Annotated in this window: 56 protein-coding genes and 1 tRNA gene; 16 read left to right on the forward strand and 41 right to left on the reverse strand. The window is 55.1% G+C overall.

What is annotated here, in order from left to right; genetic code table 11:
• The first annotated feature begins 442 nt into the window (after window positions 1–442).
• Together alaA and yfbR are read left to right on the forward strand one after the other, a co-directional pair.
• Complete coding sequence (alaA, locus tag ACMWKA_RS03895; protein ID WP_414760008.1) at window positions 443–1,657, forward strand: alanine transaminase AlaA; 1,215 nt, start codon at window positions 443–445, stop codon at window positions 1,655–1,657.
• Between the two features lie 117 nt (window positions 1,658–1,774).
• Window positions 1,775–2,374 (forward strand): 5'-deoxynucleotidase, encoded by a 600-nt coding sequence (gene yfbR / locus ACMWKA_RS03900; protein WP_038420264.1) that lies wholly within the window; start codon window positions 1,775–1,777, stop codon window positions 2,372–2,374.
• Between the two features lie 53 nt (window positions 2,375–2,427).
• On the opposite strand, the gene ACMWKA_RS03905 is transcribed toward yfbR, so the two are convergent.
• From ACMWKA_RS03905 to yfbV, 4 genes are all read right to left on the reverse strand, one after another.
• Window positions 2,428–4,260, reverse strand: coding sequence for an SLC13 family permease (locus ACMWKA_RS03905; RefSeq protein ID WP_020690639.1), 1,833 nt, complete (start codon window positions 4,258–4,260; stop codon window positions 2,428–2,430).
• A 75-nt stretch (window positions 4,261–4,335) separates the two neighbouring features.
• Complete coding sequence (locus ACMWKA_RS03910) at window positions 4,336–4,995, reverse strand: sugar phosphatase (protein WP_161669702.1); 660 nt, start codon at window positions 4,993–4,995, stop codon at window positions 4,336–4,338.
• A gap of 11 nt (window positions 4,996–5,006) precedes the next feature.
• Entirely contained in the window at window positions 5,007–5,501 is a 495-nt protein-coding gene (locus ACMWKA_RS03915; protein WP_414760009.1) for a YfbU family protein, read from the reverse strand.
• A 92-nt stretch (window positions 5,502–5,593) separates the two neighbouring features.
• A complete protein-coding gene (yfbV, locus tag ACMWKA_RS03920; protein ID WP_020690637.1) occupies window positions 5,594–6,049 on the reverse strand; it encodes a terminus macrodomain insulation protein YfbV in 456 nt (151 codons plus the stop codon).
• A 336-nt stretch (window positions 6,050–6,385) separates the two neighbouring features.
• Here yfbV and ackA point away from each other — a divergent pair, with 336 nt between their 5' ends.
• Together ackA and pta are read left to right on the forward strand one after the other, a co-directional pair.
• On the forward strand, window positions 6,386–7,588 hold the full coding sequence (ackA, locus tag ACMWKA_RS03925) for an acetate kinase (RefSeq protein WP_013098115.1): 1,203 nt from the start codon (window positions 6,386–6,388) through the stop codon (window positions 7,586–7,588).
• A gap of 76 nt (window positions 7,589–7,664) precedes the next feature.
• The gene (gene pta / locus ACMWKA_RS03930) at window positions 7,665–9,806 is read left to right on the forward strand and encodes a phosphate acetyltransferase (protein WP_013098116.1); all 2,142 of its coding nucleotides are present in this window, start codon (window positions 7,665–7,667) and stop codon (window positions 9,804–9,806) included.
• 114 nt (window positions 9,807–9,920) lie between these two features.
• On the opposite strand, the gene ACMWKA_RS03935 is transcribed toward pta, so the two are convergent.
• From ACMWKA_RS03935 to ACMWKA_RS03955, 5 genes are all read right to left on the reverse strand, one after another.
• Window positions 9,921–10,874: a transketolase family protein gene (locus ACMWKA_RS03935; protein ID WP_047023805.1), complete on the reverse strand. Its 954-nt coding sequence runs from the start codon at window positions 10,872–10,874 to the stop codon at window positions 9,921–9,923.
• Entirely contained in the window at window positions 10,867–11,697 is an 831-nt protein-coding gene (locus ACMWKA_RS03940; RefSeq protein ID WP_029881737.1) for a transketolase, read from the reverse strand. Before ACMWKA_RS03940 ends, ACMWKA_RS03935 begins: the two co-directional genes overlap by 8 nt.
• On the reverse strand, window positions 11,694–13,085 hold the full coding sequence (locus ACMWKA_RS03945) for a PTS ascorbate transporter subunit IIC (RefSeq protein ID WP_023622509.1): 1,392 nt from the start codon (window positions 13,083–13,085) through the stop codon (window positions 11,694–11,696). The genes ACMWKA_RS03940 and ACMWKA_RS03945 overlap by 4 nt, the downstream gene beginning before the upstream one ends.
• Before the next feature lie 21 nt (window positions 13,086–13,106).
• Window positions 13,107–13,379 carry a PTS sugar transporter subunit IIB gene (locus ACMWKA_RS03950; RefSeq protein WP_013098120.1) on the reverse strand — a complete coding sequence of 91 codons (273 nt, stop codon included), beginning with the start codon at window positions 13,377–13,379 and terminating at the stop codon, window positions 13,107–13,109.
• Window positions 13,380–13,459: 80 nt separating this feature from the next.
• Window positions 13,460–13,903: a PTS sugar transporter subunit IIA gene (locus ACMWKA_RS03955; protein WP_045292173.1), complete on the reverse strand. Its 444-nt coding sequence runs from the start codon at window positions 13,901–13,903 to the stop codon at window positions 13,460–13,462.
• A gap of 235 nt (window positions 13,904–14,138) precedes the next feature.
• On the opposite strand from ACMWKA_RS03955, the gene ACMWKA_RS03960 reads away from it, so the two are divergent.
• Window positions 14,139–15,158, forward strand: a complete 1,020-nt coding sequence (locus ACMWKA_RS03960) for a LacI family DNA-binding transcriptional regulator (protein ID WP_013098122.1) — start codon at window positions 14,139–14,141, stop codon at window positions 15,156–15,158.
• A 3-nt stretch (window positions 15,159–15,161) separates the two neighbouring features.
• Here ACMWKA_RS03960 and yfcD read toward each other — a convergent pair whose 3' ends face one another.
• From yfcD to yfcF, 3 genes are read right to left on the reverse strand one after another with little or no spacing between them, the layout of a single operon-like run.
• Window positions 15,162–15,716: an NUDIX hydrolase YfcD gene (yfcD, locus tag ACMWKA_RS03965; protein WP_013098123.1), complete on the reverse strand. Its 555-nt coding sequence runs from the start codon at window positions 15,714–15,716 to the stop codon at window positions 15,162–15,164.
• A gap of 55 nt (window positions 15,717–15,771) precedes the next feature.
• Window positions 15,772–16,323, reverse strand: coding sequence for a phosphodiesterase (gene yfcE, locus ACMWKA_RS03970; RefSeq protein WP_045903393.1), 552 nt, complete (start codon window positions 16,321–16,323; stop codon window positions 15,772–15,774).
• 56 nt (window positions 16,324–16,379) lie between these two features.
• Complete coding sequence (gene yfcF / locus ACMWKA_RS03975) at window positions 16,380–17,024, reverse strand: glutathione transferase (protein ID WP_045903394.1); 645 nt, start codon at window positions 17,022–17,024, stop codon at window positions 16,380–16,382.
• Between the two features lie 140 nt (window positions 17,025–17,164).
• Here yfcF and yfcG point away from each other — a divergent pair, with 140 nt between their 5' ends.
• The 4 genes from yfcG (at window position 17,165) to ACMWKA_RS03995 (ending at window position 19,699) form a co-directional block, all read left to right on the forward strand.
• Entirely contained in the window at window positions 17,165–17,794 is a 630-nt protein-coding gene (gene yfcG, locus ACMWKA_RS03980; RefSeq protein ID WP_414760010.1) for a GSH-dependent disulfide bond oxidoreductase, read from the forward strand.
• A 75-nt stretch (window positions 17,795–17,869) separates the two neighbouring features.
• Window positions 17,870–18,238 (forward strand): dihydroneopterin triphosphate 2'-epimerase, encoded by a 369-nt coding sequence (gene folX / locus ACMWKA_RS03985; protein ID WP_013098127.1) that lies wholly within the window; start codon window positions 17,870–17,872, stop codon window positions 18,236–18,238.
• A 13-nt stretch (window positions 18,239–18,251) separates the two neighbouring features.
• On the forward strand, window positions 18,252–19,145 hold the full coding sequence (locus ACMWKA_RS03990; RefSeq protein WP_013098128.1) for a TIGR01777 family oxidoreductase: 894 nt from the start codon (window positions 18,252–18,254) through the stop codon (window positions 19,143–19,145).
• A 44-nt stretch (window positions 19,146–19,189) separates the two neighbouring features.
• Entirely contained in the window at window positions 19,190–19,699 is a 510-nt protein-coding gene (locus ACMWKA_RS03995; protein WP_013098129.1) for a GNAT family N-acetyltransferase, read from the forward strand.
• 130 nt (window positions 19,700–19,829) lie between these two features.
• Here ACMWKA_RS03995 and hisP read toward each other — a convergent pair whose 3' ends face one another.
• The 15 genes from hisP to pdxB all read right to left on the reverse strand — a co-directional run bounded on the left by hisP (window position 19,830) and on the right by pdxB (window position 33,898).
• Entirely contained in the window at window positions 19,830–20,603 is a 774-nt protein-coding gene (hisP, locus tag ACMWKA_RS04000) for a histidine ABC transporter ATP-binding protein HisP (protein WP_058651814.1), read from the reverse strand.
• Between the two features lie 8 nt (window positions 20,604–20,611).
• Window positions 20,612–21,328 (reverse strand): ABC transporter permease, encoded by a 717-nt coding sequence (locus ACMWKA_RS04005; RefSeq protein ID WP_008502590.1) that lies wholly within the window; start codon window positions 21,326–21,328, stop codon window positions 20,612–20,614.
• A complete protein-coding gene (locus tag ACMWKA_RS04010; RefSeq protein WP_013098131.1) occupies window positions 21,325–22,011 on the reverse strand; it encodes a histidine ABC transporter permease HisQ in 687 nt (228 codons plus the stop codon). Before ACMWKA_RS04010 ends, ACMWKA_RS04005 begins: the two co-directional genes overlap by 4 nt.
• Window positions 22,012–22,098: 87 nt before the next feature.
• A complete protein-coding gene (hisJ, locus tag ACMWKA_RS04015; protein WP_008502592.1) occupies window positions 22,099–22,881 on the reverse strand; it encodes a histidine ABC transporter substrate-binding protein HisJ in 783 nt (260 codons plus the stop codon).
• Window positions 22,882–23,107: 226 nt separating this feature from the next.
• Window positions 23,108–23,890 (reverse strand): lysine/arginine/ornithine ABC transporter substrate-binding protein ArgT, encoded by a 783-nt coding sequence (gene argT, locus ACMWKA_RS04020; RefSeq protein WP_013098132.1) that lies wholly within the window; start codon window positions 23,888–23,890, stop codon window positions 23,108–23,110.
• A 290-nt stretch (window positions 23,891–24,180) separates the two neighbouring features.
• Window positions 24,181–24,750 (reverse strand): UbiX family flavin prenyltransferase, encoded by a 570-nt coding sequence (locus ACMWKA_RS04025; protein ID WP_020690624.1) that lies wholly within the window; start codon window positions 24,748–24,750, stop codon window positions 24,181–24,183.
• Between the two features lie 90 nt (window positions 24,751–24,840).
• Window positions 24,841–26,358 carry an amidophosphoribosyltransferase gene (gene purF, locus ACMWKA_RS04030; RefSeq protein ID WP_014832786.1) on the reverse strand — a complete coding sequence of 506 codons (1,518 nt, stop codon included), beginning with the start codon at window positions 26,356–26,358 and terminating at the stop codon, window positions 24,841–24,843.
• A gap of 36 nt (window positions 26,359–26,394) precedes the next feature.
• Window positions 26,395–26,883, reverse strand: a complete 489-nt coding sequence (gene cvpA, locus ACMWKA_RS04035) for a colicin V production protein (protein ID WP_414760011.1) — start codon at window positions 26,881–26,883, stop codon at window positions 26,395–26,397.
• Between the two features lie 213 nt (window positions 26,884–27,096).
• Window positions 27,097–27,792 (reverse strand): cell division protein DedD, encoded by a 696-nt coding sequence (dedD, locus tag ACMWKA_RS04040; RefSeq protein ID WP_014832787.1) that lies wholly within the window; start codon window positions 27,790–27,792, stop codon window positions 27,097–27,099.
• Window positions 27,782–29,050 carry a bifunctional tetrahydrofolate synthase/dihydrofolate synthase gene (gene folC, locus ACMWKA_RS04045; protein WP_061771791.1) on the reverse strand — a complete coding sequence of 423 codons (1,269 nt, stop codon included), beginning with the start codon at window positions 29,048–29,050 and terminating at the stop codon, window positions 27,782–27,784. Before folC ends, dedD begins: the two co-directional genes overlap by 11 nt.
• A 70-nt stretch (window positions 29,051–29,120) precedes the next feature.
• Window positions 29,121–30,026 (reverse strand): acetyl-CoA carboxylase, carboxyltransferase subunit beta, encoded by a 906-nt coding sequence (accD, locus tag ACMWKA_RS04050; RefSeq protein WP_013098138.1) that lies wholly within the window; start codon window positions 30,024–30,026, stop codon window positions 29,121–29,123.
• 154 nt (window positions 30,027–30,180) lie between these two features.
• Entirely contained in the window at window positions 30,181–30,840 is a 660-nt protein-coding gene (locus ACMWKA_RS04055; protein WP_020690622.1) for a DedA family protein, read from the reverse strand.
• A 28-nt stretch (window positions 30,841–30,868) separates the two neighbouring features.
• Window positions 30,869–31,681: a tRNA pseudouridine(38-40) synthase TruA gene (gene truA, locus ACMWKA_RS04060; RefSeq protein WP_013098140.1), complete on the reverse strand. Its 813-nt coding sequence runs from the start codon at window positions 31,679–31,681 to the stop codon at window positions 30,869–30,871.
• The gene (locus ACMWKA_RS04065; protein WP_013098141.1) at window positions 31,681–32,694 is read right to left on the reverse strand and encodes an aspartate-semialdehyde dehydrogenase; all 1,014 of its coding nucleotides are present in this window, start codon (window positions 32,692–32,694) and stop codon (window positions 31,681–31,683) included. The genes truA and ACMWKA_RS04065 overlap by 1 nt, the downstream gene beginning before the upstream one ends.
• Window positions 32,695–32,761: 67 nt before the next feature.
• Window positions 32,762–33,898 carry a 4-phosphoerythronate dehydrogenase PdxB gene (gene pdxB, locus ACMWKA_RS04070; protein ID WP_414760012.1) on the reverse strand — a complete coding sequence of 379 codons (1,137 nt, stop codon included), beginning with the start codon at window positions 33,896–33,898 and terminating at the stop codon, window positions 32,762–32,764.
• Between the two features lie 113 nt (window positions 33,899–34,011).
• Here pdxB and flk point away from each other — a divergent pair, with 113 nt between their 5' ends.
• Complete coding sequence (gene flk / locus ACMWKA_RS04075) at window positions 34,012–35,016, forward strand: flagella biosynthesis regulator Flk (RefSeq protein WP_020690619.1); 1,005 nt, start codon at window positions 34,012–34,014, stop codon at window positions 35,014–35,016.
• A gap of 90 nt (window positions 35,017–35,106) precedes the next feature.
• On the opposite strand, the gene ACMWKA_RS04080 is transcribed toward flk, so the two are convergent.
• Window positions 35,107–36,285: an MFS transporter gene (locus ACMWKA_RS04080; RefSeq protein WP_013098144.1), complete on the reverse strand. Its 1,179-nt coding sequence runs from the start codon at window positions 36,283–36,285 to the stop codon at window positions 35,107–35,109.
• A gap of 68 nt (window positions 36,286–36,353) precedes the next feature.
• The gene (gene fabB, locus ACMWKA_RS04085) at window positions 36,354–37,571 is read right to left on the reverse strand and encodes a beta-ketoacyl-ACP synthase I (protein WP_013098145.1); all 1,218 of its coding nucleotides are present in this window, start codon (window positions 37,569–37,571) and stop codon (window positions 36,354–36,356) included.
• Window positions 37,572–37,729: 158 nt separating this feature from the next.
• Here fabB and mnmC point away from each other — a divergent pair, with 158 nt between their 5' ends.
• Window positions 37,730–39,727, forward strand: a complete 1,998-nt coding sequence (gene mnmC / locus ACMWKA_RS04090) for a bifunctional tRNA (5-methylaminomethyl-2-thiouridine)(34)-methyltransferase MnmD/FAD-dependent 5-carboxymethylaminomethyl-2-thiouridine(34) oxidoreductase MnmC (protein WP_414760013.1) — start codon at window positions 37,730–37,732, stop codon at window positions 39,725–39,727.
• Window positions 39,728–39,763: 36 nt separating this feature from the next.
• Here the strand turns inward: mnmC and ACMWKA_RS04095 are convergent, their stop codons facing one another.
• The 6 genes from ACMWKA_RS04095 to prmB are packed head-to-tail and all read right to left on the reverse strand — an operon-like array spanning window position 39,764 to window position 44,315.
• A complete protein-coding gene (locus ACMWKA_RS04095) occupies window positions 39,764–40,042 on the reverse strand; it encodes a YfcL family protein (RefSeq protein WP_013098147.1) in 279 nt (92 codons plus the stop codon).
• 13 nt (window positions 40,043–40,055) lie between these two features.
• Window positions 40,056–40,601 carry an elongation factor P hydroxylase gene (locus ACMWKA_RS04100; protein ID WP_013098148.1) on the reverse strand — a complete coding sequence of 182 codons (546 nt, stop codon included), beginning with the start codon at window positions 40,599–40,601 and terminating at the stop codon, window positions 40,056–40,058.
• Complete coding sequence (locus ACMWKA_RS04105) at window positions 40,598–41,410, reverse strand: sulfite exporter TauE/SafE family protein (RefSeq protein ID WP_013098149.1); 813 nt, start codon at window positions 41,408–41,410, stop codon at window positions 40,598–40,600. The genes ACMWKA_RS04100 and ACMWKA_RS04105 overlap by 4 nt, the downstream gene beginning before the upstream one ends.
• On the reverse strand, window positions 41,410–42,234 hold the full coding sequence (gene mepA, locus ACMWKA_RS04110) for a penicillin-insensitive murein endopeptidase (RefSeq protein ID WP_020690615.1): 825 nt from the start codon (window positions 42,232–42,234) through the stop codon (window positions 41,410–41,412). Before mepA ends, ACMWKA_RS04105 begins: the two co-directional genes overlap by 1 nt.
• Window positions 42,235–42,236: 2 nt before the next feature.
• Complete coding sequence (gene aroC, locus ACMWKA_RS04115) at window positions 42,237–43,322, reverse strand: chorismate synthase (RefSeq protein WP_023619788.1); 1,086 nt, start codon at window positions 43,320–43,322, stop codon at window positions 42,237–42,239.
• A 60-nt stretch (window positions 43,323–43,382) separates the two neighbouring features.
• The gene (gene prmB, locus ACMWKA_RS04120; protein ID WP_013098152.1) at window positions 43,383–44,315 is read right to left on the reverse strand and encodes a 50S ribosomal protein L3 N(5)-glutamine methyltransferase; all 933 of its coding nucleotides are present in this window, start codon (window positions 44,313–44,315) and stop codon (window positions 43,383–43,385) included.
• Between the two features lie 145 nt (window positions 44,316–44,460).
• On the opposite strand from prmB, the gene smrB reads away from it, so the two are divergent.
• Window positions 44,461–45,012 carry an endonuclease SmrB gene (gene smrB, locus ACMWKA_RS04125; RefSeq protein ID WP_013098153.1) on the forward strand — a complete coding sequence of 184 codons (552 nt, stop codon included), beginning with the start codon at window positions 44,461–44,463 and terminating at the stop codon, window positions 45,010–45,012.
• A gap of 46 nt (window positions 45,013–45,058) precedes the next feature.
• Here the strand turns inward: smrB and sixA are convergent, their stop codons facing one another.
• The 4 genes from sixA to ACMWKA_RS04145 form a co-directional block, all read right to left on the reverse strand.
• Window positions 45,059–45,544: a phosphohistidine phosphatase SixA gene (gene sixA / locus ACMWKA_RS04130; protein WP_014832802.1), complete on the reverse strand. Its 486-nt coding sequence runs from the start codon at window positions 45,542–45,544 to the stop codon at window positions 45,059–45,061.
• Between the two features lie 208 nt (window positions 45,545–45,752).
• Window positions 45,753–47,900, reverse strand: a complete 2,148-nt coding sequence (gene fadJ / locus ACMWKA_RS04135) for a fatty acid oxidation complex subunit alpha FadJ (RefSeq protein ID WP_062729968.1) — start codon at window positions 47,898–47,900, stop codon at window positions 45,753–45,755.
• The gene (fadI, locus tag ACMWKA_RS04140) at window positions 47,900–49,210 is read right to left on the reverse strand and encodes an acetyl-CoA C-acyltransferase FadI (RefSeq protein ID WP_063252697.1); all 1,311 of its coding nucleotides are present in this window, start codon (window positions 49,208–49,210) and stop codon (window positions 47,900–47,902) included. Before fadI ends, fadJ begins: the two co-directional genes overlap by 1 nt.
• A gap of 224 nt (window positions 49,211–49,434) precedes the next feature.
• Entirely contained in the window at window positions 49,435–49,719 is a 285-nt protein-coding gene (locus ACMWKA_RS04145; protein WP_014832805.1) for a YfcZ/YiiS family protein, read from the reverse strand.
• A gap of 372 nt (window positions 49,720–50,091) precedes the next feature.
• On the opposite strand from ACMWKA_RS04145, the gene fadL reads away from it, so the two are divergent.
• Window positions 50,092–51,414, forward strand: coding sequence for a long-chain fatty acid transporter FadL (gene fadL / locus ACMWKA_RS04150; RefSeq protein WP_414760014.1), 1,323 nt, complete (start codon window positions 50,092–50,094; stop codon window positions 51,412–51,414).
• Window positions 51,415–51,459: 45 nt separating this feature from the next.
• Here the strand turns inward: fadL and mlaA are convergent, their stop codons facing one another.
• Entirely contained in the window at window positions 51,460–52,212 is a 753-nt protein-coding gene (gene mlaA, locus ACMWKA_RS04155; protein ID WP_013098159.1) for a phospholipid-binding lipoprotein MlaA, read from the reverse strand.
• Window positions 52,213–52,527: 315 nt separating this feature from the next.
• Here mlaA and ACMWKA_RS04160 point away from each other — a divergent pair, with 315 nt between their 5' ends.
• Both ACMWKA_RS04160 and ACMWKA_RS04165 read left to right on the forward strand, forming a co-directional pair.
• Entirely contained in the window at window positions 52,528–53,457 is a 930-nt protein-coding gene (locus tag ACMWKA_RS04160) for a formate/nitrite transporter family protein (RefSeq protein ID WP_038420289.1), read from the forward strand.
• Window positions 53,458–53,532: 75 nt separating this feature from the next.
• A tRNA-Arg gene (locus ACMWKA_RS04165) sits at window positions 53,533–53,604 on the forward strand.
• Window positions 53,605–53,619: 15 nt separating this feature from the next.
• On the opposite strand, the gene ACMWKA_RS04170 is transcribed toward ACMWKA_RS04165, so the two are convergent.
• Window positions 53,620–54,999 carry a diguanylate cyclase gene (locus ACMWKA_RS04170; protein WP_013098174.1) on the reverse strand — a complete coding sequence of 460 codons (1,380 nt, stop codon included), beginning with the start codon at window positions 54,997–54,999 and terminating at the stop codon, window positions 53,620–53,622.
• A gap of 310 nt (window positions 55,000–55,309) precedes the next feature.
• On the opposite strand from ACMWKA_RS04170, the gene lpxP reads away from it, so the two are divergent.
• Window positions 55,310–56,230, forward strand: coding sequence for a kdo(2)-lipid IV(A) palmitoleoyltransferase (gene lpxP / locus ACMWKA_RS04175; RefSeq protein WP_167816581.1), 921 nt, complete (start codon window positions 55,310–55,312; stop codon window positions 56,228–56,230).
• Window positions 56,231–56,464: the final 234 nt, after the last annotated feature.

Consider the following 56,464-nt stretch of genomic DNA (forward strand, 5'->3'; position numbering starts at 1 on the left):
AAAGTTGCATTTTGTAGGTTAATAATAAATAAATTTTAATTTAGATTAAAGCCAATCATTAATAACACTTAACATTAATTTCACATGAGCAACTTTTAACCAAAGCCTGCTATTACAGCGTGATCTATTGAAGCACTCAGATTTTACGAAAAGTCACTCAGGTAAACTTCCGCCTTAACCCTGGCCGCTATTTTATTTTTAATAGCACAATATGCAACAAAGATTAAAATTAACAGCACAATTAACCTAATAAAACGCTTTCATGCATAACTTTAGACCAGAAAATTTCAATGCAGGCAGCGAAAGAGATTCAACAGAATTTTTTCTATTGCACAAAATCTTCTTCTGTTTACCCTTCAAAACGAAGCGAGGGGGGAGTACATTGTTCCGTGCTGACTTCCACGGCAGGGAGCGGCAATAATAGCGAAAAGGTTAAAGGTTCATGTCCCCTATCGAAAAATCCAGCAAGCTAGATAACGTCTGTTACGACATCCGTGGCCCGGTTCTCAAAGAGGCAAAACGCCTGGAAGAAGAAGGCAATAAGGTTCTGAAACTCAACATTGGTAACCCTGCGCCGTTTGGTTTTGAAGCGCCGGATGAAATCCTGGTTGATGTGATCCGCAACCTGCCTACTGCACAAGGCTATTGTGATTCAAAAGGACTCTACTCCGCACGCAAAGCCATTATGCAGCACTACCAGGCACGCGGTATGCGTGACGTTACCGTTGAGGATATTTATATCGGCAACGGCGTCTCTGAGCTGATCGTGCAGGCCATGCAGGCATTGCTGAACAGCGGCGACGAAATGCTGGTACCCGCCCCGGATTACCCGCTGTGGACGGCGGCCGTATCACTCTCCAGCGGTAAGGCGGTGCACTATCTCTGCGACGAATCCTCTGACTGGTTCCCGGACCTCGATGATATTCGTGCAAAAATCACCCCGCGTACGCGCGGCATCGTGATTATTAACCCGAACAACCCGACGGGTGCCGTCTACTCTAAAGCGCTGCTGATGGAGATCGTGGAGATCGCCCGTCAGCATAACCTGATCATCTTCGCTGATGAAATTTACGACAAGATCCTGTATGACGCCGCGCAGCACCACTCTATCGCCGCGCTGGCGCCAGACCTACTGACCGTCACCTTTAACGGCCTGTCTAAAACTTACCGTGTGGCCGGTTTCCGCCAGGGCTGGATGGTCCTGAACGGTCCGAAAAAACATGCGAAAGGTTACATTGAAGGGCTGGAGATGCTGGCTTCCATGCGTTTGTGTGCCAACGTTCCGGCCCAGCACGCGATCCAGACGGCGCTGGGCGGTTATCAGAGCATCAGCGAGTTCATCGTGCCCGGCGGCCGCCTGTACGAACAGCGTAACCGCGCCTGGGAGCTGATCAACGACATCCCTGGCGTCTCATGCGTGAAGCCTAACGGTGCGCTTTACATGTTCCCGAAAATCGACGCGAAGCGCTTCAACATTCACGATGACCAAAAAATGGTGCTTGATTTCCTGCTGCAGGAAAAAGTGCTGCTGGTTCAGGGCACGGCCTTTAACTGGCCATGGCCGGATCACGTTCGTATCGTGATGTTGCCGCGCGAAGACGACCTTGAAATGGCCATCAGCCGCTTCGGGCGATTCCTCTCCGGCTACCACCAGTAACACAATCATTCTGCCGGGTGGCGCTGCGCTAACCCGGCCTTCAAAATCCGCAAATTTGCATCTTCCCTCCCCTCCCCGCACAATGAAGTCTGTCGCAGTGAAGACAAAAGGTAACCTATGAGTCAGAGTCATTTTTTTGCCCACCTCTCCCGCCTGAAACTCATCAACCGCTGGCCTTTGATGCGCAATGTGCGCACCGAAAATGTCTCAGAACATAGTCTGCAGGTTGCGATGGTCGCGCATGCCCTTGCGGCCATTAAAAACCGCAAATTCAACGGTCAGGTCAATGCGGAACGTATCGCGCTGCTGGCGATGTATCACGATGCGTCCGAAGTGCTGACCGGGGATCTCCCCACGCCGGTGAAATACTTCAACTCGCAGATTGCACAGGAATATAAGGCCATTGAGAAGATTGCCCAGCAAAAGCTGATTGAGATGGTTCCGGAAGAGCTACGTGACGTCTTTGAGCCGCTGATTGACGAACATCAGTATACGGAAGAGGAAAAGTCACTGGTGAAGCAGGCGGACGCGCTGTGTGCCTATCTGAAATGTCTGGAAGAGTTGTCCGCGGGGAATAACGAATTTTTACTGGCCAAAACGCGTCTGGAGAAGACGCTGGACTCCCGCCGCAGCGAAGAGATGGATTATTTTATGCAGGTGTTTGTGCCGAGCTTCCATTTATCGCTGGATGAGATCAGCCAGGATTCTCCGTTGTAATTTTTCGCCGGGTGGCGGCTTCGCCTTACCCGGCCAACGTTTCTGCGCTCACGCTAAAACGGGAATAACACCGGAATCAGCACCACACATACCAGCATCACCAGTATGGTGAACGGTACGCCAATCTTTACGAAATCGCTAAAGCGGTAATTCCCCGGCCCCAGTACCAGCGTGTTAACCGGCGAAGAGACCGGCGTCATAAACGCCGCAGAGGCCGCCATCGCCACCATCATCGCAAAGGGGTACGGCGACACGCCCATCGATTTCGCCATCGCCAGTGCAATGGGCGCCATCAGCACCGCCGTGGCGGTATTGGAAATGAACAGCCCTATCGTGGCGCACATCACGAACAGGCACACCATCATCATATACGGACCGTATCCCCCGCCGATGTCCATGAGCCCTTTAACCACTAAATCCACCCCACCGGTTTTTTGCAGGGCAAGGGCGAATGGCATCATCCCGACAATCAAAATGATGCTTGGCCAGTGAATTGCTTTATAGGCGCTCTCGGCATCAATACAGCGAAACTTGCCCATTAACAGGCAGGCAATAATCGCCGCCACCGGGTTCGGGATCTCGTCGGTGAGCATTAGTGCCACCATCAGCACCAGACAAAAAATGGCGTGAGGCGCCTGGCTGTGGGCCGGAGAGGCATCGCTCTCCTCAACGGGCATGTTGAGTACCACAAAATCGCGGCCTTTTTGGCCGAGTTGGCTGATAAGCTTCCAGTTACCCACCACGAGAAAAATATCGCCCAGCAGGATAGGCTCATCCACCACGGCCCCTTCCATCGCCACGCCATCACGCTTCAGGCCGACGACATTAAGGCCGTAGCGGGTACGGAACCCCATTTCACGCACGGTTTTGCCCAACAATTCCGATTCCGGGATCAGCGACACTTCCGCCATACCCACATCCAGCGCCTGGTCGGAGAAATACTCTCCGCGTAGCACCATCGGCTCCAGCAGTTGCTCACTGCAAAACTCACGCAGATCGACCTCTGCGGTGGACATATCGATCAGCAGAACGTCACGCGCCCGGAATTCGGAGACCCCGTTCACGTTGACGATGACCCGGCGAAAGCGACGCCAGCGCTCCACGCCTATCACGTTCGCGCCATACCGCTCGCGCAGCTTCAGGTCATCCAGGCGCTGGCCGACCATTGGCGAACCAGGACGAATAGCCAGACGGCGGGCGCGGCCGGCCAGACGGTACTCTTTGATCAAATCGCGGAAGGTGCGTCGTTTCCAGCCATCTTTAGTTTTGTCCTGCTTCTCGCCTTTCAGGGCGAAGCGAGTCAGCAGCATATACACCACACCCATCAACAAAATGACCAGCCCAAGCGGGGTGACGCTGAAGAAGCTAAAGCCCTCCAGCCCTTCACGTATCAGCTCGCTGTTGACCACCAGGTTTGGCGGCGTGGCCACCAGGGTCATCATACCGCTGATGAGCCCGGCAAAGCTCAGGGGCATCATCAGGCGCGACGGTGAGGTCTGCATCCGCATGGAGACGCTCAACACCACCGGGATAAAGATGGCAACGACGCCCGTCGAGCTCATAAAGGCTCCCAGCCCGGCGACCGTAAGCATGAGGTAGATCAGCATTTTGGTTTCGCTGTTGCCAGCCACCCTCACCAGCCATGCCCCCACAAGGGTTGCTACGCCGGTGCGCACCAGCCCGTCGCCGATAATAAACAGCGCGGCAATCAGAATGACGTTGGGATCGCTAAACCCCGAGAAGGCTTCCGGCAGCGTGAGCGTACCGCTCAGCGCAAACGCAACGATAACAAACAAAGCGACGGCATCCATGCGCACTTTGCCTGTAGCAAACAGAATGATGGCGATTAAAAGCAGGCTGAGCACCCAAATCAGTTCACCGTTCACAACATGTCCTTGTCAGAGAGAGATGCGAAATTGTGCCATAAAAAAGCCCCAGCAGCGTGGGGCTAAATCATGGGATTACACTTTTAGCGAGACGGTTACAATACCGTCTGGCGCCTTAGCGATATCAAGCGCGGTCAGCGTATTGAGCACAAAGTCCGCCTCGTCCAGCCGGGGAGAATCGGCCGGAACGTTGACGGCGATAACGTGGCTGCCAGCGTTCAACCCGGCCAGCACGCCCGCTGCCGCATCTTCCACCACCACGCACTCCGCCGGGGGGATGCCCAGCAGTTCTGCACCCAGCAAAAAGGCATCAGGCTCCGGTTTGCCGCGTTTCACGCGCTCAGCGGTAATGAACACGTCCGGCGTGGGTAAACCCGCCGCCTTATGACGAGCGTGAGCCACGGGAACCGAGCCGGAGGTGACAATGGCCCACGGAATTTCCGCTTCATTCAAATGCTCAAGCAGTTCACGAGCACCGGGTAACGCGGTGATGCCGTCCGTATCGGTGGCTTCAACGTGTTCCAGATATTTAAACTCTGCCTGAATTTCGTCCTCAGAGCGTCCCGCCAGAAAATGGCGGAGCGAGGTTATGGCCTGTTTGCCGTGGATAAAATTCAGCACGTCCTGATGGTCGATGCCATGTCTGTCCGCCCAATGGCACCATGAACGCTCTACAACCGGTAGCGAATCCACCAGCGTACCGTCCAGATCAAACAGAAAACCTCTACACTGCACACGCACCTCCGTCAGGCATTAATGATTTGTTGAATTTCGTTGCTGCTTAAGTGGTACTGGCGCGGGCAGGCGTGCCATGCGCTCAGCATGCGCTGGTATTTTTCCCACATAGGGGTCTGCGCGTTAAAGCCGTGGGTGACCGCATCAAAGTGCGTATAACGCCCTTCTGTATTCACCATAAAGCGGACATAGCTCAAATAGCGCGCTTCCGTTGCGGCATCAAAGCCTAAGAAAGTGACGCGGCGCTCGTCAATGGACTGCTGATCTTTCAGGTTGTTCCAGGACACGTGAAGCGCGTGGTACATCTCCATAATGTCGATCACGATGCGGCAGGTTTCTTCTTTCAGCTCGCCAAACTCGCGGTCCAGTTCACGCATCTGCAAACCAAAGCCGCGTTCGACGATGGTCTGCAGGCGGCTGTAGCGCTCAGCGTTATCGGGATCAAGCATAGTCATCATTTTGTACTGGTTGGACAAAATCAGACGTTGAGCATGGGTCATTTCCATCTTTCGACTCCTGTAGCGCATGGCACTTGAAAAAAAAGACACGGTAACGGTGTGTTACTGTGCCTTCTTTTATTAGTCGTTTCGATGATCAATCACAAATCATCGAGGAATGTTTTATCAAGTTGCTTAAAAGCTCGCTTAAGCGTGTCAGCCAGCGCCTGATAATCGGGCTTGCCTTCAACCGGAGCGAGCGCCTGACCGGCTTCTTCCAGTTTCCCGCGAACGTCATAAAACCAGTGTAAAATAGAAGGCGGCAGAGGTGTGATTGAACGCTTACCTAACCACCACAGCCCCTGCATCGGCAGGCTCAACGCAAAAAGCGCCGTCGCCACGGCAGGGCCGAGCTGTCCGCCCAGCGCAATTTGCCAGCAGAGGGTAAAAATAGCGACAGGAGGCATGAAGCGAATCGCGTAGCGCGTGGCGCGGATTGTGCGATTCTCAATGAACATGGGCGCAAGGCGTTTTTCCATCGGCCACGTCTTCGCGTAATGCTGTCCCCGACGAAACAGACTAAAAAAATTCACGGACGGGATCTCAGGTGTCGACATGGCATACCTCAACTTCACATATAAAAATTAAAATTTTCGTGCAAAACCACAACAAGCTATGACAACGTTCAAAATATTTTGTCATCACTACCCCGTATCGGGTATCCTGTGCCAGCCTGATAGGGCCGTAGACGAGAATCGTTAACTCGTCAAATTATCGCATATTATGCCATTGTCTGAAAAATGTTCAAAATGGCTTAAAATCATAGGTATTTCTTCCATCCTGCCAGAATGTTCGTTTGGCATGATGTTAATCATAAATGTCTGGGTCAGCATGCGTTACGCTTTTAGACTCTTTGACGTTTTTTTAGCCACGTATCAATTATAGGTACTTCCATGTCGAGTAAGTTAGTACTGGTTCTGAACTGCGGTAGCTCCTCACTGAAATTCGCCATCATCGATGCGCTCAACGGTGACGAGTACCTCTCTGGTTTGGCCGAATGTTTCCATCTGCCTGAAGCACGTATCAAGTGGAAGATGGACGGCAGCAAACAAGAAGCGGCTTTAGGTGCAGGCGCCGCTCACAGTGAAGCGCTGAACTTTATCGTTAACACTATTCTGGCACAAAAACCAGAACTGTCTGCTCAGCTGACTGCGATTGGTCACCGTATCGTCCATGGTGGCGAGAAATACACCAGTTCCGTCGTGATTGACGACTCTGTTATCCAGGGCATCAAAGACTCTGCATCTTTTGCACCGCTGCACAACCCGGCGCACCTGATCGGTATCGCTGAAGCGCTGAAATCCTTCCCGAATCTGAAAGACAAAAACGTGGCCGTGTTTGACACCGCGTTCCATCAGACCATGCCGGAAGAGTCTTACCTCTATGCCCTGCCATACAGCCTCTACAAAGAGCACGGTGTTCGTCGCTATGGCGCGCACGGCACCAGCCACTTCTATGTGACTCAGGAAGCGGCAAAAGTGCTGAACAAACCGGTTGAAGAAGTGAACATCATCACCTGCCACCTGGGCAACGGTGGTTCCGTTTCTGCAATCCGCAACGGTAAATGTGTTGATACCTCCATGGGTCTGACCCCGCTGGAAGGTCTGGTGATGGGTACGCGTTCCGGTGACATCGACCCGGCGATTATCTTCCACCTGCACGACACCCTGGGCATGAGCGTTGACCAGATCAACAAAATGCTGACCAAAGAGTCTGGCCTGCTGGGTCTGACCGAAGTCACCAGCGACTGCCGTTACGTTGAAGACAACTACGCAGAGAAAGAAGACGCTAAACGTGCAATGGACGTTTACTGCCACCGTCTGGCGAAATACATCGGCTCTTACACTGCGCTGATGGATGGCCGTCTTGACGCTGTTGTCTTCACCGGTGGTATCGGTGAGAACGCGGCAATGGTTCGCGAACTGTCCCTGGGCAAACTGGGCGTTCTGGGCTTTGAGGTTGATCACGAGCGTAACCTGGCTGCCCGCTTCGGCAAGTCTGGCTTCATCAACAAAGAAGGCACCCGCCCTGCTCTCGTTATCCCAACAAACGAAGAGCTGGTCATCGCGCAAGACGCGCACCGTCTGACTGCTTGATTCCACACCGCCAGCTCTGCTGGCGGTGCTGTTTTGTCACCCGCCACAATCAGGCGGTAACGAAAGAGGATAAACCGTGTCCCGTACTATTATGCTGATCCCTACCGGAACCAGCGTCGGCCTGACCAGCGTCAGCCTTGGCGTGATCCGTGCTATGGAACGCAAAGGCGTTCGTCTGAGCGTCTTTAAGCCAATCGCCCAGCCACGTGCCGGTGGCGATGCGCCAGACCAGACCACCACCATCGTTCGTAAGAACTCCAATCTGCCAGCGGCCGAACCGCTGAAGATGAACCACGTTGAATCTCTGCTCTCCAGCAACCAGAAAGACGTGCTGATGGAAGAGATCATCGCCAACTACCACGCCAATACAAAAGACGCGGAAGTGGTGCTGGTTGAAGGCCTGGTTCCGACCCGCAAACACCAGTTTGCCCAGTCGCTGAACTTCGAAATTGCGAAAACCCTGAACGCCGAGATCGTCTTTGTGATGTCTCAGGGCACAGATACCCCAGAGCAGCTGAAAGAGCGTATCGAACTGACCCGCAGCAGCTTCGGTGGTACTAAAAACACCAACATCACGGGCGTAATCGTCAACAAACTGAATGCGCCTGTGGATGAGCAGGGCCGTACGCGTCCTGACCTGTCCGAGATCTTCGACGACTCTTCCAAAGCGAAAGTCATTAAAGTTGACCCGGCTAAACTGCAGGAATCCAGCCCGCTGCCGGTTCTGGGCGCGGTGCCGTGGAGCTTCGATCTGATTGCCACCCGTGCCATCGATATGGCGCGTCACCTGAACGCCACCGTGATCAACGAAGGCGACATCAATACCCGCCGCGTGAAATCCGTGACCTTCTGCGCCCGCAGCATTCCGCATATGCTGGAGCACTTCCGTGCTGGTTCCCTGCTGGTGACCTCCGCAGACCGTCCAGACGTGCTGGTTGCTGCCTGCCTGGCCGCGATGAATGGCGTAGAAATCGGTGCTATCCTGCTGACCGGTGCTTACGAGATGGATCCACGCGTCAGCAAGCTGTGCGAACGCGCGTTCGCGACTGGCCTGCCGGTATTCATGGTCAACACCAACACCTGGCAGACCTCCCTGAGCCTGCAGAGCTTCAACCTGGAAGTGCCGGTTGATGACCACGAGCGTATCGAGAAAGTTCAGGAATACGTTGCAAGCTACATCAACGCAGACTGGATCGAATCGCTGACCGCAACCTCCGAGCGCAGCCGTCGTCTGTCTCCTCCGGCCTTCCGTTACCAGCTGACCGAGCTGGCGCGTAAAGCGGGCAAACGTGTTGTTCTGCCAGAAGGCGACGAACCACGTACCGTGAAAGCGGCCGCAATCTGTGCAGAGCGCGGCATCGCGACCTGTGTGCTGCTGGGTAACCCGGATGAGATCAACCGCGTTGCGGCATCCCAGGGCGTTGAGCTGGGTGCTGGCATCGAAATCGTTGATCCAGAAGTGGTTCGCGAAAGCTACGTTGCCCGTCTGGTCGAACTGCGTAAGAACAAAGGCATGACCGAAGCCGTTGCGCGTGAGCAGCTGGAAGACAACGTGGTGCTGGGTACGCTGATGCTGGAGCAGGACGAAGTTGACGGCCTGGTATCCGGTGCGGTTCACACTACCGCGAACACCATCCGTCCACCGCTGCAGCTGATCAAAACGGCTCCAGGCAGCTCTCTGGTTTCCTCCGTGTTCTTCATGCTGCTGCCTGAACAGGTTTACGTTTACGGCGACTGTGCGATCAACCCGGATCCAACCGCAGAGCAGCTGGCTGAAATCGCAATCCAGTCCGCGGACTCCGCGATTGCCTTCGGTATCGAACCACGCGTCGCGATGCTCTCCTACTCCACCGGCACCTCTGGTGCAGGTAGCGACGTAGAGAAAGTGCGTGAAGCGACCCGTATTGCACAGGAAAAACGCCCTGATCTGATGATCGACGGCCCGCTGCAGTACGATGCCGCAGTTATGGCTGACGTTGCGAAATCCAAAGCGCCAAACTCCCCGGTTGCAGGTCGCGCTACCGTGTTCATCTTCCCGGATCTGAACACCGGTAACACCACCTACAAAGCGGTACAGCGTTCAGCAGACCTGATCTCCATCGGGCCAATGCTGCAGGGTATGCGCAAACCTGTGAACGACCTGTCCCGTGGCGCGCTGGTAGACGATATCGTCTACACCATCGCGCTGACGGCGATCCAGTCTTCTCAGCAGCAGTAAATAAGGTCTTGCCGGATGGCGCTTCGCTTATCCGGCCTACAGGACCGTAGGCCCGGTAAGCGCTAGCGCCACCGGGCAACAAAAAGGCGACCGCTCACGGGTCGCCTTTTTTATTTACAGCAACTCTCGCGCCGCTGAAACAATGTCATGCGCCGTCAGGCCATACTCCTTCTGCAGGAAGTCCTGCGTCCCTACCTGGCCATAACGCTCCTTCACCCCCACGCGACGCATCGGCACCGGGCAGGTCTCCACCAGCACTTCCGCCACCGCCGAGCCCAGCCCGTTGTGAATGCTGTGGTTTTCGCAGGTCACGATCCGCCCGGTTTTCTCGGCGTAGTTTTTCACCAGCATCCGGTCGATGGGCTTCAGGGTAAACATGTCTATCACTGCCGCGCTAACGCCCTCCTGCTCAAGCTGACGGGCCGCTTCCAGCGCTTCGGCCACCATAATGCCGTTGGCAATCAGGGTAATGTCGCTTCCTTCGCGCAGCACATTGCCTTTGCCGATGGTAAACGTTGAACCCGGGGCATACACGCTTGGCGCCTGCTTACGGATAGTACGTACCCAGTAGAACCCGTCGAGGTCGATAAGCTGGCGCAGTATGTCTTCAAACATCACCGCGTCGGTCACCTCCAGCACTACCGAATGCGCCAGACCGCGCACAATGCCCATATCCTCGAACGACATATGCGTCCCGCCGTTGTGGCAGGCCGTCACGCCCGCATCCGAGGCAATGACCTTCACGTTATTACGCTGGTAGTCCAGGGACATAAACAGCTGGTCGAAGCAGCGACGGCTGGCAAAGGCGGTAAAGGTATGAACAAACGGCTTGCGGCCGGTGAGTGACAGCCCGGCCGCGGTACCGATCACGTTGGCCTCCATAATGCCGCAGTTGATCACATGTTGCGGATAATCGCGCGCCACGCCGTCCATCGCCATTGAGCTCATCAGATCCGCTTCCAGGGCGATGATCTCGCTCCCGGCTTCAATCTGTTTTGCCACAAAACCCGCGTAGACCTTACGCATCTCTATGGCATCTTTCTGTCCTGCAGGTGCAACCTTAATCATGTGTTACCTCCAGCTGGCGGATCGCCTCGTCGAGGGCCGCTTTGCTCTCTGGGGTCAATCGCAGATGGTGCGAGTTACCCAGCTGTTCCAGATACGCCACTCCCTGTCCTTTGATGCTGTCGAGGATCACCACCCGCGGACGCGCATCCGCTGGCGGAACCGGTGCGGTGACCTTCAGCAGTGCCGGGATGTCATCTCCTTTCACCGTCACCACGTCAAAACCAAAGGCGCGGAATTTCCCTTCCAGATCGAACGCGCAGATGATCTCATCCAGCTCGCCATCAAGCTGTTGTTTATTCCAGTCCACAAACACCGTCAGGTTGTTAAGACGATGGTGGGCAATAAACTGGAACGCTTCCCAGCACTGCCCTTCGTTCAGCTCGCCGTCACCGACGATGCAAAAGACCCGATTTGACCGCCCGGCCAGCTTATGCGACAGCGCCATGCCGCCCGCGATGGAGATCCCCTGGCCAAGCGAACCGGTCGTGGCATCCACACCGCGTGTTTTTAGCCGGTCCGGATGGCTTGGCAGGCGTGTGCCGTTCTGGTTAAGCGTGCTCAGCTCTTCCATCGGGAAATAGCCCTTAATCGCCAGCGTACTGTACAGGGCCGGTCCCGCATGGCCCTTCGACAGGACAAAGTAGTCTCGTTCTGGCCAGTCCGGGTCTGCCGGGTCAATTTTCATTACCGCACCGTACAGTACGGCCAGGGTTTCGACGACCGACATACTGCCGCCGTAGTGACCAAATCCCAGCTGCGTCAGCGATTTCAGGGTCTCGAGTCGAATTTGACGCGCGAGTTCGGTTATCTCATTCTCATTCATGATTTGGCTCCGGTGTTTTCCTGCGCATTACCACCCGCAGATTTGTTTTTCGCGAACACGTTGTACGCCACCAGCAGCGCGAACAACGCAACGACAAGCCCGGTGATGGCCAGTGGTGACAGGAAGCGCGCCAGGTTGCCAAGCACAATCCCGACGGCGCCGAAATCAGCGTCCGAGAAAGTGGTATTGGCAAAGCCAATGGCTCCCAGTACTGGCAGCAGCAGCACCGGCAGGAAGGTGATTAAGAGCCCGTTGGCAAAGGCGCCAATCATTGCCCCGCGACGTCCACCGGTGGCGTTACCAAACACGCCCGCGGTTGCGCCGGTGAAGAAGTGCGGCACCACGCCCGGCAGGATCAGCACCCAGTTAAACTGGCCGCAGATAATTAACCCCACGATCCCCCCGAGGAAGCTGAACAGGAAGCCAATCAGCACCGCGTTGGGCGCATACGGATAGACCACCGGGCAGTCCAGGGCCGGACGCGCATTGGGCACCAGTTTTTCTGAGAAGCCGGTAAAGGCCGGGACGATTTCTGCCAGAATCAGGCGTACACCCTGCAGGATGATGAACACCCCTGCGGCGAAGGTGATTGCCATGATAATAGCGTAGACCAGGTAGTTCTGACCGCCGCTGAAGGTCGCCTCGACGTATTCACGCCCGGCGCTCACCGCCATGATCAGGTAGATAATCATCATGGTCAGAGAGATGGAGATCGAGCTGTCACGCAGGAAGCTCAGGTTCTTCGGCAGGTTCATCTCTTCGGTTGAACGTGAACCTTTGCCGACCTTGCTGCCAATCCAGCCGGACAGCACGTAGCCCAGGGTGCCGAAATGGCCGAAAGCAATATCATCGTTGCCGGTAATGCGCTTCATGTAACGCTGCGCAATCGCCGGGAAGAAGGCCATGACAAGCCCGAGGATCAGCGACCCCGTAAAGACCAGCCCTACCCCTTCAAAGCCCGCAACCGTGAGGATCACCCCAATCATGCACGCCATGTAGAACGTGTGGTGTCCGGTCAGGAAGATATACTTCAGACGGGTAAAGCGGGCGACGAGAATATTGGCCACCATCCCAAACGCCATAATCAGCGCAGTCGAGGCCCCATATTTTTCCAGCGCAATGGAAACAATCGCTTCATTATTGGGAATAATGCCCTGGATATTAAAGGCGTGTTCAAACATACCGCCTAATGGATTTAATGACCCCACCAGCACGGTGGCGCCACCGCCCAGCACAATAAACCCGAGAATAGTTTTAATGGTCCCTTTTACAACGTCAGAAAAGGCTTTTTTCTGCGCAACGAGACCAATTAAGGCAATCAGGCCCACCAGCACGGAAGGGACTTTTAAAATATCGACAACGAAATTCAGCGTTTCAAGGATAAACATATCCACCTCGCCTTATCAGGGTTATTGTCTTTCGAACCAGGCACGCAGCTGCGCTTCAAGTTCGTTGATATCGATGATGTTGTTGATCACCACCAGCTGGTTTTCCGGCACGCTGGCGCTGGAGGCAATATCTTTCGCCATCACGAAAAGATCGGCCGCACCGGGCGTGGCTGAAGAGAGATCGGAGTGCTCAACCTCGGCGTCAATGTCCAGCTTCTTAAGCACTTTTTTAATATTCATTTCGACCATAAAACTACTGCCCAGGCCAGAACCGCATATAGCCATGATTTTCATTGTTGTCCCCTTTTTTGCGTAGAGTATGTCCCATCACGCTTGCGCGTAATGTGTGTGACGAGTCGGATTAAATAATTAAATCAGAAGCGGTCGATTATCTTTTTAATTTCCTCCAGTGTATTCGCCTGATGTAATTCCGCCATATCCTCATCGCTTGAAAATAATTCAGCCAGCGCAGAGATCATTTCGATATGGCTGTGTTTATCCGGTGCCGCCAGCATAACGATCACATCGACGGGATCAAATTCGCCTGCACCGAATGAAACGCCCTTCCTGAGTTTTAATAATGAGAGGCCCAGTCCTTTTGCCCCCTCTTCCGGCCGCGCATGCGGCATGGCCAGCCCTGGTGCCAGCACATAATAGGGTCCTAAAGTGTGGTGCTGCTCAATGATGGCCGTTACGTATTCCGGCGCAATGACCTGCAGCTCCAGCAACGGTTTCGCGCATATCTCCAGCGCCTGCGGCCAACTCTCAACGCTAGCCTGCAGCGTGATGGTTGTATCATATATCCACTTTTTGAGCATTTCCCCTCCCGGCATCGCGCTAAAGATGAACAAACTTTATTCAACGCATAACGAATTGGCTGCGATCGCGATCACAAAGATAGCGCTACCAAGATCTAACATTCAGAAGTGTGATAGCGCTATCAAATTAACATCCTGGCGCGAAATCACAGCAAAAAAAGGGATTTAAGGCGTATACTGCCTGTCACGTGAAGCGAAGGATGAAATGAGTGGCGTCCTGTCAGCAGGAAGGTGTATGTCTCTAACCCGAAAACGGCGCAGTACCGGTAAAGTGACACTTGCCGATGTCGCACAGCTTGCCGGTGTGGGCACAATGACCGTGTCCCGTGCTCTCCGCACGCCTGAACAGGTTTCCGATAAACTGCGAGAAAAAATAGAAGCCGCGGTACAAGAGTTAGGCTATATGCCGAATCTTGCAGCCAGTGCGCTGGCTTCGGCCTCGTCGTGGACGATCGCGATGGTCGTCCCCAATCTTTCCGAAGCCGGTTGTTCAGAAATGTTCGCCGGGCTCCAGCAGGTGTTACAGCCCGCCGGCTATCAGATCATGCTGGCCGAATCCCAGCATCGTCTTGAACAGGAAGAGAAATTGCTGGAAACGCTGCTGGCGTCAAATATCGCCGCAGCGATATTGCTCAGCGTCGAACATACTGACACCGTGCGTCACTGGCTAAAAAACGCCTCGATTCCGGTGATGGAGATGGGCGCCATGCGCGCCGATCCTATCGATATGAATATCGGGATTGATAACGTCGCGGCCATGTATGAACTTACGGAAATGGTCATCAAACGCGGCTACCAGAACATCGGCCTGCTGTGTGCCAACCAGGAGCAGTGGATTTTCCAGCAGCATTTGCAGGGCTGGTACAAAGCAATGCTGCGCCACCATATGTCGCCTAACCGGGTGATTAACGCCGCCATGCCGCCGAGCTTTTCAACGGGGGCCGCACAACTTCCTGAATTTCTGCTGGCGTGGCCGGAGCTGGATGCGCTGGTTTGCGTCTCAGATGAACTGGCCTGTGGCGCGCTGTACGAGTGCCAGCGCAGGCGTATCAAGGTGCCGGACGATCTGGCCGTGGTCGGGTTTGGCGACAGCGACGTCAGCCGTGTCTGTCAGCCGCCGCTGACGACGATGGCAGTACCCCATCGTAAGATTGGTATTGAAGCGGGACGTGCATTGTTGGAACGTCTGAATGACGGAGACTGGCGCGATCAGAAACCCATCGCATCCAGTCTGTGTCTGAGGGAGAGCTGCTAAAGCTTATTCGGCCTCTTCTTCTTTCTCAGATTTAGTCGATTCGTTTTTGGCGTTGCGGGTCATCCACAGCGCCAGTGCTTTTAACGAATCCGGCGTGAACTCGTCACAACGCGCGGTGATCTCTTCCGGCGTCATCCAGCTCACTTCGCTTACTTCTTCTTCCTGCAGGGCGAACGGCCCGTGGGAAACGCAGCTAAACAGCCCGCCCCAGACACGGCAATGTTCGTCTTCAAAATAGAACTGTCCATGCTCGGCAAACGGTACGCCCGCAATGCCTAACTCTTCTTCCGCTTCACGGCGTGCGGAATCCAGCAGGACCTCATCCGCCTGAACGACACCGCCCGCAGTGGCATCCAGCATACCAGGGAGAAAATCTTTGGTGTCCGTGCGGCGTTGAACCAAAATTTTGCCCATGCCGTCATGAACAACAATATACGTCGCACGATGACGCAGGCGTTCAGCGCGCATTTGTTCGCGGCTGGCCTGCGCGATCACTTCATTCTCTTCGTTGACAATGTCAACCCACTCTGTACTTGCCAAATGACTCTGCTCCACCATCGGGAAACCTTCTCGTCTAAGCGCTCTTACGGCGCGTTTACAGTTGAGGTGTAACTTACGGATTAATCGCTACCTGTGCAATAACTTGCTGATCATTAAGTGCGATAACGCTTAACGTATGCTCATCAAGCATGCCATAGCTCGCCGGGTATCCGCCTTTCGGGATGCTGACCGAACCTGGGTTGAAGTGATAAATCTCCCCGCGTTTTTCTGCTACCGGAATATGAGTATGGCCGTAAACCAGGACATCGCCAGCGGCCAGCGCCGGGAGATTATCCGGGCTAAAAAGATGACCATGGGTGAGGAACAGACGGCATTTTTCCAGCAGCACCTGTTGCCACGGAGCGGTCATGGGGAAGTGCAGCAGCATCTGATCCACTTCGCTGTCGCAGTTACCGCGCACGGCGATAATGCGCGAGGCATACGGGTTGAGTTTTTCCACCACCTGCGCAGGGGCATAGCCTTCCGGCAATGCGTTACGTGGACCATGGTTCAACACGTCACCCAGAATAACCAGCCACTGCGCCCCAATTTGTGCGAACAGGGAAAGAACGCGCTCGGTCGCGGGCAGCGATCCATGGATATCCGACGCAAACATCAGTTTCATCAGTCACTCCTCAGAAAAACAGACTGCCCTCATCATACCTTAAGCGCCAGGGCTTATCAGCCGACGCGCTTAGCGGAGAGTGCCACATAGCGCTGCACCGACGCACGTTGCCACTGGAAAGTGGCGTAATCCACCAGCAGCTGGGGGACGTCATCGCCGTTAAGGATCAAGCGGTTCAGCATCAGCGCCAGGTCGGTATCGGCAATACACCATTCGCCAAACAGGTTCGGGTTACCGTGGGCCAACAGCGAGGTGGCGGTGTCAATCAGCTTTTGCGCGCTCTGCGCCCCCTCAGTACTCAGGGCGGGCTTTTTCACACCCGCAAATACCACATCCGTGGAGCGTTCAACGCGAATCGGCACCAAATCGCTGCGTAGCCACGCCTGGATTTGCCGTGCCCGGGCCCGCTTTTGCAGATCGTGAGGATAAATACGCTCCCACTCTGGTGGCGCGAACCGATCTTCCAGGTATTCATCGATCGCCGACGATTCACTCAGCGCGAAGCCATCAATGTCCAGTACCGGCACGCGCCGGGTCAGATCGTAACCCTGCCACTGCGGTTTCAGGTGTTCGCCGCCGTCCAGATCAATGGTTTTCAGGCTAAATGACAGCCCTTTTTCCGCCAGCGCCACGTACACGCTCATGACATAGGGTGAAAAGAATTGGGCATCGGACCACAACGTGATTACAGGCTGGTTCATAACATCCTCATCGGCTGATCGGTATTCCCTCAACATATAGTCTCTTTACGCCGCTGTCACTTGATGAAAACTCACGATTTTGCACAACCACCTATACTGATTGGTCATGGCATTACACTTCACACTGACAGGAGTTGAGAATGATCGACCTTTATTACGCCCCTACTCCAAACGGCCATAAGATCACCCTCTTTCTTGAAGAAGCCGAGCTGGAATACAGGATCATCCGCGTGGATATCAGCAAAGGCGATCAGTTCAGGCCTCTCTTTCTGGCCATCTCACCGAACAACAAAATCCCGGCCATCATCGATAACCTGCCAGCTGATGGCGGCAAACCGTTGAGCCTGTTTGAATCCGGGGAGATTTTGATCTATCTGGCGGAGAAAACCGGCAAACTGCTGAGCGAGGAACTGCGCGAGCGTCACCACACGCTACAGTGGCTGTTCTGGCAGACAAGCGGCCTGGGCCCGATGCTGGGGCAGAACCACCACTTTACCGCTTACGCGCCACAACCCATCCCGTATGCGATAGAGCGCTATCAGGTGGAAACGCAGCGGCTGTACGGCGTACTGAACCGTCGGCTGGAAAAATCACCGTGGCTCGGGGGCGATCATTACAGTATCGCCGATATCGCCTGCTGGCCGTGGGTGAATACCCATGAACGTCACCGTATTGATTTAGCCTCTTACCCGGCGGTTAACAACTGGTTTGAACGTATCCGCACCCGCCCGGCGACCGAGCGTGCGATGAAAAAAATCCAGGAGATTTAGGCCTGCGCCCGGTTGGGCGCGTGTCAGGCTCTCATGTATTATGGGGAGGAAATACTGACACGGAGAAGACCTGCAATGTCGCAGCATGACGCTATTATTCGTATAAAAAATTTACGCTTACGTACTTTTATCGGTATCAAAGACGAGGAGATCGCCAACCGTCAGGATATCGTGATTAATGTGGTTATCCACTATCCGGCAGACAAAGCGAGAGGCAGTGAAGACATCAATGACGCGCTGAACTATCGCACGATTACGAAAAGCATCATTCAGTACGTGGAAAATAACCGCTTCTCTCTGCTGGAAAAATTAACTCAGGATGTGCTCGACATCGCACGCGAACATCACTGGGTCACTTATGCTGAAGTAGAGATCGATAAACTTCACGCCCTGCGTTATGCCGACTCCGTCTCCATGACGTTAAGCTGGCAGCGCCGGGCGTAAACCTGGAGGTTGTATGAAGATTCTGCTGACCGGCGGTACAGGCCTGATTGGCCGTCATCTCATTGCGCGCCTGCAGGCGTTACATCACGACATTACCGTGGTAACGCGCAGCCCTGAGAAAGCGCGCCAGGTGCTGGGTGCCGGTATCGACATCTGGAAAAATCTGGCTGACCGGCAGAATCTGGACGGCTTTGACGCCGTCATCAACCTGGCCGGTGAACCCATCGCCGACAAACGCTGGACGGAAGAGCAAAAACAGCTGTTATGCAGCAGCCGCTGGAACATCACCGAAAAGCTGGTCGAGCTCATCCGTAACAGCCATACCCCGCCATCGGTACTGATTTCCGGTTCTGCGGTAGGCTATTACGGCGATCTCGGTGAGGTGGTCGTGACCGAAGAAGAGCCGCCGCACAACGAGTTTACCCATAAGCTCTGCGCTCAGTGGGAACGTATTGCCTGTGCTGCCCAGAGCGATAATACCCGCGTGTGCCTGCTGCGTACCGGCGTCGTTCTCGCGCCGAAAGGCGGCATTCTGGCGAAAATGCTTCCTCCGTTCCGGCTCGGACTGGGCGGCCCCATCGGTAATGGCCGTCAGTATCTGCCGTGGATCCACATCGACGATATGGTCAACGGTATTCTCTGGCTGCTGGATAACGATCTGCGTGGGCCGTTCAATATGGTTGCGCCGTACCCGGTGCGTAACGAGCAGTTTGCCCACGCGCTGGGCCATGCTCTGCATCGCCCGGCAATTTTGCGCGTGCCCGCAACGGTGATTCGCCTGATGATGGGTGAAGCGTCCGTGCTGGTGCTGGGCGGGCAGCGCGCGCTGCCTAAACGGCTGGAAGCGGCCGGGTTTGCGTTTCGCTGGTATGACTTAGAAGAGGCGTTGAGGGATGTGGTGGGATGAATATGTTACATTTGTACGCCATGTCCCGATGAAATGGCGTAACAATGGCAACCATTACCACACCCCGGCTTCACCTCACCCCTTTCGAACCCACTGACTGGGCCTTCTTCCGCTCGTTGCGGGAAGATCGCAATATCATGCGTTACATGGCCGCCATCGCGCCGGAAAAAGAGACCCGGCGCGTATTTGCTGCGCGCTTAACGGCGGCGCACGTTTTTGTGATTCGTTTTCATGATGATGACACGCCGCTGGGCGATATCGGCCTGCAGATCAGCCCAGAGAATCGTGAAGAGGCTGATATTGGCTATACGGTTGTGCCTGCCGCGCAGGGGAAAGGTATCGCCAGTGAGGCGTTGCGCGCGGTATGTGAATATGCGTTTAACCAGACCGGCGTGAAAGCGATTAACGCCTACGTACTGGCGGACAACGGCGGGTCGGTGCGGGTGCTGGAGAAAGCGGGGTTTGTGCGTACGCAGGTGCTGGAGAAGGCGTACGAGATTGACGGCGTACGGTATGACGACTGGGTGTATCGGCTGGAGTGCGGTGCGGTCTGATGCCCTCACCCCGGCCCTCTCCCACAGGGGAGGGAGAAAACCCAGCTTGTAGGCCCGGTAAGCGAAGCGCCACCGGGCGATTGGGCTGCACCGCGGCCCTCTCCCTGTGGGAGAGGGAGAAAGGCAAAACCTACTTCAAAGAGCCCTTCAGGAACTGCTGCAAACGCGGGCTTTGCGGATTCGCCAGCACCGCATCCGGATGTCCCTGCTCTTCGATTTTCCCCTGATGCAGGAAGATCACGTGGTTCGAGACGTTGCGGGCAAAGCCCATCTCGTGCGTTACCACTACCATGGTTTTACCCTCTTCCGCCAGCTTTTGCATGATGCGCAGTACTTCGCCAACCAGTTCCGGGTCAAGTGCTGAGGTCGGTTCGTCGAACAGCAATACTTCAGGCTCCATCGCCAGCGCGCGGGCGATAGAGACACGCTGCTGCTGACCACCAGAGAGATGCACCGGGTACTTTATCTGCTGTCGCTCATCGATACCCACTTTCGCCAGGTATTTCACCGCGCGCTCACGGGCCTCCTGCTTGCTTAAACCCAGCACCTGAACCGGCGCTTCCATCACATTCTCCAGCACCGTCATGTGGCTCCAGAGGTTGAAGTGCTGGAATACCATTGTCAGCCGCGTGCGCAGCAGGCGCAGCTGGTTCTTATCTGCCACTTTCAGCTGGCCGTCTTTATCCCGGGTCAGATTGATATTCTGCCCGCTCACCACAATTGAGCCTTCACTCGGCTTTTCGAGGAAGTTGATGCAGCGCAGGAAGGTACTTTTCCCCGAGCCAGATGATCCGATAATACTGATCACGTCGCCTGCATTTGCCTGCAGCGACACCCCTTTCAGCACTTCATGTTCGCCGTAGCGTTTGTGCAAATCAATTACGTTTAATTTGTTCTCAGCCATCATCATTCTCAGTGCGTCGAAGAGGGTTTTATATGCTGCAACCAGCGCTTTTCTGCCTTACGGAACAGGCTAATCAGGACGTATGAAATAATCAAATAGAGCACTGCCGCAATGCCAAACGCGGTAAACGGCTGATAGGTCGCAGAGTTAATATCGCGGGCGATTTTAAGCAGGTCGGGCACCGTGGCGGTAAAGGCCAGCGCGGTGGAGTGGAGCATTAAAATCACTTCGTTACTGTAGGCTGGCAATGCGATACGCAGCGCCGACGGCAGAATAATGCAGCGGTACAGTTTCACCGACGAGAAGCCGTACGCGCGCGCCGCTTCGATTTCTCCGTAAGGAACGGAGCGGATAGCCCCGGCGAAAATCTCGGTGGTGTAGGCGCAGGTGTTGAGCGTCAACGCCAGCACCGTACAGTTCAGGCCGCTGCGGAAGAAGGCGTTCAGCATCTCGGTACCTTTCACAATCTCCAGCGTATACATGCCCGAATAGAACACCAGCAGCTGTACGTACAGCGGTGTACCGCGGAATACGTAGGTAAACAACCAGATCGGGAACTGAATAAATTTATTGTTCGACACGCGGCCAATGGCAAGAAACACCGCCAGAATGCCACCCATCACCACCGAAGAGATCAGCAGCCACAGCGTAATGGCCACGCCGGTGAAGCGATAGCCGTCCGTCCACAGCAGCGATTTCCAGTATTCCTGAATAATCTCAATCACAGGTCAGCCCTCTTCACACCCACGGAGTAGCGACGTTCGAGCAGAAGCAGCACACCATTGGAGACGGTCGTAAAGACCAGATAGATCACGCCACACACCACCGCAAAGTAGAACGGCTCCCAGGTACTTTTACCGGCAAGCTGCGTGGCCTTAACCACATCTTCCAGACCCAGCAGAGAGACCAGCGCCGTGGCCTTGAGGATAACCTGCCAGTTGTTGCCAATGCCCGGAAGCGCGTAGCGCATCATGGCCGGGAACATAATCCGGCGAAACGTCTGGGAGGAGGTAAAACCGTAGGCGGTCGCCGCTTCTATGTGTCCTTTCGGTACCGCCATATAAGCGCCGCGGAAAGTTTCGGTAAAGTACGCGCCGTAGATAAAACCGAGAGTGATAATACCGGCCACCATCGGGTCGATATCGATCTGTCCCATTCCCATGGCGTCCGTCACGCTGTTAAGCGCGATCTGCAGCCCGTAAAAGATAAGCAGCATCAGCACCAGATCGGGAACGCCGCGAATCAGCGTGGTATAACCTTCAAAAATCAGCGCCAGCGGTTTGTTTGCCGAAAGCTTCGCCCCTGCGCCTGCCAGACCTATCAGCACCGCCAGCACCACGGAGCTGATAGCCAGCTCAAGGGTGACAAGCGCGCCCTGTAAAATAACGCCAGAAAATCCGTACAGCATACCGCGAGCCCTGTCGTATCGTGAGTGATGGACCGTGTCTTATCCCCTCCCTGAGCGGGAGGGGCCGCACGTTATTTGACGGGGCGATTAGCCGCCGTAAACATTAAAATCGAAGTACTTTTTCGCCAGTTTGTCGTACGTGCCATCAGCGCGCATTTCAGCGAATGCTTTGTTCAGCGCTTCGCGCAGCTCGTTGTCTTCTTTACGCAGACCCATACCGGTGCCGACACCAAACAACTTCACATCTTTAATGGATGGGCCGCCAAATTTGTAATCTTTACCTACCGGCGTCTTCAGGAAGCCTTCGCTCGCGGCGACTTCATCCTGGAAAGCGGCGTCGATACGGCCTGCCGTCAGATCAGCGTAGATATTTTCCTGGCCCTGATAAGAGACGATTTCAATCCCCTTCGGTGCCCAGTGTTCATTACCGTAGGTTTCCTGGGTAGTGCCCTGCAGCACGCCCACGCGTTTGCCTTTCAGTGATTCGAGGGTTGGCTGGATGTCAGACGATTTAGCCACCACCAGACGAGAATCTGCCGCATAGAGTTTGTCGGTGAAGGCAATCTCCTGCTGACGTTTTTCAGTGATGGAAAGTGAGGACATGATAACGTCAATTTTTTTGGCTTTCAGCGAAGGGATCAGCGCATCCAGCGGGTTCTCAACGTAGGTACACTGCGCTTTGATGCGTTTGCACAGCTCATTGGCCAGATCAATGTCAAAACCGACCAGTTCACCCTTCGAATTCTTAGATTCGAACGGGGCATAGGTAGGGTCGGTACCAATACGAATTTTCTGCGGAATTGCTGCGAACGCCGCGGTAGCGCTGGAAAAGGCCAGCACCAGAGATAACGACAACACGAGTTTTTTCATATCTGTCCTCAACAAACTGTCTTCTTACGTGATTTTTACGACGACGGGGTGGTGCTAATGTGCCATCAATCCACGCCATCAGGCAAAGATTAATGCCTTTCAGGCGAGATTTTTTGCATGATAAATGCGTAAGTATGCACACAGCGATCCAATACGGTGCACGAAGCGCACCATATTGGATCAATCACACCCGCAATGCACCATAACAGTGCACAATCATCGAGTATCAATCACCGTAGACGTTGAAGTCGAAGTATTTCTTCGCCAGTTTGTCGTAGGTACCGTCTTTGCGCAGTTCTGCAAACGCTTTGTCGAAGGCGGCTTTCAGCTCGGTATCATCTTTACGCAGGCCAATACCGGTGCCGTCACCAAAGTATTTTTTGTCTTTCACGGACGGGCCAGCAAAGGCGTAGTCTTTACCTGCCGGCTGTTTCAGGAAGCCTTCACTTGCGGCAACCTCATCCTGGAATGCCGCATCCAGACGACCGGCCGCCAGGTCAGAATAAATCAGATCCTGGTTCTGGTAAGCCACCACGTCAACGCCCTTCTCACGCCAGTTTGCATTGGCATAACCTTCCTGAGTCGACCCCTGCAGCACGCCGACATGCTTGCCTTTCAGGGAGTCAATGGTTGGCTGAATGGGGGAGCCTTTTGCCGCAATCAGACGGGAATCCGCGGCGTAGAGCTTGTCAGAGAAGGCAATCTCCTGCTGACGTTTTTCGGTGATGGAAAGAGAAGAGATAATGGCGTCGATTTTCTTGGCTTTCAGCGACGGAATTAACGCGTCAAAGTCGCTGCCCACCCATGTGCATTTCACCGCAATGCGTTTGCACATCTCATTACCCAGATCGATATCAAACCCTACGAAATCGCCTTTCGCATCCTTGGAAGAGAATGGCGCGTAGGTTGCGTCTGTACCGATACGCACTGTCTGTGGAAGCGCTGCGTAGCTACCTGCGGCTGCACTTAACCCCACCAGCAAAGACAGAGCCAGAACCGTCTTCTTCATACATTTACCCTCAAGTACCGTGATTTTATTATGTATTGTGTTGTGTGTTGTGTTGCAGGCTTCTCTTGCAGGTCTTATGCCACATTGCCGTCGGGTCAAAACTTCGACGTTAAATATGTTAATAAAACGTTGCGATATTGCCTTAATGGTGAAAGATAGCAGGTCTGCCGAACGAACCGGAAAGAGAAAAAGGGAAAAAACGAATTAAATGTCGAGGATATGATCGCCGTTGCAATTTTGCCCTGAAACAGGGCATCGTCTCTGTTCATGCACGCTGTTTGTGCACAGAATCAGGCGCCCTGCCAGCGGGTGAAGAGGTCTTCGGGCAGGTCGATATCAAACTGATCCAGCACGCGGTTCACTGTCTGATTAATCACGTCATCGAGCGAGGCCGGACGATGATAAAACGCCGGCACCGGCGGCATGATCACCGCGCCCAGTTCAGCGGCCTGGGTCATTAAACGCAGATGCCCCAGATGCAGCGGCGTTTCGCGCACGCAAAGCACCAGAGGGCGACGCTCCTTCAGCACCACGTCTGCCGCACGCGTCACCAGCGTGTCGGTATAGCTGTTAACGATGCCGGAGAGGGTCTTAATTGAACAAGGCAATATCACCATGCCCGCGGTTTTAAACGAGCCGGAGGAGATGCTGGCAGCGATATCGCGGGCATCGTGTACCACATCCGCCAGCGCCTGGACATCGCGCAGGGAGAGATCGGTTTCGAGGGAGAGGGTCTGACGCGCAGCCTGGCTCATCACCAGATGGGTTTCGACTTCCGCCACGTCACGCAGCACCTGCAACAGACGCACGCCGTAGATCGCGCCACTGGCGCCGCTAAGCCCAACAATGAGTCGTTTCATGATTTTCGCCCTTACTGATTTCAGGGCAGACTGTGCAGGATTTTGCGGGGAGTTGCAAGTGAGGGCGAAGGCCCTCACCTGCCTGCACAATTAACCTTCGTTGTGCATCTCTAAGCTTTCGAGATCGTTTTGCAGCTGGACGGCTTTCGCATCGTCGTTGCGCAGCGAATCGAGATAGTCCAGATACTGCTGATCAACATCTTTGGTGACGTAAACCCCGTTAAACACAGAACATTCAAACTGCTGAATATCCGGGTTCTCGGCGCGCACCGCGTCGATAAGATCGTTCAGATCCTGGAAAATCAGGCCATCGGCCCCGATGATCTGGCGAATCTCGTCCACTTCACGGCCGTGGGCAATCAGCTCGTTCGCGGTAGGCATATCAATGCCATACACGTTCGGGAAGCGAATCTCCGGTGCCGCAGAGGCCAGATACACTTTCTTCGCACCGGCTTCACGCGCCATCTCGATAATCTGCTCTGAGGTGGTGCCACGTACAATGGAGTCATCCACCAGCAGCACGTTCTTGTCACGGAACTCAGCGCGGTTAGCGTTCAGTTTACGACGCACGGACTTACGGCGCAGCTGCTGACCCGGCATGATAAAGGTACGGCCAACGTAGCGGTTCTTCACGAAGCCCTGACGGTATGGCTTATCCAGAATGCGGGCGATTTCCAGCGCGATATCGCAGGACGTTTCCGGGATAGGAATGACCACGTCGATGTCCAGATCGTCCCACTCGCGGGCAATCTTCTCACCCAGCTTGGTACCCATATTCACGCGGGCGCTGTAGACGGAGATCTTATCGATAAACGAGTCCGGACGGGCGAAATACACGTATTCGAACAGGCACGGGTTGCTGACCGGGTTGTCTGCACACTGGCGGGTAAACAGCTGGCCCTTCTCAGTGATATAGACCGCTTCGCCAGGGGCTACATCACGCAGGAATTCGAAGCCCAGGGTGTCCAGCGCCACGCTTTCAGAGGCAACCATATATTCGGTACGGCCATCACCCAGGTCACGCTTACCAAGCACCAGCGGGCGGATACCGTTTGGATCGCGGAAGGCGACCATTCCGTGACCAATAATCATCGCCACGCAGGCATAGGCACCGCGGATCTGGCGGTTTGTCGCAGCAACGGCGGCAAAGATATTGTCTGCTTCCAGCGGATAGTGGCGGAAATTATCCAGCTCGCTCGCGAACACGTTGAGCAGGATTTCTGAATCAGAGGTGGTGTTAATGTGGCGACGTTTCTCTTCAAACAGCTTTTTACGCAGCTCATGCGCGTTGGTCAGGTTGCCGTTGTGAGCAAGCGTGATGCCATACGGTGAGTTGACGTAGAAAGGCTGTGCCTCAGAGGCGCTGGAACTGCCAGCAGTAGGATAACGAACGTGACCGATCCCCATATTACCTTGCAGACGCTGCATATGGCGGGCTTCAAACACATCGTTTACCAGGCCATTCGCCTTACGTAAACGGAAGCAGTTGTTTGCATCAATGGTGATGATACCCGCAGCATCCTGCCCACGGTGCTGAAGCACCGTTAACGCGTCATAAATCGACTGGTTTACCGGCATGAAACCGGCGATACCGACAATACCGCACATTCGTCTTTTCCTCGTTAAGCCACATCTCAGAGCGGGTTACACTCTGGGCAAGAAACTCGACGAGCTTTGCAGATAGTCAAAGAACCACCTGATGATGAAGCTGAACTCTGGAATGAGCTGCGATTTCTGCCAGTCTTCACTTTTGGAGAACCCGGTAAAGGTATCCAGGAAGAACAGTATCGCGGCCACAATCAGCACGCCTCGTAATGCCCCGAAACAGATCCCGAGCACCCTGTCCGTTCCTGACAGACCGGTTTTCTCGACCAGCTGACCTATCACGTAATTTACGATAGCGCCGACAATCAGCGTCGCGATAAACATCACCGCGATGGCGATTCCATTTCGGACCAGTTCATCTTCAAAGCCCGTGAACCAGACAGACAGGTAAGTGTAGTAATGACTGGCAACAAAGAAAGCACAACCCCAAGTCACCAGCGATAACGCTTCACGAACAAAGCCACGGATCAGGCTAACCAGACAGGAAAAACCAATCACCGCAATGATGGCGTAATCAATCCAGACCATATGTGTCCCACGATTTAACGCCCTGTCATCCAGTTCGGGGCGAATTCTAACAGAAAAAGAAAACGTTTGCGTAGGGATTTCCTTCCCGCGCGTAAATAAAAAAGGCGCTGAAAAAATGTTCAACGCCGTTGGCTTATTACGTCTCTTTGGACGTCTGCCACTCCCCCTCCCCCTCCCCCCTTTGGGAAGAGGGCCGGGGTGAGGGGAACCTTATCAGTTCGCGCTGTAGTTCATCACCACACCGCTCAGGCCAGAGATCTGCTTCAGCTCACCGAGCGAGCCTTTGAGCTTATCCTTAGACGCTTCTGGCCCCACAAGGATACGGGTGATTTTACCCTGCACCGGCGTGGAAGGTGAAGTGTAAACGCGATAACCCGCACTGCGCAGCTTACCCACTACCTCATTGACCTTATCGGCATTTTTCAGCGCACCCAACTGCACAACGTAGGCTTTACCCGTCGGTGCAGCCTCTTGCTGGGCCGGTTTTGCCGCAGGCGGCGTCTCTGAAGCCGCGGCCAGCTGTTCTGCTGCTTTATCCCGCTGCGGTTTCGGCTGTGTTTTTTCCACCGGCTTCGGTTTTTCAACCGGTTTCGGCTGCTCTACCGGCACCGGATCGATTTCGATGTTGTTATTCGCCGCCAGACGAGACGGATCGAGGGACGGCGCGGCCGCATCCCCGGCACGCACTTCTTCAGCCGCCCCTTCCGGCGGCTGAGCAGGCAGCGCCTGGGTCGCCGCAGGCAGCATATCCGGTTCGTCGCGATCGCCCGGCTTCGGCACCAGCGGAATGGCTGCAAATTCATCCTGGTAATGCTTTTTCTGCCCGTCGAGCAGACCCGGGAGGATAATCACCCCGAGCGCGACCAGCACAATGGTTCCTGTTAAACGGTTCTGAAACTTACTCGCCACCGGTTCTCCCCGCGTCCATCACTTCCATGACATGTGCCACCGTGTGGAACGAGCCACACACCAGCACGGTATCTTCTGGTTTAGCATCCGCCATCGCGGCTTGCCAGGCCTGAGCCACGCTATTGTAGATTACGCCTTTGCCGAGATGTTCCAGCAACTGCTCAGCCGTCGCACCGCGCGGCCCCTCCAGAGGAGCACAATACCAGCTATCGACCACACTCTCCATGCAGGCCAGCGTACCGCCGATATCTTTATCATGAAGCATACCGATAACCGCCAGCACGCGCCCGGTTTTTGGTAACGATTTGAGACGCGCGGCGAGATACGCCGCAGCATGCGGGTTATGTGCGACATCCAGTATCAGCCGCGGAGCGTCGCTGACAATCTGAAAACGTCCGGGCAAAATCGCATTCTGAATACCGTCGCGGATGGCCTGTTCGCTCACCGCCAGCCCGCTTGCGCGCAGTGCCGCCAGGGCGGTGGCGGCATTAGGTTGCGGTACCTGCGGCAGGGGCAGATTTTCCAGCGTTCCCTGCGCATCGCGATAGCGCCAGCCGTTGTTCTGAACCTCATACTGCCAGTCCACACCCCGGCGCAGCAGGTGAGCGCCCTTCTCTTTTGCCACGTCGGCAATGGTGTGCGGCATATCCGGCTCGCCAACCACCGCGGGCTTATTCGTGCGGAAAATACCGGCCTTCTCACGGCCAATACTTTCGCGATCGGGGCCCAGCCAGTCGGTATGATCCAGGGCAATGCTGGTGACCACCGCCACATCGGCATCCACCATATTGGTGGCATCCAGACGCCCGCCGAGGCCCACTTCCAGAATCACCACATCCAGTTGCGCCTGTTTAAACAGCCACAGCGCCGACAGAGTGCCGTATTCGAAATAGGTTAATGAAATCTCACCGCGCGCCGCTTCAATTTCTGCGAACGACGCCGTATGCGCAGACTCTGGCAGTTCACTGTTTTGTACGCGAACCCGCTCGGTATAACGTACCAGGTGCGGAGAGCTGTAGACACCAACCTTGTAACCGGCAGCCATCAGGACAGCTTCCAGCGTACGGCAGGTGGTGCCTTTACCGTTGGTTCCGGCGACGGTAAAAACAAACGGCGCAGGTTTCAGCACATCGAGACGCGCAGCAACCTGGCTTACGCGTTCAAGCCCCATATCAATGGTTTTACTGTGCAGGTTTTCCAGATAAGAAAGCCACGTGGCCAGGGGCGACGTGGCTTGGGGAATGCTTTTATTTTCCATGATGCCCGGTTGTCATTAACAGTTTATAAAGCAAAAGGGCAGCGCCAACCGGCCCTGCCCTTTTCAGTTATCAGGCCTCGGGTTCCTGATCCGGTACTACCACGCCTTCGCGCGGCTCATCCGGGTTCGGCGCCGGCAGATTCATCAGCTTCGCCAGGATGCTCGCCAGTTTCAGGCGCATTTCCGGGCGGCGGACGATCATGTCAATCGCGCCTTTCTCAATGAGGAACTCACTGCGCTGGAAGCCCGGCGGCAGTTTTTCACGTACGGTCTGCTCAATAACGCGAGGACCAGCAAAGCCGATCAGCGCTTTTGGCTCAGCGATGTTCAGATCGCCCAGCATCGCAAAGCTTGCAGAGACGCCACCCATGGTTGGGTCGGTCAGTACAGAGATGTACGGCAGACCGCGCTCCTGCATTTTAGCCAGCGCAGCAGAGGTTTTCGCCATCTGCATCAGGGACATCAGCGCTTCTTGCATACGTGCACCGCCAGAGGCGGAGAAGCAGATCAGCGGGCAGTTGTCTTCCAGCGCCTGCTCAACAGCACGCACAAAGCGCGCACCGACCACGGAACCCATTGAGCCACCCATGAAGGAGAACTCAAACGCGGCGGCCACTACCGGCATCTCGTGCAGGGTGCCTTTCATCACGACCAGCGCGTCTTTCTCGCCGGTCTCTTTCTGTGCAGAGGCCAGACGATCTTTATATTTTTTGGAATCACGGAACTTGAGCACATCTTTTGGCTCCAGTTCGCTGCCCAGTTCTACCAGAGAACCTTCGTCCAGCAGGCTGTGCAGGCGATTACGCGCCGTCATGCGCATGTGGTGGTCACACTTCGGACACACCTCAAGATTGCGTTCCAGTTCTGCGCGATACAGAACCTGACCACAGCTATCACACTTCGTCCATACCCCTTCAGGAATGCTCGCTTTACGCGTTGGGGTAATGTTGCTTTTAATTCGTTCAATCCAGCTCATTGATAACCTTTCTGCCTGAACCTGGTCGTATGCCAGTTTTGCTGTAAGAGGCGAATAATGCCATTTTTGCCTCCAACAGACCATGAATGTTGCACATTAAAACATAACAGCCCGAAACTTTGGATAAAAAAGTGGTCGAACCGCCTGCGTGCATTTACTTCGCTTGCTTTGCTGCCGCGCGCTTGTGACGAATAATTTCGATAACACCCGGTAAAACAGAAAGCACAATAATCGCTACAATCAGTAACTTAAGGTTTTCCTGAACCACAGGGAGATCGCCAAACAGGTAGCCTGCATAGGTAAAGAGCAGCACCCACAGCAGCGCGCCAATGACGTTGTATGCCGCAAAATGACGATAGGACATGTGCCCCATTCCCGCCACAAATGGCGCAAATGTACGCACAATAGGCACAAAACGCGCAAGGATAATGGTTTTTCCACCGTGGCGCTCATAAAACGCGTGGGTTTTATCTAAATAGCTACGACGGAAAATTTTTGAGTCCGGATTGCTGAATAAGCGCTCACCGAAGACCCGTCCAATGGTGTAGTTGACCGCGTCACCGACAATTGCGGCGATCACCATCAGTACCACCATTACGTGCACATTCAAATCGTTGCCAGGCAGCGCAGATAATGCCCCCGCGACGAACAGCAACGAATCCCCCGGCAGAAACGGCGTGACTACCAGACCGGTTTCACAGAACAGAATGAGGAACAGAATGGCATACACCCAGACGCCATACTGCGCGACCAGTTCCGCCAGGTGAACATCAATATGCAGAATGAAATCAATCAGAAAACGTATTACGTCCATATTGTCTAAGCCTTAATTGCACCTTTGTTTAGTCCGCCAGAAACAGCGGGCCCATTGGCGGTTTTGGCAGGTCAAACCGGTCCGGATAGTCCACCGAGACCAGATACAGCCCTTCCGCTTTCGCCGTTGCTGCGGCAAGCGTTCTGTCCTTCGCTGCCAGCAGTTCTGCAATCCAGCTCTCCGGCTGGTGTCCGGCACCCACTTCCATCAGGCTGCCCACAATATTCCGCACCATATGATGTACAAAGGCATTGGCTTTGATATCCACCACCACATACGCGCCAAAACGGCTGACGTTTATGTGCATGACGTTACGCCACGGCGTGCGGGACTGACACTGCACCGCACGAAACGAGGTAAAGTCATTTTCACCAATCAGACACTGCGCCGCACGATGCATACGTTCTGCATCCAGCGGTTCATAAAAATGCGTCACGCCCTGGCTTAACACCGCCGGACGAAGACGCTGATTGTAGATGACATAGCGATAACGGCGCGCAGTGGCGCTGAAACGCGCATGAAAATCATCCGGCACAGCTTTCACCCAGCGCACTGCAATGTCACCAGGTAAATTCGCATTTACACCCAACGTCCAGGCAGCGTCCTTGCGCACGGCGGTGGTTTCAAAGTGAACCACCTGCCCCGTTCCGTGGACACCGGCGTCAGTGCGTCCTGCACACAGGACGTTAATCGGTTCGTTCGCCACCTGAGAGAGCGCTTTCTCCAGTTTTTCCTGGACACTGCGCACCTCATTTTGACGCTGCCAGCCATAATATTTACTGCCGTCGTACTCGATACCGAGGGCGACTTTATGAACCGGCTTTTGTTCCACGTCTGACATCAGTACAGATACTCCTGCACCAGTTTTTCAGCGATTTTGACCGCCATCAGCGCGCCGCCGAAGCGCACGTTATCGGCTACGGACCAGAACTGAACCTGCTCCGGCATACCGTAATCATTCCGTACGCAGCCCACCGAGAGGTGTGCGCTGCCGGTGGCATCGCCAACCTGCGTCGGGAATTCACTCTCTTCGGAGAGCACAATGTCTTCACCGCGGCCGAACGCATCACGCGCTTCTTCTGCGGCCAGCGGACGCAGGGCTTCGAAACCTACCATCTGCGCATGACCGTAAAAGACCGGCGACTGCACGACGTTTGCGGAGATCATCAGCCCCTCGTCCTGCAGAATTTTGCGTGCTTCGTCGACGATACGGCGCTCTTCGCGCACGGAGCCTTCACGATCCGGCAGCAGCGGCAGCATATTGAATGCCAGCTGACGGCCGAAGAAATCGTCTTCGTCAATCGGGATGCCGTTCAGGAGCTTCGCACTCTGTCCGGCCAGCGCGTCGACGGCCTTTTTGCCTTGCGCAGAAGCGGAAAGCAGGCTGGTCACGGTGATACGCGACAGACCGCCATCGTCGATTAAAGGTTTAAGAGCGGTCAGCAACTGGCTGGTCAGGCTATTGGGAACCGCAATGATATTGCGGTTACGGTAGTCGGCCAGGACAAACGGGTTCACGTCCGGCACCACCAGCGGGACATCCGGCTCCATCGAGAACAGGCCGCTCAGATCGATCACCAGACAGCCAGAATTCGTCGCGTCTTCAATGTACGACGCGGTGGCTTCAGCACCTGCCGCAAAAAAGGCCAGCTGCGCCTGCGTCCAGTCGAATTCGGCGGCATCCTGAACCATGACGGATTTGCCGCCAAAACGCAGATGCTCACCGGCGCTGTCAGTGCGCGCCAGTGCATAGATATCACCCACCGGGAACTGACGCTCAGCAAGGGTTTCGAGCAGGGCTTCACCCACGGCACCCGTGGCACCTAAAATGGCAATGTTCCAGCCTTCAGACATGGTGGTTTACTCCAGAAATAAAAAAGCGTCCCTGTCGGAGTATCCAACAGGGAGCGTTAAGAAGACATTAATGCGCCGGGTGATGAACGGCGTTAAAACCCAGTTTATGCAGCAGCGCTGCCGCCGACGCGTCATCGCACATGACATACAGAGAAGACCATTCACGGCGCTCAACGTAATTCTTGCGCAGCTTGTCAAACTCCCCCGGGATCCCCGCCACTTTACGCAGCAGCGCATCGTCGCGGCGCACATCATACACCAAATGCACCAGCCTTTTCAGCGTTGCCTGATCGAGCGGGCCATGCAGGGTAATGCGGCCAAATTCAGGCGCGGGGAGTAAAGTGTCCAGCGCCACCTGCTGCGGACGGCCAATAAAGGCGCTATAGGCCTCAAAGACCTGGGTGGTGCCACGGGCCTTTCCTTCGAGCGTATAACCCGCTATATGCGCGGTTGCAACGTCGACCTTGTTCAGCAGCGCAACGTTGAGATCGGGCTCCGGCTCCCAGACGTCCAGCACCACGCTGAGATCCTGCCCCTCTTCCAGACATTTCAGCAGCGCGGCGTTATCGACGACCGGGCCACGACAGGCGTTTATCAGAATAGTGCCAGCCTTCAGACGACGGATCAGCGCCTCGTCAGCAAGATGGAGCGTCTTATAGGCCCCCTCTTTGAAGAGGGGCGTATGGAAGGAGATGACGTCACATGCTTCAACCAGCTCATCCAGGGGGCGGAAGTCGCCTTCATCACCGTTGTCTTTACGCGGCGGATCACACAGCAGGGTGCGAATGCCTAACGCCTCAAGGCGTTTTTGCAGGCGTCCTCCCACGTTGCCCACCCCGACAATGCCTACGGTGCGGTCTTTCAGCGCAAAACCGTCGCGCTCTGCCAGCATCAGCAGAGAAGAGAAAACGTATTCCACTACCGCAATGGCGTTACAGCCAGGCGCGGCGGAAAATCCGATCCCCGCCTGCGTAAGCCATTTGTCATCCACATGATCCGTCCCGGCCGTTGCGGTTCCGACGAATTTAATCGCTTTGCCGGAGAGCAACGCCTCATTTACTTTGGTCACCGAGCGCACCATCAGGGCATCGGCATCATCCAGCTCGTTTACCGGAATGGGTCGACCAGGGACAGCCTTAACATTACCAAGGCGGCTAAAGAGCTCGCGGGCGTAAGGCATATTTTCATCAACGAGGATTTTCACGTCTGAGTACCTGTTTGAGAGGAAGAAAACCTGCCAAGTGTGCCATAATCTGGCCGCCAGGCATATATGCATGCCGGGTTTACGCTGAGTTTTGACTTTAAGGATTTTTGACGATGCAGCCTATTTCAGGTACGCCACCACGCCCTCCGGGTGAAGGCCCTGTCACGCCAAACGTTGCAGGTGAACAACCGCTTTCCACGCAACAGCGCACCGTGCTGGAGCGCCTGATCACGCGCCTGATCGCGCTCACTTCACAGCAAAATGCGGAAGTCTGGGCCGGGGTAAAGCATGATTTAGGCGTCCGGAACGATGCACCGTTGCAGTCGCGCCACTTCCCTGCGGCCGAGCAAAATCTGAATCAGCGTATTACCGCCGCACAGCAAAATCACACCACTCGCCAGATAGTTGCACAACTGACCGAGCTGTTGAGCCAGGGCAACAACCGTCAGGCAGTCAGTGATTTCATTCGACAGCAGTTTGGCCAGACCGCCCTGAGCCAGCTAACGCCAGAGCAGCTGAAAACCGTGCTGACGCTGCTGCAAACCAATCAGCTGACCATCCCGCAACCGCAACAGCGTCCGTCAACCGAGCGTCCGCTGCTGCCTGCTGAACACAATACGCTGAACCAGATGGTGACCAGGCTGGCCGCCGCCACCGGCGAATCAACGAAGCTTATCTGGCAGTCGATGCTGGAGCTTTCCGGCGTGAAAGCGGGCGAGCTGATCCCGGCCAAACAGTTTACGCATCTGGTCACCTGGCTACAGGCTCGCCAGACGCTGAGCACCCAAAGTACCCCTACCCTGCATACGCTACAGGCGGCACTGAAGCAGCCGCTGGAGCCGCATGAATTTGAGGTGATTAGGGATTACGCCCAGCAGACCTGGCAGGCCACGCCGCAAACGGTACTGACCACCGCGCAGGTACAAGATTTGCTGAATCAGATCTTTATTCGCCGCGCCGAGCGCGAAGGCGGTGTGCCGGAAGTCAGGGATATTCAACCGATCTACAGCCCGCTGTTTGCGCCGGTGGTGGAGACCTTCAGAACCCTCTCTGCGCGTCCGGGATTGCTGTTTATTGCGTTACTGATTGCGCTGGCGATTTTCTGGCTGGTTGCCTGATGTTTTGCCCGGTGGCGCTGCGCTTACCGGGCCTACAACGACCCGAACCGTAGGCCGGGTAAGGCGAAGCCGCCACCCGGCAACAACGGCTCAAGACCTGCGAAACGCCACCAGCGTCACAACAATCCCCACCACCGCTGAAACGGCTCCCGCCAGGAAGACAGAGGGATAACCAAACGACGTGGCCAGGAGCCCCGCCAGCGGTCCGGTGACACCGTATGAGATGTCCTGAAACGCCGCATAACCGCCCAACGCCGTACCGCGCACCTGTGGCGCGACGCGTTTTACCACCTCAACCCCCAGCGCCGGGAAGATCAGGGAACAGCCGCAGCCGGTCAGTGCCGCCCCGAGAAGGGCAACGGAGGCCACAGGGGCATACCACAGCAGCAGCAAACCGAGGGTCTCAATCACCAGCGACGCCACGGCCACCTTCACGCCACCAAAGCGATCCGGCATCCAGCCGAACAGCACGCGCATCAGGACAAACGCGCCACCAAAGGCGGTTAGCGTAAAGCCCGCCATCGCCCAGCCGCGGCTCATAAAGTACAGCGAAACGAATGTCCCAATCACCGCGAAGCCCACGCCCTGAAGCGCCAGCCCCAGCCCCGGCTGCCAGATTTGACCTATTACGCTCCACAGGGAAGGACGCTCACCTTTATGGGCAGGTACTTTGCGCACCGAGCCGTTAAATGCCCATGCCAGCAGCGGTAACAGCATGGTGGTGGCCGCCAGCGCGGCAAAACCGAACTGGCTGTGGATCAACAGCCCCAGCGGCGCACCTGCCGCGAGTGCGCCATAGATAGCCATACCGTTCCAGGACATCACTTTGCCCGAGCGCGCTGGGCCTACCAGCCCCATTCCCCAGGTCAGGGTGCCGGTCAGCAGCTGGCTTTCACCAAAGCCGAGAATCAAACGTCCCACCACCAGCAGGGCAAATTTATACGCCGCGTCGACCGGCAGAAGCGCGGCAAGCAGCCACGCTGCGCCCGCCAGCCCGCAGGCAAACATGCCCTGCAGCGCTGAGCGTTTGGCACCGTGCTGGTCCGCCAGACGCCCGGCGTAGCCGCGGGTTAATACGGTAGCTAAAAACTGAATACCCACGGCGATGCCAACCAGGGTATTGCCGTAGCCCAGCTCCTGGTGAACAAACAGCGGGATAACAGGCAGCGGCAGGCCAACGGTCATGTAGGTCAGAAATACCGCAAAGGCGATACGGAAAAGGGAAAGGTTCCCGGAAGGGGTACTCTTCTCAGGGATAACGGCCTTCATGCGTAACTCCGTGTTCAGGCATAAAAAAAGGGAGCCTCGCGGCTCCCTTCTACTATACCTTCAAACGCTTACGCTTTCAGCTTGCGCATCACCAGCGTGGCGTTGGTGCCGCCAAAACCGAAGCTGTTGGACATTACGGTCGTCAGCTCACGTTCGGTGGTTTCGGTCACGATGTTCAGGCCCGCTGCCTGCTCGTCCATCTCTTCGATGTTGATGCTTGGCGCGATAAAGCCATTTTCCAGCATCAGCAGAGAGTAGATTGCTTCCTGCACGCCAGCTGCACCCAGAGAGTGACCGGTCATGGCTTTGGTCGCGGAGATTGCCGGGCTGTTGTCTCCGAAGACTTCACGGATCGCACCCAGTTCTTTCACATCGCCTACCGGCGTAGAAGTCCCGTGGGAGTTCAGGTAGTCGATTGGGGTATCAACGCCGTGCATCGCCATCTTCATGCAGCGCACCGCGCCTTCGCCGGATGGAGCAACCATGTCAGCGCCGTCAGACGTTGCACCGTAGCCCACGATCTCAGCGTAGATGTGCGCGCCACGTGCCAGAGCGTGTTCCAGCTCTTCAACCACAACCATACCGCCGCCGCCTGCGATAACAAAACCGTCACGGTGCGCATCATAGGTACGGGATGCTTTAGCCGGGGTTTCATTGTATTTGGTAGACAGGGCACCCATTGCGTCGAATTCACAAGCCATTTCCCAGCCCAGCTCTTCGCCGCCGCCAGCAAATACGATGTCCTGTTTACCCAGTTGGATCTGCTCAACAGCATTACCGATGCAGTGTGCGGACGTCGCACATGCAGAGCTGATGGAGTAGTTCACACCGTGAATTTTGAATGGGGTTGCCAGGCACGCGGAGACCGCAGAACCCATGGCTTTGGTTACCACGTACGGACCTACTGCTTTCAGACCACGCGGGCTACGCATGGCGTCAGCACCGAATACCTGCGCTTTGGATGAACCACCGGAACCGGCAATCAGACCCACGCGCGGGTTGTTCTGGTAAACCTCTTCGCTCAGGCCCGAATCTTTGATCGCTTCCTGCATGGAGAGATAAGCATAAATAGAGGCATCGTTCATGAAACGAACCACTTTACGGTCAATCAAACCGGTGGTGTCCAGTTTGACGTTACCCCATACGTGGCTACGCATACCTGAATCTTTAAACTCTTCAGAGAAAGTGATCCCGGAGCGTCCTTCACGCAGAGATGCCAGGACTTCCTGCTGGTTATTACCGATGCTGGAAACAATGCCCAGGCCAGTAATCACTGCACGTTTCATTCAATACCTCTGTAAGTCGCACTATAGTAAGTTTCGAGTCGCACAATAGCGTACACTTGTACGCCGAACAAGTCCGATCAGACATTTTCTGCGGAAATTTGCACCGATGGACTCACATCGTTAAGATCGTGCCACTGCCTGTCAGACGAGTAACTTACGTGAAACAAAACGCTATACAACCCGCCAACCTCGAATTCAACGCTGAGGGTACACCTGTTTCCCGAGATTTTGATGACGTCTATTTTTCTAATGATAACGGACTGGAAGAAACCCGCTATGTTTTCCTCGACGGAAATCAGCTCAGCGCACGCTTTCCCGCCCATCCGCGCAGTCTGTTTGTCGTCGCAGAGAGCGGGTTCGGTACCGGGCTGAATTTTTTGACCCTCTGGCAGGCTTTCGACCAGTTTCACGCTGCCCATCCTGAGGCTACGCTACAAAGATTACATTTCATCAGTTTCGAAAAATTTCCACTCACCGCGCACGACCTGCACCTGGCGCACCAGCGCTGGCCGGAGCTTGCCCCGTGGGCTGAACAGCTTCAGGCGCAGTGGCCGCCCGCCATCGGCGGTTGCCATCGTCTGCTGCTGGACGGTGGACGCGTCACGCTGGACTTATGGCTCGGCGATATCAACGAACTGACCGATAAGCTTGATGATTCGATGAACCAGAAGGTGGACGCGTGGTTCCTTGACGGGTTTGCGCCAGCCAAAAACCCGGAGATGTGGAGTCAGCATCTGTTTAGCGCCATGGGGCGTCTGGCGCGGCCTGGCGCAACGCTCGCGACCTTTACCTCGGCGGGGTTTGTCCGCCGCGGCTTACAGGAAGCAGGCTTTACGATGCGAAAAACCAAAGGGTTTGGCCGCAAGCGCGACATGCTGGTCGGGACGATGGAGCAGACGCTGGCGATCCCCGCCCGGGCGCCCTGGTTTGCACGCCGCGCCAGCGCCTCCCGTGAGGTGGCGATAATCGGCGGAGGGATTGCCAGCGCTCTGCTTTCGCTCGCGCTTTTACACCGCGGCTGGCAGGTGACGCTCTACTGTGCTGACCCGGCTCCGGCAAACGGCGCCTCCGGCAACCGTCAGGGAGCCCTTTATCCGCTTTTAAGCGCGCACGACCCGGCGCTGTTCCAGTTTTTCCCCGCGGCCTTTACCTTTGCCCGTCGCGTATACGACACCCTTCCGGTGGCGTTCGATCATGACTGGTGCGGCGTGACGCAGCTCGGCTGGGATGAAAAGAGCCAGCAAAAAATCGCGCAGATGCTGTCGCTGGGCCTGCCGGAAGAGATTGCCCGCGCGGTAAGTGCGCAAACGGTGACAGACACCACCGGCGTTGAGACGGGCTGCGGCGGTATTCAGTATCCGCTCGGCGGCTGGCTGTGCCCTGCCGAACTGACCACTGCGGCGATAACCCTGGCACAGTCACGCGGGCTGACGGTGCATTATGCTCATAAGGTTGCATCGCTTAGCCGGACAGCCCACTGGACCCTGCGCTTTGCCGATGGCAAAGAGGCCACGCATGCCAGCGTTGTGCTGGCAAACGGACATCACATCAATCAGTTTGTCCAGACAGAGACATTGCCCGTTTATCCGGTTGGCGGCCAGGTGAGCCATATTCCGACCGCGCCTGCACTGAGCCAACTGCGCCAGGTGCTGTGCTATGACGGCTACCTGACGCCGCAAAATCCGTCTAACGCTCATCACTGCATTGGTGCCAGTTACCATCGCGGTGAAACAGACACGCATTACCGCGAGGAAGATCAGCAGCAGAACCGCCAGCGCCTGATTGACTGCTTCCCGGACGCGGCGTGGGCGAGAGAGGTTGACGTCAGCGGGGGCGAAGCGCGCTGCGGCGTACGCTGCGCCACCCGCGATCATCTGCCCATGGCGGGAAATGTACCGGACTATGAGGCAACGCTTGAGGCGTATCAGGATCTGGCTGAACACAAGGAGACGGCAGTGGTCTCACCGGTCTATCCGGAGCTGTTTATGCTGGGCGGACTGGGATCGCGCGGGTTATGTTCTGCACCGCTGCTGGCGGAAGCGTTAGCCGCGCAAATGAGCGATGAGCCCATTCCGCTGGACAGCACCACGCTCGCGGGGCTGAATCCGAATCGTTTGTGGGTGCGGAAATTGCTGAAGGGGAAGCAGGTTAAGTAGGGTGCCCTCTCCCACCGGGAGAGGGAGGTGAAACGCTTACTTCGCTTTCGCCTGCTGGAACAGGTTGTCCCACATACCCAGCACCAGAGACTGGTCGCGGGGAGAAAGCTCGCCCGCCTGGATGGCTTTTTCCAGGCTGCGGCTCACTTCATCATGAATGGCCTCGGCAGAGTGATCGTCCCCGGCTTCCAGCTCGGCAACGGCCAGCGTCAGGTGACCACGCAGATAACCGCTGGCGAACAGCTCATCATCACTGGCGTGTTCCACCATGTCATCAATTAACGCCAGAATGCGTGATTCAAATTCTGCGATCATCTTCTTTCCTCTGTTAAAGATCTTCCGGCCACGGGAAGCATTCCGCCGTGATCTCCGGCGTATGGTAATAATTCTGTAAAGCCTTGATCAGGCGTGCCGGGCGTTCCGGGATGCCTTTCTCAAGATACTCCATCACCTGCGCATGTACGCGGCGCTGGAAGAGAATACGGTCTGGCTCGAAATCCCCTTCGAGATTGTCACAGCTGACGTTGAACGGGAAACCCGCCGCCACGCAGAACAGCCACTCCAGCGCCTGCGGTTTGACTTCCACATCTTCAAACTGACCCTGCGTGGCCGCGTCACGTCCGTCCGGACAGTACCAGTAACCAAAGTCCACCAGCTCGCGACGCGCTTTTCCCGCAATGCACCAGTGTGAAATCTCATGCAGGCCACTGGCGTAAAAACCATGCGCAAACACGATGCGGTTATAGGGCACCTCTGCATCAGCAGGAAGATAGATCGGTTCGTCGTCGCCTTTAATCAGACGGGTATTAAAATCATCAGCAAAACAGCCGTCAAAAATCTCAATCAGCTGTTCATAGTTATGCGTACTGTTCATGCGTTCATCCCCAGCCAGGTGAGGATCTCCTGTCCATGGCTGTCATAAAGAAGCTTGGCGCTCATCACCGCCGATACGATGACGATCATCGGGCGAATCAGCTTCTGTCCTTTGCTTAATACCAGACGCGAGCCCGCGCGCGCGCCTAAAAACTGCCCCGCCATCATCACAAACCCGGTTGCCCAGATAACCTTGCCGCCGATGATAAACAGCAGCAGGCCGCCGACGTTCGAGGTGGCATTCAGCACTTTAGCGTGGGCGGTAGATTTGGCGAGGTTAAATCCGGCCAGCGTGACAAACGCCAGGGCATAGAACGACCCGGCGCCTGGGCCAAAGAAGCCATCGTAAAACCCGACGCAGCCGCCTGCGATAAGCGCGAACGGCAGACCATGCAGCCGACGCTGCCTGTCCTCTTCACCAAGCTTAGGCATCAGCAGAAAGTAGAGGCCAATACAGATGACCAGCACCGGCAGGATCTGACGCAGAATGTCAGACTGTACGTGCTGAACCAACAGCGCACCGGAGGTTGAGCCGATGAAGGTCATCAGAATATTGAGCTTCTGGTCGGCAAGATTAACCACCTTACGGCGAATAAAATAGAGCGACGCGGAAAGGGACCCGCCGCAGGCCTGAAGCTTGTTGGTGGCAAGCGCCTGAGCCGGGCTCATGCCCGCCGCCAGCAGCGCCGGAACGGTAAGCAACCCGCCACCGCCCGCGAGGGCATCGATAAAACCGGCCAGCATTGCCACAAAGAACAGCACCACCAGCAGCAGCGGTGACACCATAAACAGGTCGACGAAATTATCCATTAAAGTACATGCTCATCCAGTAGCGCCTGGCAGGAAGGCGGCAACGGAGGCGGTGTCTTCTTCTCAGGCTTAGAGGTTCCAGGTTTTGCCGGTTCAAACCAGCTTTGCAGTTCCGCACCGCAGCCATCGCCTGGCGGTGGTAGCGGCTGATCTTCACATTCCAGACTGTTTGCCGGGCAGCGCAGACGTACGTGCATATGCGCACGATGCTGGAACCACGGACGCACTTTGCGCAGCCAGTCGCGATCGGTTCCCTCATCCAGGCAGAGCTGCTGCTTGATGGCCGGGTTAACGAAGATCCGCGTGACCTCGTTGTCCTTCGCTGCCAGCTTAATCAGGCTGAAAACATCCGGTGTCCACAGCGATGGCACAACGCTTTTGCCGTCGCGCGCCACCAGATCCAGCGCCTGCGGCTTCAGCAGTTGGGCCGAGGTCCAGCGCGTTTTAGGCAACTGCAGGAAAATATCCACATCCAGCCCGGTCTGGTGACTGGCGTGCCCACCGTTGAAACGACCGCCAGCAGGCATACCCATATCGCCAATCAGCATCGTACCCAGCCCCAGGTTATGCACCTGGTTACCCAGACGCTGGATAAACAGCACCAGATCCGGGTGGCCGAAGTAACGACGCTGGTCGGTACGCATCACCTGATAAGTATCCGACTGCAGAGGAAGTTCCTGCGCACCAACGATACAGCCATTGGAGAACGCACCAATCGACTGCGCGCTTCCCGCCACCGGGTGAGTGATTTTTTGCCATGGCGTGGCGGCCAGACTGGCCCCACTGGCGAGTAGCGCCAGCAGAGCAATTGCGGTTTTTTTCATAGTTACCAGCGTGGAATGGTGGTCGTCACATCCGCATTCTGCGCACGCTGGCGCAGGAAGTGATCCATCAACACGATTGCCAGCATGGCTTCTGCGATCGGCACCGCGCGGATCCCGACACACGGATCGTGACGTCCTTTGGTGATCATCTCAACTTCTTCACCAGAGCGGTTAATCGTGTGGCCCGGCACGGTAATGCTGGACGTTGGCTTCAGCGCGATATTGGCAATAATTTGCTGCCCGCTGCTGATGCCGCCGAGAATGCCACCCGCATGATTGCTCTGGAAGCCCTCTTTTGTAATTTCGTCACGGTTCTGGCTGCCGCGAAGCTGAACCACGTCAAAACCGTCGCCAATTTCGACGCCCTTCACCGCGTTGATGCTCATCAGCGCGTGGGCAATGTCCGCGTCCAGACGGTCAAATACAGGCTCACCCCAGCCTGGCGGTACGCCGTCAGCCACCACGGTCACTTTTGCACCGATAGAATCGCCCTCTTTTTTCAGGCCACGCATCAGCTCGTCCAGCGCCTCCAGCTTCTCAACATCAGCACAGAAGAACGGGTTTTGTTCAACCTGCTCCCAGTCTTTAATGGCCAGCGGAATGTCACCCATCTGGGTCAGGCACCCGCGGATCACGATGCCAAATTTCTGCTGCAGGTATTTCTTGGCAATCGCCCCTGCGGCGACGCGCATCGCGGTTTCACGGGCGGAGGAGCGTCCACCGCCGCGATAGTCGCGAAAACCGTACTTTTGTTCGTAGGTGTAGTCAGCGTGGCCTGGACGGAACACATCCTTGATGGCACCGTAGTCCTGAGAACGTTGGTCGGTGTTTTCAATCAGCAGACCAATACTGGTCCCGGTGGTGCGGCCTTCAAAAACGCCTGAGAGTATTTTGACCTGGTCCGGCTCGCGACGCTGCGTGGTGTAGCGAGAGGTGCCCGGACGACGACGGTCAAGGTCGTGCTGTAAATCGGCTTCGGTGAGTTCGATGCCTGGCGGTACGCCGTCAACGATACAGCCCAGTGCCAGCCCGTGCGACTCACCAAAGGTGGTCACGCGGAATATTTGTCCAATACTGTTTCCTGCCATCACGGCTCCGATGTCGTTATTTGTGTGTGAGCGTTGTGAAACGGGCCGAAGCCCGCTGGATTAATCTTTGTAGATGCTGAAATGTTCGCGCGCGTCGAGCAACTGCGCTTTGGTCAGCATAAAGACGCCGTCACCGCCGTTGTCGAACTCAAGCCAGGTGAACGGCACATCCGGGTACTGCTCTATCAGATGTACCATGCTGTTGCCCACTTCACAAATCAGAACACCGTCGTCGGTCAGATAATCCGGTGCGCAGGCCAGAATGCGACGGGTCAGCTTCAGGCCGTCAGAACCCGATGCCAGACCCAATTCTGGCTCGTGACGGTATTCGTTTGGCAGATCGGACATATCTTCCGCATCTACGTACGGCGGGTTGGTTACGATAAGATCGTACTGCAGCGTCGGCAGGTCACGGAACAGATCGGAGCGGATAGGCGTAACATGGTGGATAAGCCCGTGTTCTTCAATGTTGTGCTCGGTTACCGCCAGTGCGTCGGTGGAGATGTCCACCGCGTCCACTTCCGCTTCCGGGAAGGCATAAGCGCAGGCAATGGCAATGCAGCCGCTGCCGGTACACATATCCAGAATGTGCTGTGGTTGACGGTTAATCAGCCCTTCGAAGTGGTTGTTGATCAGCTCACCAATTGGCGAGCGCGGCACCAGCACGCGTTCATCAACATAGAATTCGTGACCGCAGAACCAGGCTTTGTTGGTCAGATAGGCTACCGGAATACGCTCGTTCACGCGGCGGATCACACGCTCAACGATGCGGTGCTTTTCGCTGGAGGTCAGACGCGCGGTGCGCATGTCTTCCGGAATATCGAGCGGCAGGTAGAGAGAAGGCAGCACCAGTTGAACAGCTTCATCCCACGGGTTATCCGTGCCGTGTCCGTACCAGATATTGGCGGCGCTGAAGCGGCTAACCGACCAGCGCAACATGTCCTGTATGGTATGCAGCTCGTTTACTGCTTCATCGACAAAAATTTTATCCACTCTTTCCTCCAGGGCATGCTCGCATAATTTTCGGCGGCTAGTTTGCCATGAAGACGGCGATAAATCAGCAATGACGCGTACCGCTTGAGGTTAAAAAATGCGTTTAGTCGGGTACACTATCGGAAATACGAGATGAGAACGACGAATGAAAAAGAAAACATCGCTCAGCGAGGAGGATCAGGCGCTCTTCCGTCAGCTCATGACTGGTACGCGTCAAATCAAGCAGGACACCATTGTCCACCGGCCGATGCGCAAAAAAGTCAGCGAAGTGCCGGTCAAAAGGCTATTGCAGGAGCAGGCGGATAATAGCCACTATTTTTCCGATGAGTTTCAGCCGCTGCTTAACACGCAGGGTGCGGTCAAGTACGTTCGCGAAGATGTCAGCCACTTTGAGCTGAAAAAATTACGCCGGGGAGATTATTCACCCGAGCTGTTTCTCGATTTGCATGGTTTGACGCAGATGCAGGCGAAACAGGAGCTGGGGGCGTTGATTGCCGCCTGTCGCCGCGAACATGTGTTTTGTGCCTGCGTGATGCACGGCCACGGTAAACATGTTCTTAAGCAACAAACGCCGCTGTGGCTGGCTCAGCATCCACACGTGATGGCGTTTCATCAGGCGCCCAAAGAGTACGGCGGAGATGCCGCCTTGCTGGTGTTGATTGAAGTTGAAGAGTGGCAACCGCCAGAATTGCCCTGAGAACATGGCGGGAGGCATAGTGGCTCCCGCCTTATCGCACGTCACCTCAGATTGCTTTCGCCATCCGGAGATTGCATGGACTCATTTGCCAGTTGAAGACCCCTTTGCCGGTTTCGTCGAGGGTGACGTTGGCAATGGCGGAGGTTGTAAACATTGGTGGCGTCTCGCCCGGGCACAGTTCAGATACCAGATAGCCAACCAGTGGCAGGTGGGAAATGACCAGTGCAGAAGCGACACCTTCATTGCACAGCGCCTGCAGGTAAGCACTGACAAGGCCGACATCACCACACGGCGTGAGTTCAGGGAGAACATCCACGCTGGTCGGCAGGTTCATACACTCCCCTACCACATCCAGCGTCTGTTCAGCACGCAGGAACGGACTCACCAGAACGCGTTCAATGTCCACTTTTTGACCTTTAAGCCAGTTCGCCATCTGACGAGATTCGTCGCAGCCGCAGACGGTTAAAGGACGTACTGAGTCACTGGCGGCATCGAGTGCCGCGTCGCCGTGACGCATGATAAAAACTTGCATATTGCACCGCTTTTGTTAACCAGAATCACCGGCGTTAACTACCCGCGATTAATGCTTGAGGTAGAAAACCCGATGGCCGGGCATTGTGCCTGATCCATTCGGTGAATGAAACGCTGTTTTTTACCTCAATGGCGTAAGTATAGTCAATCTCTGTTTACAAAATCGCCAAATCAGATTCATTCACCGCCGGATTTACCCTTCTTTGACCTCAACTTACGAGGACAGTTTCCCTTGCTGGCCAAAATGTCTGGCCCCGTTCCGCCATCTGCAATAATTCGTCACAGGGTGTAAACCGGGGACCATACTGCGTGGCAAGACGTTGCAGAATCGCAACCACTTCACCCGCTCCGAGGGTGTCCATATAACGGAACGGGCCGCCAAGGAACGGCGGGAAACCAATACCAAATACGGCGCCAATATCGCCATCGCGTGCGCTTTTAATCACCTGCTCGCCAAAACAGCGTGCGGCTTCATTAAGCATCATCATCACACAGCGTTCAGCACACTGAACGGCAGACAGTTTCGCCTGTCCGGTTGTTGGGATAAGCCCATAGACCGAAGGGTCGACCTGTTTCTTGCTTTTACGCCCTTTTGCACCGTAAAGATAGAAACCGCGTTCATTTTTTCTGCCTTTGCGATCGTCCTTCAAAATTGCAGAAACAATGTTTGCAGGCGGGCTAAAACGCTCGCCATATGCGGCCTCCAGCACAGGTATAATTTTAGTGCCAGTGTCTATTCCTACCTCATCCAAAAGTTGGATTGGGCCAACGGGGAAACCAAACTTGACCAGCGCCTCGTCGACGTGTTCGATCTTCTCCCCTTCCACCAGCAGGCGCATCGCTTCGTTGATATACGGCGCCAGAATGCGGTTGACGTAGAATCCCGCTTTATCCGCCACGACGATCGGGGTTTTGCCCTGCTTTTTCGCCAGTTTCACTACCGTAGAGACAGTCTGCGGGCTGGTTGACGCGTGTGGAATAACTTCAACCAGCGGCATTTTTTCAACCGGACTAAAAAAGTGCAGGCCAATCACCTGCTCAGGACGCGCGGCTTTCGCTGCGATATCACCGATCGGTAATGAAGAGGTGTTCGAGGCGAAAATCGTGTGCGGCGCACAATGTTGCTCAACGTCCGCAACCATCTGCTGCTTAAGCGCCAGGTCTTCAAACACCGCTTCAATCACCAGATCGCGATGGGCAAAACCACGGTAGTCCGTAGTGCCGCTGATCATGGCCACGGTTTTATCCCGCTCGCTTGCCTTGATATGGCGGCGTTTAACCTTCCGATCAAGGTTCTGCCAGCTGTACTGCAGCGCGTGGTTAATCCCTTTCGGGTTGATGTCTTTGATACGTACGGGCAATTTGGCTTTGCTGGCTGTGACAAACGCAATACCACCGCCCATCAGTCCGCCCCCGAGGACGCCAACGGCGTTGAGCGGCGCAGGTTCAGCGTCACTGCCCGGATCTTTTTTAACGTCAGTGCTGGCAAAGAAGATGCTGCGCAACGCCTGCGATTGCGGCGTCATCGCCAGTTCACCAAAGGCTTTTGCCTCTGCGGCATAACCGCTGCTGCTGCCCTGCGACAGCCCGGTTTCAATCACCTCAAGAATGCGCTTCGCCGCCGGATAGTTGCCTTTGGTCTTTTGTTCGGTTTTCTTGCCCACCATGCTAAACAGCAGCGCCCGCCCCAGCGGCCCGGCCAGGACGCGCTCACGCACCGGCAGAACACGTCTTGCCTGACGTCCCTCCAGCGCCAGCTCTACGGCGGCTTCCAGCAAAATAGAATGCGGAACGACGTCATCAACCAGCCCCGCTTTCAGCGCCTGACGGGCGCGCAGCTGTTTGCCGGTTAAGATCATTTCCAGCGCTGTACTAACGCCAACCAGCCGCGGCAGACGCTGCGTTCCACCGGAGCCGGGAAGCAGCCCAAGCTGTACTTCCGGCAACCCAAGAACGGTTTTCGCGTCGTCAGTACAAATACGACTGTGACAGGCCAGCGCCAGCTCCAGCCCACCGCCCAGGCATGCACCGTGGATCGCGGCGATCGCCGGGATCGGCAGCGAATGGATCTCCGCCATCACCTGCTGCCCCTGGCGCGCCAGATCTTCCGCCTCCTGCGCGCTTTGCGCCCGGGCGATCATGTTGATATCGGCCCCGGCAATAAAGTTGTCTGGCTTTGCCGAGATAAACACCAGGCCGCGAATCGCTTTGTTCTCGCGGATCTGCTTTAACATCTCGCGCACCTGAACGCCAAATTCCGCCTTCAGGGTATTCATCTTTTCGTCGGGGACATCAATGGTAATCACAGCCACGTTATCGAGGCGAACCGTCAGATTAAATGCAGATGCCATTGCCATTATTCAGCCTCCAGAACCATTGCTGCCCCAAGACCGCCCGCCGCGCAGGCGGTGACGAGGCCAAAACCGCCGCCACGGCGACGTAACTCATGTAATGTTTGGGTGATCATCCTCGCCCCCGTCGCCGCAAACGGATGACCGTAGGCGATAGAGCCGCCCAGTACGTTAAATTTGCTTTGATCCACTTCTCCGGTGGCATGGGCGCGGCCAAGCACATCGCGAGCAAAACGTTCGCTGGCCAGTAGCTGGACGTTGGCCAGGGTTTGTGCGGCAAAGGCCTCGTGCATATCAATCAGCGTTAAATCAGCGAGGGTCAACCCTGCGCGATCCAGTGCCAGCGGCGTGGACCAGGCCGGGCCTAACAGCATGTCCTGCCAGACGTCGATCGCCGTGAACGCGTAGCTGCGCAGATAACCGAGCGGGGTAAGGCCAAGCTCTTTGGCTCGCGATTCGGTCATCAGGATCACCGCGGCAGCACCATCCGTCAGCGGAGTACTGTTGGCGGCCGTAACGGTGCCGTGTTTGCGGTCGAATGCCGGACGCAGTCTGGCGTAGTCCGCCAGCGTCGAAGTGCCACGAATGTTGTTATCTTCCACCAGCGGTTCGCGGTAAGGCGGGATATACGCGGTCATCACCTCGTCGTTCAGCTTGCCTTCCGACCAGGCTTTCGCCGCCAGCTGATGGGAACGGTGAGCCAGCGCATCCTGCTGCTCCCGGGTAATGCCGTAGGTTTTGGCCATCTGCTCGGCGGTGTCGCCCATGCGCAGGCCGGTGGAGTATTCAGCCACCGCAGGTGGAACAGGCATCAGGTCACGAAGGCGTAAACGCGAGAAGAGCTTGAGTTTTTGCCCGGTGGTGCGCGCTTTATTTGCATCCACCAGAATGCGGGCCAGCTTTTTACTGACCCCTATCGGCAGCACGGAGGATGAGTCTGCCCCGCCGGCGATCCCGGCGCGGATGGTGCCCGCCATCAGGCTTTCGGCCACGTTTGCCACCGCCTGAAAGCTGGTTGCACACGCACGGCTGACGCTGTAAGCATCCGTATGCACGTTCATTCCGGTGCCAAGGACAATTTCTCGTGCAATGTTGGGAGCTTCTGGCATCTGAACAACCTGGCCAAAAATCAGCTGCTCAATGACATCAGGCGGTATTTCGCTGCGAGCCAGCATCTCCCCCACCACCATTTTCCCCAGATCGACGGCCGGTATGCCGTGAAACGCTGTCGCCTGACGCGCAAACGGCGTACGCAATCCACTGACAATGGCAATGCGGTCACCTTGTCGGGTGATAAGCGGTAATGCCTGACTCATAACATTCCCCTGTAAAAATTTTGCAAACATAAAGTGGTCTGACCTGATAAATAGTCTTAACCATTTTTTTACATTCAGCCAATTGGGGAAACGAAAAAATGCGAACTAAAACACAGAGAAGAAAAAAGAAAATGCCCCGAGGTAAAAACAAAACGGTAACCCAGAGGTTACCGTTTTGAGTGTTTGCACCCTCACCCGTAGGAGAGGGCATCAGGCCGCGGAGATTAACGCAGACCGAGTTGGAAAATCAGCGTTTCAGCTTCGCAGGCGAAGACAAAGTCGATATCCAGCTTCACGCCGCCGTCCACTTCCGTGAAGGTGGACTTGATTTCACACGGATCGGATTCTACGTCGCGCGCGCGCTTGCTCAGCGCCGCCAGGGTTTCTTCCGCTTCGGCACGGTTGGTGAACACGCGGCTGTAAGAGGCGGTGCAATCGGAGTTGTCCATGATGGTACCAACATCCATACAGCAGCAAACCGGGGTTTCATCAGCACTGCATTTACTCATATCTCAATTTCCTCTGTATTCGCGCAGGACGCGAGACAAACACGATGCTGATATTTTACGCCCCGATGCAGACGCTCTCCAGCCGTTAATGGCGCAAAACGGGATAAGTGACCAATATCACACTAAAAAATGATCTAAAACAAAATTCGCCCTTTTGGGTGAGTCGTGATGGTCACATTTTTGCCAACCAGATCTCGTTTCAAGAAACATGTTTGAAAATATTAATAAACAAACTTGCAACATTCTAGCTGGTCAGACCTATACTCTGGCCACTGGTCTGATTTGTAAGTCATACCTCAGACCCTACACTTCGCGCTCCTGTTACGGTATGTAACAATTATTGAATAAAAATAACTCAATGAGGTTATGGTCATGAGCCAGAAAACCCTGTTCAACAAGACTGCGCTGGCAGTCGCAGTGGCAATCGTCTCTACGTCCGCCTGGTCAGCGGGCTTCCAGTTAAACGAATTTTCTTCCTCTGGCCTTGGCCGTGCGTATTCCGGGGAAGGTGCAATTGCTGATGATGCAGGTAACGCCAGTCGTAACCCTGCGCTGATCATGATGTTTGATCGCCCAACGTTCTCAGCGGGCGCCATCTTTGTTGATCCGGGTGTGGATATTACGGGCCGTTCCCCGAGCGGAGCCAGCCTGAATTCCGATAACATCGCACCAACGGCATGGGTGCCAAACCTGCACTTCGTTGCGCCAATCAACGACCAGTTTGGCTGGGGTGCTTCCGTAACCTCTAACTATGGTTTAGCGACCGAGTTTAATAACGACTACGCAGCAGGAGCCTATGGCGGTAAGACCGACCTTGAGACTCTGAACCTGAACCTGAGCGGTGCTTACCGTCTGAACAGAAACTGGAGCTTCGGCGTTGGCTTTGATGCCGTTTATGCTAAAGCGAAAATCGAACGTTACGCGGGCGATCTCGGCAAAATCGTTGCGGGCTCCGGCGCACTGCCGCCGCCTCTGGCACAACAGGTTGCAGGGATCCCGGCAGACACCCAGATCGCGTATCTGAAGGGTGACGAGTGGGGCTTTGGCTGGAACGCCGGTATCCTTTATGAACTCGATAAAAACAACCGTTACGGTTTCACCTACCGTTCCGAAGTGAAAATCGACTTTGACGGCGACTACAAGAGCAGCCTGCCTTCTGCTTATAACCAGATCCTCGGCACCTTCGGCCTGCCAATGGGCACCGATGGCCGTACCACTGGCGGTTCTCTGAGTCTGCACTTACCGGAAATGTGGGAATTGTCCGGTTATAACCGCGTGGCACCACAGTGGGCGATTCACTATAGCCTGACCTACACCAGCTGGAGCCAGTTCCAGGAGCTGAAAGCGACCAACAGCAAAGGCGACACGCTGTTCTATAAAGATGAAAGCTTCCGTGATGCCTACCGCATCGCACTGGGTACCACCTACTATATGGATGACAACTGGACGTTCCGTACCGGTATTGCCTTCGATGATAGCCCGGTTCCGGCTGACAAACGTTCTATCTCCATTCCGGATCAGGACCGCTTCTGGCTGAGCGCCGGTGCGACCTATGCATTCAACAAAGATGCCTCTGTCGATGCGGGTGTTTCGTATATGCACGGTCAAAAAGTCAGCTTCAAGGAAGGTCCGTATGAGTTCTCTTCCGAAGGTAAAGCCTGGCTGTATGGCCTGAACTTCAACTACGCGTTCTAATTCGCGCAGGGATCAAAAAAGGTGAGCATCGCTCACCTTTTTTATTTATTCCGAATCGATATCTTTTAATTCGTTCTCGATTGCCTTCGCGTTTGGATTCTCTTCCGGCTTCAGCTTGCCACCATTGGCAATAAAGTCATGATTCTGGAAGTAAGCTTCACGCACCATGATGTATGGATCGGAAGACTGACGCAGCAGACCGTCGGAATCGAGCAGTTGCGCACGTGTTTCAATCCCTTCTACCGTCCATTTACCAATCGACAGCGGCCAGGTCAGCCACGAAAGAACCGGATACAGCGTATCCACCATATCACCGCCATCATCACGCACGGTAAAGCTGCCATAGAACGGCAGATGAACGTACGGGCCGTAACCGACGCCATAATGACCCAGCGTACTCCCGAAGCGGTGCGGCTGTTCACGCTGCAGTTTCGGGTTCGCCATGCCGGCGACATCGATAAAGCCCCCCATCCCCAGCAGGGAGTTAAGGAAGAAGCGAGTAAAGTGCACCATCCCCTGATACGGATCGCCTTGCAGGAAGTAGTTGACCATCACCGCTGGCTCTTCAAGGTTACTGGTGAAATTGCTCAACCCGTTACGCGCAGGCTGGGGAACATAATCACGCCATGCAACCGCCACCGGGCGAACCACATACGGATCCAGCACGTTATAGTTGAAGCTATACATTGAGCGGTTAAATCCTTCGAGAGGATCGGAGCGTCCCGTTTGCTCCCCGGAGCTGGCGCAGCCCACAAGCATCGTCGCGCCCAGCGCAAGCGCCGACAGCCGAAGTTTCATAAAATTCTCCCTGTTCAGTATGGCTATCGTTGATTGCCATCCGTAACGGAGCATTTGATGCTCCGTCTGTAAACGTGCAAGTGATTGTATCAGCACGTTTACCGATGTCTATGAGCACAATTACGGGCAGTAACCACCGTCACTCTGATCTCAGCATAGCCTGGCTTTTAGAATTCGTTTCGCTGGCAATTTTATAATGGCTTTGAATGAGATGTCTCACCTTTGTTGCCATTACCCTCACTTTAAGAGCATCCCCACGGGCATTTTGTTAAAAGCCGCTACGCTTAAAAGAAAGAACATCCAACTGGAGCGGTTATGAAAGACGTGGGCGAAGAGAAAATTGGCGAGAGCAATGAAGAACTTGAAATTGAGAGCGAGGAAAAAGAGCGCGGTGAAGAGATAGAAATTGATGAAGATCGCCTTCCCTCCCGTGCTATGGCGATCCATGAACATATCCGTCAGGATGGAGAAAAGGAGATGGAGCGCGATGCCATGGCCCTGCTGTGGTCCGCTATCGCGGCAGGCCTCTCCATGGGGGCATCGCTACTTGCGAAGGGCATTTTCCATGTGCAGCTTGAAGGTGTACCCGGTGGCTTTTTGCTGGAGAACCTGGGCTACACCTTCGGCTTTATCATCGTCATTATGGCCCGCCAGCAGCTTTTTACTGAAAACACGGTCACCGCCGTTCTGCCTGTCATGCAAAACCCGACTCTGGGTAACTTTGGCTTACTGATGCGTCTGTGGAGCGTGGTCCTGCTGGGCAACCTCATCGGCACGGGTATCGCCGCCTGGGCGTTTGAATATATGCCGATATTTGATGAACCCACCCGGGATGCGTTTGTGAAAATCGGTATGGATGTGATGAAAAACACGCCCGTGGAGATGTTCTCTAACGCCATTATCTCTGGCTGGATTATCGCGACAATGGTCTGGATGTTCCCTTCCGCAGGCAGTGCCAAAATTGTGGTAATCATATTAATGACGTGGCTGATTGCGCTGGCCGACACCACCCATATCGTGGTGGGTACTGTAGAAATCCTCTATCTGGTGTTTAACGGCACGCTTCACTGGACCGATTTCTTCTGGCCATTTGCACTACCCACGCTTGCGGGCAACATCTGCGGCGGAACCTTTATTTTTGCGCTGTTGAGTCATGCCCAGATCCGTAACGACATGTCTAATAAGCGTAAAGCCGAGCTGAAAGCGCAGGAAAATGATGAAAAATCGGCAAATAAATCGGCCTGAATGGTGACTCTTTGAGCAGTCGGGCGGCAATGCGCTTAACGCAAAGTGTAAATAACGGTATACTCGTGCCGCCTCGTCCCCTTAGTTAAATGGATATAACGAGCCCCTCCTAAGGGCTAGTTGCAGGTTCGATTCCTGCAGGGGACACTTTGATAGTAAACGTCACTGCGCTTTCCATAACTCCACGCAGTTTCGCCCCCGTCGTTTTGCCCCATACAACGCCTCATCCGCAGCCTGAATCAGACGTTCGTAGTCAGGATGACCATTAAACATGGCCGCCCCAATCGAAAGCGACAACGGTATTGGCTCGCCTGTCGGGGAATGAACCTTAATTTTTTCCACGCGTCGGCGGATCCGCTCGGCAATGCGCAGGGTATCGGCTTCGGTGATTTCCGTTAGCACAATCAAAAACTCATCTCCGCCATAGCGGAAGACATAGTCACAGGTGCGAACGTTGTCATAAAACGCCCCGGCAACCTTTCTTAATATTTCATCTCCCGTGTTGTGCCCCCAGGTATCGTTGATTTGCTTGAACTTATCGACATCAATAAGCAACACCGACAGCGGCGTACCAGAACGACTTGCCTGGGTAATTTCACGTTTAAAAATGGTTGGCAGGAAGCGACGGTTAAGCAGACGCGTGAGCACATCCACGCCCACCTCGTGCCGGGCTACCTCATCAAACAGCTCATGCAGCAGGGTCACGATTTGCGAGAAGGTCGTTCGCGTCAGCCGCAAAAATTGCACCTGCCGCAGTCTGTCGTGAAGGGCATCGTCTGTCTGACGAACGTCATGAAAAGCCGCGTCGAACTCCTGGATAAGACGAGAGATATGCCCTGCTTCGGCAATACCACTGAAGTAGTGACGTCCCTTATGACTGAACCACAGCCCAAAGTCGGACTGCCCGAGCGGCCGGCTATTGTCGATGCTGGAGTCCAGCATCACTTTATAAAGCAGCGACAGTTCCCACGTCAGCAATGCGGCGGTCTGCCGCTCCTTCTCAACTTCCGCATTTTCCATCAGCGAGAAGATTCGATAGTTCTCGTCCTCTTTTGCCGCATTGTTCTCGCTGAAGACATAGGCGCGCGACATCACCTCCATTGCCAGATCAATACTGTTAATGGCGTAGTGATAGATGCTTAACTTGGTCTCAGAAGGGTGTGGTGTGGCATTAATAAGAGGTAACAACAGCTTTTTCAGGATCCGGAAACCCATCTCAACCAGGTCTACCGATATACCTATTCGGGCGTGAACATCGGCGGCGCGCTGCTGAGCCCGCATCTGTTCATCAACCTGTTCAACCCGGCAGGAGAGAACATCAACAAGCCAACGACGCAGCGCTTCCTGCAGCTGCCTTTCAACCTGCTCAGTGGTCAGAAACTCCGCTGCATGAGGGTCGGCCAGGACCACACGATAAAACTCCGTAATCAGACCAGAAGCATGATCGCTGGCCAGTTGCGCAGTAAGTTGATGAACGAGGGGATCCGTTTCATTGATTAACTGAATCCACTCATCCCTTACGGTTTGTAAATAGGTTTCCATTTACACCCTCCAGGGGAGATCGTTAGCTTGTCCGACGGGAATGAGCGCACGGATTCACCGTCTGGCATGCGTGATAATCAACAACAGCAACAAAATCAACACCCTTTCCAGGTGCCGCTTTTTTAATCAAAAACGAGTAATAGCACATATCGTATAACGGTGCTACATTACGCCGCCCACCCAACGTCAGCAGTGGTCAGGCAACGCCGTAAAGATCGGTAAAGCCTGCAACCATGACCTTGTCCAACGGTCTAATTGGCACGTGGTATCGCTTTATGCGTTACTTTCAAAGGCTTTACATAGGTTCACTATTTTGTCTCAATCCCACTTCAAACGTGCGTTTTTACACCCGCGTTACTGGTTTACATGGTTTGGTCTTGGCGTACTCTGGCTTCTGGTTCAACTTCCTTATCCTGTGATCCGCGTACTGGGCTCCAGGCTCGGCAGCGCGTCCCGCCACTTCCTCAAACGTCGTGAATCTATTGCCCGTAAAAATCTCGAACTGTGCTTTCCCCAGTATAATGCGCAGCAGCGCGAAACACTGATTGCCGAGAACTTTAAATCTATCGGCATGGCGTTGCTTGAAACCGGCATGGCCTGGTTCTGGCCTGATGAGCGCGTCCGCAAATGGTTTGACGTGGAAGGTCTCGAAAACCTGAAACGCGCGCAAATGCAAAACCGTGGCGTGATGGTAGTTGGTGTCCACTTTATGTCGCTGGAGCTGGGCGGCCGAGTAATGGGGCTTTGTCAGCCGATGATGGCCACCTACCGCCCGCACAACAGTCCGCTGATGGAGTGGGTACAAACCCGTGGTCGCATGCGTTCCAATAAGGCGATGATCAGCCGTAACAATCTGCGCGGTATGGTCGGCGCCCTGAAGAAAGGCGAAGCCGTCTGGTTTGCACCCGATCAGGACTACGGACGTAAAGGCAGCAGTTTTGCGCCCTTCTTTGCGGTTAAAAATGTCGCCACCACCAACGGCACGTTCGTGATTTCGCGTCTGTCAGGCGCCGCAATGCTGACCGTGACAATGGTGAGAAAGGTTGATAAATCTGGCTATCGTCTGCACATCTCACCGGAGATGGCAAACTATCCGGAAAATGAATGCGAAGCCGCAGCGTTCATCAATAAAGTTATCGAGACCGAAATTATGCGCGCGCCGGAGCAGTATCTGTGGATGCATCGCCGTTTCAAAACGCGGCCGCATGGCGAAGCGTCTCTCTATATTTAATGTGGAGAAAGGTTAGTTTCGCTAAGAAACTAACCTTTTCAATCACCTGTAATCACCCTGAGTAATTGTCTTTTCTTGCCGTCGCTCAACGTGGATTTATTGCGCTCTGAAATCAAACTGTCGCCGTTCCACGACACCCGTAAGTTACGGAAAGTATTTAAAAAAATGCCTCTTGTCACCCCTCATTTTTAGGCGTACATTAGCGCCGTCTGGCAACAGGAAAGCACAGAATTC

It is taken from the genome of Enterobacter sp. 03-F-07-AD-ECC, assembly GCF_047530935.1.
Taxonomy (GTDB): Bacteria; Pseudomonadota; Gammaproteobacteria; order Enterobacterales; family Enterobacteriaceae; genus Enterobacter; species Enterobacter cloacae.

What these genes read in the sequence shown, in the direction of transcription:
- alaA (WP_414760008.1), top strand. Translation starts at nt 443, where the DNA reads ATGTCCCCTATCGAAAAATCCAGCAAGCTAGATAACGTCTGTTACGAC.
- yfbR (WP_038420264.1), top strand. Translation starts at nt 1,775, where the DNA reads ATGAGTCAGAGTCATTTTTTTGCCCACCTCTCCCGCCTGAAACTCATC.
- ACMWKA_RS03915 (WP_414760009.1), bottom strand. Translation starts at nt 5,501, where the DNA reads ATGGAAATGACCCATGCTCAACGTCTGATTTTGTCCAACCAGTACAAA.
- yfbV (WP_020690637.1), bottom strand. Translation starts at nt 6,049, where the DNA reads ATGTCGACACCTGAGATCCCGTCCGTGAATTTTTTTAGTCTGTTTCGT.
- ackA (WP_013098115.1), top strand. Translation starts at nt 6,386, where the DNA reads ATGTCGAGTAAGTTAGTACTGGTTCTGAACTGCGGTAGCTCCTCACTG.
- ACMWKA_RS03935 (WP_047023805.1), bottom strand. Translation starts at nt 10,874, where the DNA reads ATGATTAAGGTTGCACCTGCAGGACAGAAAGATGCCATAGAGATGCGT.
- ACMWKA_RS03940 (WP_029881737.1), bottom strand. Translation starts at nt 11,697, where the DNA reads ATGAATGAGAATGAGATAACCGAACTCGCGCGTCAAATTCGACTCGAG.
- ACMWKA_RS03945 (WP_023622509.1), bottom strand. Translation starts at nt 13,085, where the DNA reads ATGTTTATCCTTGAAACGCTGAATTTCGTTGTCGATATTTTAAAAGTC.
- ACMWKA_RS03950 (WP_013098120.1), bottom strand. Translation starts at nt 13,379, where the DNA reads ATGAAAATCATGGCTATATGCGGTTCTGGCCTGGGCAGTAGTTTTATG.
- ACMWKA_RS03955 (WP_045292173.1), bottom strand. Translation starts at nt 13,903, where the DNA reads ATGCTCAAAAAGTGGATATATGATACAACCATCACGCTGCAGGCTAGC.
- ACMWKA_RS03960 (WP_013098122.1), top strand. Translation starts at nt 14,139, where the DNA reads ATGTCTCTAACCCGAAAACGGCGCAGTACCGGTAAAGTGACACTTGCC.
- yfcD (WP_013098123.1), bottom strand. Translation starts at nt 15,716, where the DNA reads ATGGTGGAGCAGAGTCATTTGGCAAGTACAGAGTGGGTTGACATTGTC.
- yfcE (WP_045903393.1), bottom strand. Translation starts at nt 16,323, where the DNA reads ATGAAACTGATGTTTGCGTCGGATATCCATGGATCGCTGCCCGCGACC.
- yfcF (WP_045903394.1), bottom strand. Translation starts at nt 17,024, where the DNA reads ATGAACCAGCCTGTAATCACGTTGTGGTCCGATGCCCAATTCTTTTCA.
- yfcG (WP_414760010.1), top strand. Translation starts at nt 17,165, where the DNA reads ATGATCGACCTTTATTACGCCCCTACTCCAAACGGCCATAAGATCACC.
- folX (WP_013098127.1), top strand. Translation starts at nt 17,870, where the DNA reads ATGTCGCAGCATGACGCTATTATTCGTATAAAAAATTTACGCTTACGT.
- ACMWKA_RS03990 (WP_013098128.1), top strand. Translation starts at nt 18,252, where the DNA reads ATGAAGATTCTGCTGACCGGCGGTACAGGCCTGATTGGCCGTCATCTC.
- ACMWKA_RS03995 (WP_013098129.1), top strand. Translation starts at nt 19,190, where the DNA reads ATGGCAACCATTACCACACCCCGGCTTCACCTCACCCCTTTCGAACCC.
- hisP (WP_058651814.1), bottom strand. Translation starts at nt 20,603, where the DNA reads ATGGCTGAGAACAAATTAAACGTAATTGATTTGCACAAACGCTACGGC.
- ACMWKA_RS04010 (WP_013098131.1), bottom strand. Translation starts at nt 22,011, where the DNA reads ATGCTGTACGGATTTTCTGGCGTTATTTTACAGGGCGCGCTTGTCACC.
- hisJ (WP_008502592.1), bottom strand. Translation starts at nt 22,881, where the DNA reads ATGAAAAAACTCGTGTTGTCGTTATCTCTGGTGCTGGCCTTTTCCAGC.
- argT (WP_013098132.1), bottom strand. Translation starts at nt 23,890, where the DNA reads ATGAAGAAGACGGTTCTGGCTCTGTCTTTGCTGGTGGGGTTAAGTGCA.
- ACMWKA_RS04025 (WP_020690624.1), bottom strand. Translation starts at nt 24,750, where the DNA reads ATGAAACGACTCATTGTTGGGCTTAGCGGCGCCAGTGGCGCGATCTAC.
- purF (WP_014832786.1), bottom strand. Translation starts at nt 26,358, where the DNA reads ATGTGCGGTATTGTCGGTATCGCCGGTTTCATGCCGGTAAACCAGTCG.
- cvpA (WP_414760011.1), bottom strand. Translation starts at nt 26,883, where the DNA reads ATGGTCTGGATTGATTACGCCATCATTGCGGTGATTGGTTTTTCCTGT.
- folC (WP_061771791.1), bottom strand. Translation starts at nt 29,050, where the DNA reads ATGGAAAATAAAAGCATTCCCCAAGCCACGTCGCCCCTGGCCACGTGG.
- accD (WP_013098138.1), bottom strand. Translation starts at nt 30,026, where the DNA reads ATGAGCTGGATTGAACGAATTAAAAGCAACATTACCCCAACGCGTAAA.
- ACMWKA_RS04055 (WP_020690622.1), bottom strand. Translation starts at nt 30,840, where the DNA reads ATGGACGTAATACGTTTTCTGATTGATTTCATTCTGCATATTGATGTT.
- truA (WP_013098140.1), bottom strand. Translation starts at nt 31,681, where the DNA reads ATGTCAGACGTGGAACAAAAGCCGGTTCATAAAGTCGCCCTCGGTATC.
- ACMWKA_RS04065 (WP_013098141.1), bottom strand. Translation starts at nt 32,694, where the DNA reads ATGTCTGAAGGCTGGAACATTGCCATTTTAGGTGCCACGGGTGCCGTG.
- flk (WP_020690619.1), top strand. Translation starts at nt 34,012, where the DNA reads ATGCAGCCTATTTCAGGTACGCCACCACGCCCTCCGGGTGAAGGCCCT.
- ACMWKA_RS04080 (WP_013098144.1), bottom strand. Translation starts at nt 36,285, where the DNA reads ATGAAGGCCGTTATCCCTGAGAAGAGTACCCCTTCCGGGAACCTTTCC.
- fabB (WP_013098145.1), bottom strand. Translation starts at nt 37,571, where the DNA reads ATGAAACGTGCAGTGATTACTGGCCTGGGCATTGTTTCCAGCATCGGT.
- ACMWKA_RS04095 (WP_013098147.1), bottom strand. Translation starts at nt 40,042, where the DNA reads ATGATCGCAGAATTTGAATCACGCATTCTGGCGTTAATTGATGACATG.
- ACMWKA_RS04100 (WP_013098148.1), bottom strand. Translation starts at nt 40,601, where the DNA reads ATGAACAGTACGCATAACTATGAACAGCTGATTGAGATTTTTGACGGC.
- ACMWKA_RS04105 (WP_013098149.1), bottom strand. Translation starts at nt 41,410, where the DNA reads ATGGATAATTTCGTCGACCTGTTTATGGTGTCACCGCTGCTGCTGGTG.
- mepA (WP_020690615.1), bottom strand. Translation starts at nt 42,234, where the DNA reads ATGAAAAAAACCGCAATTGCTCTGCTGGCGCTACTCGCCAGTGGGGCC.
- aroC (WP_023619788.1), bottom strand. Translation starts at nt 43,322, where the DNA reads ATGGCAGGAAACAGTATTGGACAAATATTCCGCGTGACCACCTTTGGT.
- smrB (WP_013098153.1), top strand. Translation starts at nt 44,461, where the DNA reads ATGAAAAAGAAAACATCGCTCAGCGAGGAGGATCAGGCGCTCTTCCGT.
- sixA (WP_014832802.1), bottom strand. Translation starts at nt 45,544, where the DNA reads ATGCAAGTTTTTATCATGCGTCACGGCGACGCGGCACTCGATGCCGCC.
- fadJ (WP_062729968.1), bottom strand. Translation starts at nt 47,900, where the DNA reads ATGGCAATGGCATCTGCATTTAATCTGACGGTTCGCCTCGATAACGTG.
- fadI (WP_063252697.1), bottom strand. Translation starts at nt 49,210, where the DNA reads ATGAGTCAGGCATTACCGCTTATCACCCGACAAGGTGACCGCATTGCC.
- ACMWKA_RS04145 (WP_014832805.1), bottom strand. Translation starts at nt 49,719, where the DNA reads ATGAGTAAATGCAGTGCTGATGAAACCCCGGTTTGCTGCTGTATGGAT.
- fadL (WP_414760014.1), top strand. Translation starts at nt 50,092, where the DNA reads ATGAGCCAGAAAACCCTGTTCAACAAGACTGCGCTGGCAGTCGCAGTG.
- mlaA (WP_013098159.1), bottom strand. Translation starts at nt 52,212, where the DNA reads ATGAAACTTCGGCTGTCGGCGCTTGCGCTGGGCGCGACGATGCTTGTG.
- ACMWKA_RS04160 (WP_038420289.1), top strand. Translation starts at nt 52,528, where the DNA reads ATGAAAGACGTGGGCGAAGAGAAAATTGGCGAGAGCAATGAAGAACTT.
- ACMWKA_RS04170 (WP_013098174.1), bottom strand. Translation starts at nt 54,999, where the DNA reads ATGGAAACCTATTTACAAACCGTAAGGGATGAGTGGATTCAGTTAATC.